Here is a 44,336-nt window from a genome sequence, read left to right as displayed (position 1 = left end):
TCTGCCGTGCCCATGCGGTGACCGGATACGTTGATCACGTCATCGACCCGCCCGGTGATCCAGTAATCGCCGTCCGCATCGCGGCGGCAGCCGTCGCCGGAGAAGTAATAGCCTTTGTAATCAGAGAAGTAGGTCTTTTCGAACCGGTCGTGATCACCCCAGACAGTGCGCATCTGGCCGGGCCAGGAGGCCTTGATCGCCAGCACGCCCTCGGTCGGGGAGGCCTCGATTTCAACGCCCGATTGCGGGTCCAGCACCACCGGCTCGACGCCGAAGAACGGCTTCATCGCGGCACCCGGTTTGGTCGCATGCGCGCCGGGCAGCGGGGTCAGCAGGTGGCCGCCGGTCTCGGTCTGCCACCAGGTGTCGACGATCGGGCAGCGGCCGCCGCCGACCACGTCGTTGTACCAGTTCCACGCCTCTGGGTTGATCGGCTCACCGACAGTGCCCAGGATGCGCAAGGACGACAGGTCACATTTCTCAACAAATTCGGTGCCTTGCCCCATCAGCGCGCGGATCGCGGTGGGCGCGGTGTAGAACTGGGTCACTTTATGTTTTTCGCAGACCTGCCAGAACCGGCTGGCGTCGGGGTAGGTCGGTACGCCCTCGAACATCACGGTGGTGGCACCATTGGCCAGCGGGCCGTAGACGATATAGCTGTGCCCAGTGACCCAGCCGACATCGGCGGTGCACCAGTAGACATCGCCCTCATGCACGTCGAATACCACCTCATGGGTCAGCGCCGCGTACAGGAGATAGCCGCCCGAGGAGTGCACGACGCCCTTTGGCTGGCCGGTCGAGCCGGATGTGTAGAGGATGAACAGCGGATCTTCGGCACTGATTTCAGCGGGTTGGCTGTAGTCAGAGGCCTCGAGCGCCATTTCGTTATAGTCAAAGTCGCGGCCATCGACCCAGGTGGTCTGGCCGCCGGTGCGCTTGACCACAAGGCATTTGACGTCGTCCTTGCAGTGCAGCAGCGCCTTGTCGGCATTGGTCTTGAGCGGCGTCTTGCGACCGCCGCGCGGGGCCTCATCGGCTGTGATCACAAGTTTGGCGTCGCAGCCGTTGACGCGGGCGGACAGCGCGTCGGGTGAGAAGCCGGCAAAGACGATGGAGTGGATCGCGCCGATGCGCGCGCAGGCCAGCATGGCATAGGCGGCCTCGGGGATCATCGGGAGATAGATAATGACGCGGTCGCCCTTGCGAACCCCCAGCGTTTCCAACACGTTGGCCATGCGGCAGACGCGGCGGTGCAGGTCGTTGTAGGTGATCGACTGGGCCTGTTCGGTGGGATCGTCAGGCTCGAAGATGATGGCGGTCTGGTTGCCGCGCTTTTCCAGGTGGCGGTCGATGCAGTTGGCGGCGACGTTCAGGGTGCCATCGCGGAACCACTCGATGCCGACCTGGCCGAGGGTAAAGTCGACGTTCTTGATCTCGGTCGGGGCCTTCATCCAGTCCAGCCGCTGCGCCTGCTCGGCCCAGAACCCCTCGGGGTCGCTGATCGAGGCCGCATACATCGCATCATAACGCGCCGCGTCGATGTGGGCGTTGGCCGTCATATCCGCCGACGGCGGGTAAACGGGATTGCCGGTTACAGGTTTTGTCTGGTCGGTCATGACAGGAGCTCCCTCTCCGAAGTGGTCCGATGGCGCGACTTTCCGCTGCGTCACCGCGTACAAGTTGGAATATAACGAAATCGGAAAATATTGGAATAACCTATTAAAAATGAATGATTTAGCTGTAAACTATTTTCATGACGGGGTTGAAAATCGTAAACTAATTTGCCTGAGCCGCGCGAAACCCTTTGTTTACAACGCTGCGTGGACACCTCGTCGCATCCGGGTGAAAAGGGCTTGGCTAGCACCCGGACCGGGCGAGTGGTCTTGGCGGCGGGTGTGACAAAACGATGCGGTATGCGATGGTATGCGAACTGTTAGCGCTCGCCCGCGCGAATCCCCCTGGTGCGGCAAAAGCCTTGAAGTACCGGGACTTTCGACTACCCTCCGCGCGAGGCGGAATATACCGCTGTGAGAAATAGGGGAGGACAAAATGTCCAGCACTACCGCAAGACTGATGCTCAGCGTCGTGGCCGCGACGTTTGTGACCGAGGCTGCCGCCACCGAATGGAACGTCTCCGTTTGGGGCTCGCGTCGTGCCTTTACAGAGCACATCCACAAGATTGCCGATCTGGTGTCGGAAAAGACCGGCGGCGAGTTCACCATGAACATCTCCTACGGTGGCCTGTCCAAGAACACCGAGAACCTGGACGGTATCTCCATCGGCGCCTTTGAGATGGCGCAGTTCTGTGCCGGCTATCACGCCGACAAGAACCGCGCGATCACCGTGCTGGAACTGCCGTTCATTGGCGTGTCCACGCTGGAAGAAGAGGTGGCTGTCAGCCACGCGGTCTATGCGCACCCGGCGGTGGCCGAGGAAATGGCGCAGTGGAACGCGCAGATGCTGATGACCTCGCCCATGCCGCAGTATAATCTGGTCGGCACCGGCGAGCCGCGCGACGAACTGGCCGAATTCGACGGTATGCGTGTGCGTGCCACCGGCGGTCTGGGCAAGGCGTTTACAGCGGTCGGCGGCGTGCCGACATCGGTGACCTCGTCCGAGGCTTATCAAGCGATGCAGTCGGGTGTTGTCGACACGGTGGCCTTTGCCCAGCACGCGCACCTGTCGTTTGGCACGATCAACCAGGCTGACTGGTGGACGGCAAACCTGAACCCCGGCACGGTGAACTGCCCGGTTGTGGTCAATATCGACGCCTACGAGGCGCTGCCTGACGATCAGCGCGCCGCATTGGACGAGTCCGTGGATGAGGCGATTGCCTATTACCTCGAGAACTACGGCGCGCTGCTCAAGCGCTGGGACGAGGTGCTGGCCGAGAAAGGCGTGACCAAGGTCATGCTGTCGGAAGAGGAACTGTCCAAGTTCCGCGACGTGGCAGGCAAGCCGATCCACGACGCATGGCTGGCGGACATGAGCGCGCAGGGCCTGCCGGCGCAGGAACTCTATGATCTCGTCTTCTCGACACTGGAAAAGGCGCGCGCCTCCAACTGAGGCCGTGCAATCCCGCCCCGGCCTTTTATGCCGGGGCCTTTTGTCCAGTAGGACATTTGGCCCCGGTGCAGGGCCAGGGCGGGCTTTTCCCTTTTACAAGACCGGAGAAAACTGATGGCCGGACATGCCTCCGTCCTTGAGGACGGCAGCCTGCTTTCCAGGCTCGACCGGGCGCTGGCACGGGTGGAGTGGGGCATGGCCCTGATCTCTGGCCTTGGGGCCTTTGCGCTGATGGGCCTTGCGGTGGTGTCTGTCACCGGGCGCAATCTGTTCAACGAACCGCTGCGCGGCTATGTCGACTGGATCGAAACGGCGATGCCGTTCATTGCCATTTTCGGCATTTCCTATGTCCAGCGCGCGGGTGGCCACATCCGCATGGATATCGTGGTGGGCGCGCTGAAGGGCCGCGCGCTCTGGGCGGCCGAGTTCATCACCACCCTTCTTGTCCTGATCCTGATGGCATTGCTTGTCTGGGGTACTTGGGCGCATTTCGACCGCAGCTTTGACTTTGCCAAGCCGAACTGGAGCCGCGACAGCTCTATCGACATCGGCCTGCCGATCTGGCCTGCAAAACTGGTGGTGCCGGTGGCCTTTTCGGTGATCTGCTTGCGGCTTGTGTTGCAATTGTGGGGCTATGGCCGGGCCATCGTCTTTGGCCTGAGCGAACCCGTGGCGGTGCCGCTGGTCATGTCGGCGGCGGAACAGGCACTGGCTGAGGCCGACCAGGTACAGGGACACGACACATGACATCCATTGAAATCGGTCTCTGGGTCACTGGGGGCCTGTTGCTCATGGTGGTCCTGGGGATGCGCGTGGCCTTTGCCGCCGCCTTTTCGGGGCTGGTCGGGCTGATCTGGATCTTTTGGTCGAAAAAGGGCTATGACCCCGAGGAATTCGGTTGGGCGCTGACTGTTGCGGTCAAGACGGCGGGGCAGGTGCCACATGGCAAGGTGTCGTCGCAGGCGCTGTCGCTGATCCCGACCTTTATCCTGATCGGCTACCTGGCCTATTACGCCGGGCTGACCCGCGCGCTGTTCGAGGCGGCCAAACGCTGGATCGCCTGGGTGCCGGGCGGGCTGGCGGTCTCGACGGTCTTTGCCACTGCGGGCTTTGCCGCCGTGTCGGGGGCATCGGTGGCGACGGCGGCGGTCTTTGCCCGCATTGCCATCCCCGAGATGCTGAAGGTGGGCTATGACAAACGCTTTGCTGCGGGGGTAGTGGCGGCGGGCGGTACACTGGCCTCGCTGATCCCGCCCTCTGCGATCCTGGTCATCTATGCGATCATCGTGGAACAGGACGTGGGCATGTTGCTGCTGGCGGGGTTCATTCCGGGGGTCTTTTCGGCGCTGGTCTACGCGATCCTGATCATCGGTCTGGCATTGACGATCAAGGGCTTTGGCCCGCCGGTGGGTGGCTTTACCTGGCGTCAGAGGTTCGAAAGCCTGCCGCCCGCGCTGCCCATCGTGGCAGTGGTCGTGATCATCATCTTTTTTGTCTACAACCCGTTTGGCGGCGACAGCTGGGGCACGCCGACAGAGGGCGGGGCCATCGGGGCCTTTATCGTCTTTCTGATGGCGCTGTGGCGCGGGATGCGTCTGAACGAGTTGAAGGATGCGCTGGTCGAAACGGCCAAGTTGTCGGTGATGATCTTTACCATCATCTGGGGCGTGCTGATCTATGTGCGGTTTCTGGGCTTTGCGGATCTGCCCTCGGCGTTTTCGGACTGGATCACCGGGCTGCCGTATTCGCCGATGCTGATCCTGGTCTGCATCCTCTTGGCCTATGCGGTGCTGGGCATGTTCATGGACGCCATCGGGATGCTGCTGTTGACGCTGCCGGTGGTCTACCCGGCGGTCATGGCGCTGAACGGCGGGGTGTTTGTCAGCGCGGAAGAGGCGACATTTGGCATGTCGGGGCCGATGTGCGCGGTCTGGTTCGGCATTCTGGTGGTCAAGATGGCTGAGTTCTGCCTGATCACGCCGCCCATCGGGCTGAACTGCTTTGTCGTGGCGGGGGTGCGGCCAGAGCTGTCGGTGCAGGACGTGTTCCGGGGGGTGACGCCGTTCTTTGTCGCCGACGGGATCACCATCGCGCTGCTGGTGGCCTTTCCGGCGATCGTGCTTTGGCTGCCGTCGCTGGCAATGTGATGCCTGTATGACCGGGTGATTGAAAGGCCGCGCCAGAGGGGCGCGGCCTTTTGCCGTTTCAGGTCAGGGGCGGCCGCCTTTGCCGCCACCGCCCTTGCCAGCGCCGCCTTTGCCGCCACCAGTGCCGCCACCATAGCCCTGGGCGTCGCCCGTCTTGCCCCGCGCCGCGCGCGTCATGGCGCCGCGCATTTCGTCCTCACCCGGCGTGCCCACGCTTTTGGCCTGATTGGCGTCGTGGTTTTTGGACAAGACGGTATCCTCTGCCGTGGCCCAGGGGTTTGCATGGTCGGCCTGTACCGCACCCGACAGCATCGCCAGGCCGATGGCCAAAGTCATCGTGGTCTTGAAAGTCATCTTGACTGCTCCTTCTCAACATTCCTTTTGGGGGCATTGGGATGTCCCGAACCCATTCTGGATTTCGTATATAAAAAACACGGAATGTGTTAGCGGAGTGTTAAGTCGGCGGCAGTTTCCCGCCAGCCTGCTGCGAACAGGCCGACGCGCGCAGCCTGTCGCACGCGGGCCGGAGCCAAATTACCGTCACGCGGCGCGGGTCAGTTCCATGCGGGTTGCGGTGGCAAGGCGGCGCACGCCCTCGGCCAGCACCTCGGGCGCATTGAGGGTAAAGTTCAGCCGGATCGCGCGACGGTCGCGCCCCAGCGGATCAAACACACTGGAGGGGGACACGCAGACGCCGTGGTCCAGCCCGGTCTTCATCAGCCGGTCGGTGTCCAGTGACGGATCGCGAGCCACCGCCCAGACGAACATGCCGCCCGTGGGCACCTCCCATGTGAACAGGTCCGACAGCTCTGCCGCCATGGCGGCGCACAGCGCGTCGCGCCGGGCGCGGTACAGATCAAGGATGCCGGGCAGGATGCGGTCCGGCACGCCCTGTTGCATCGCTTGCAGCGCAATCCGCTGGCACAGCCCGCTGGTGAACATGTCCGACCCCTGTTTGGCGGTGGTCATGGCGGTGATCACCTCCGGTGCCGCAATGACCCAGCCGACCCGCAGCCCCGGTGCCAGCATCTTGGAGAAGGTGCCAAGGTAGATCACCGGACCGTCGTAAGCTGTGGCACCAGTGGCGGAGAGGTCCAGCATCCGGGGCAGGGGCGCCGCGTCGTAGTACAGGTGGCCGTAGGGGTCATCCTCAACCAGCCAGCAGCCCGTCGCCTCTGCCGACGCGACCAGCGCACGGCGTTGATCTGTCGGGACCAGACGGCCCGAAGGGTTGGAAAAGTTCGGCACCGTGTAGGCGAATTGCGCGCCGGTCATGGCGGTGCGCGGATCAAACCCGTCCTGTTCCAGCACCATGGCGCGATACTGCGGTGCGCGCGGCTTCCACGCGTCGATGGCGCCGAGGTAGGCCGGGGATTGCGCGGCAATGGTGTCCCCGCTGTTCAGCAGCACCTTGCCCAGCAGGTCCAGCCCCTGCATCCCGCCGGTGGTGATCAGCACGTTGTCGCGCGTCAGCCGCAAGTCGCCCCGGCTATGGTCGGCGGCGATGCGGTCGCGCAGATCGGGCAAGCCGTCGATGGGGGAATACCCCAGCGAGTCCTGCGTGTGATCCGCCACCGCGCATTCGGCGAAATTGGTCAGGTCGGCCACTGGCCAGGTCGAGGGGTCCGGCAGGCCCCCGGCAAGGTTCACCAGATCCGGGATCCGGCCCGCAGACAAAAAGGTCTGTGTGACGTCGTTGGTGTCATCGAGCCATTTGGCAAAGGGCGCACGTCGGGACAAGGGAATCCTCCACAAAGCAGGGCTTGGCGATATGGCCGCCCTCCTAACATGTTTTGGTAAATGGATGGCAAGCAAAGACAGCGGTTCGGCGCGGTCCTGCCGCAGTCCTTCAAAGGTATTTCCGGTTTCTCGGAAATTCACCTTGCCGGCGCGCATCTGTTTCCGTATTTCCAGAAATATGAAAACTGAATCGCTCAATGCTCTGACCGCCCTTGCGCACAGCCGCCGTCTGGACGTGTTCCGACTGCTGATGCGGCGCTATCCCGATGCTGTTCCGGCGGGCGAGATCGCTGACGCGTTGCACATGGCCCCGTCCACTCTGTCGGCCGGACTGTCACATCTCCGCAATGCGGAGCTGGTATCGCAGAGCCGTAAGGGCACCTCGCTGCTGTACACCGCCGATGTCGGTGGCGCGGGTCGCCTGATTTCCTACCTTGGCGCGGATTGCTGCCGGGGACGTCCTGAAACCTGTCTGCCACACACGCTTGCGGAGTCTTCCATGTCGGATCGCAAATACAATGTCCTGTTCATCTGCACCGGCAACTCTGCCCGGTCGATCTTTGCCGAAACCCTGATGCGCGACCTAGCGGGCGATCAGTTTGAGGCGTTCTCTGCAGGCACAAACCCCTATAGCGAAATGAACCCGATGGCGCTGAAGGTTCTTGCCGACAAGGGACACGATGTGTCGGGGCTGCGCTCCAAGAACATCAGTGAATTTCAGGGTGACGGTGCGGCGCGGCTGGATTTCGTCTTTACCGTCTGCGACCGCGCCGCGAACGAGGAATGCCCGCCCTGGCCGGGGCAGCCGATGACCGGACATTGGGGCCAGCCCGACCCGGTCAAGGCAACCGGCACCGAGGCGGAAAAACTGCTGGCGTTCCAGCAGGTTTACGGCGCGCTGCGCAACCGCATCATGACCTTTGCTGCGTTGCCGATCGACATGCTGGATCGCGAAAGCCTGCAAGCGCGGATCGACGACATCGCCAAGTCCGAGGATTTCGCATGACCACCTACGCCATCAACGGCCTTGGCCGCATGGGAAAACTGATCGTAAAGCCGATGCTGGAGGCGGGCGATACCATTGCCTTTCTCAACGACGCGGTGGGCGATCCTGCGATGCACGCGCATCTGCTGGAGTTCGACACGGTGCATGGCCGCTGGGACGCCGCGTTCAGCGCCGACAGCGACAGCCTGACCGTCAACGGCACCCGCATCCCGGTGTTCGGCACACGCAATCTGGACGATCTGCCGCTGGAGGGTGTGGACGTGGTGGTCGATTGCACCGGCTACTACAAGACCGCAGAGCGCATCGCGCCCTATTTCCAGCGCGGGGTGAAAAAGGTGGTGGTGTCGGCCCCGGTCAAGGACGGCGGGGCGGCCAACATCGTCATGGGGGTGAACGACCAGATCTATGAGGCAGATACCCACAATATCGTCACGGCGGCCTCCTGCACCACCAATTGCCTTGCCCCGGTGGTCAAGGTCATCCACGAGACGCTGCGTATCAAACACGGGTCGATCACCACGATCCATGACGTGACCAACACGCAGACCATCGTGGACCGCCCTGCCAAGGACCTGCGCCGCGCGCGGTCCGCGTTGAATTCGCTGATCCCCACAACCACCGGGTCGGCCACGGCGATCACGCTGATCTACCCCGAGCTCAAGGGCCGGTTGAACGGCCACGCGGTGCGGGTGCCGCTGCTGAATGCCTCGCTGACCGACTGTGTGTTCGAGGTCGAGCGGGAGACAACGGCCGAAGAGGTCAACGCTCTGTTCAAGGCCGCCGCCGAGGGGCCGCTGAAGGGCATCCTTGGCTATGAGGAACGCCCGCTGGTGTCGACCGACTATACCAACGATCCGCGTTCCGCGATTGTGGATGCGCCCTCGACCATGGTGGTGAACGGCACGCAGGTAAAAATCTACGCCTGGTATGACAATGAATGGGGCTATGCGCACCGGCTGGTGGACGTGGCCCATATGGTAGGTGCCTCGCTACAGGACTGACCCCGTCCCGGCCTTTGCGCCGACCCATTAGTACAGAGACCACATGATGAGCAGCACCACCGACCACCGTCCGCAGGGACTGGCCGCCTATGTGGCCGTCACCGCCGCCTATTGGGCCTTCATGCTCACCGATGGCGCGCTGCGGATGCTGGTGCTGCTGCATTTTCACAGCCTGGGCTTTTCGCCGGTGCAGCTGGCCTATCTGTTCCTGCTGTATGAACTTGCGGGCATCGTCACCAACCTGTCGGCGGGCTGGATCGCGGCGCGGTTCGGTCTGACCTCGACCCTCTATGCCGGTTTGGCACTACAGGTCGGCGCGCTGCTGGCGCTGGCGCAGCTTGATCCGGGGTGGAGCCTGACCGCCTCGGTGATTTTTGTCATGGCGGTGCAGGGCGTGTCGGGCGTGGCCAAGGACCTGTCCAAGATGTCTGCCAAATCGGCGGTCAAGCTGCTGGCCCCCAGCGGGCAGGGCGGTCTGTTCCGCTGGGTCGCGCTGCTGACCGGGTCCAAGAACGCGATCAAGGGGCTGGGGTTTCTGGCCGGGGCGGCGATGCTGGCGCTTTTCGGCTTTGTCCCGGCGGTGCTGGGCATGGCGGCGGTGCTGGGCGCGGTCCTGTTGGCGGTCAGCTTGCGGATGCCGTCCGGCCTGCCGACGGGCCGGAAGGGCGCAAAATTCACCGAGGTGTTTTCCAAGGACCCCAACGTCAACTGGCTGTCGGCGGCGCGGGTCTTTCTGTTCGGCGCGCGGGATGTCTGGTTTGTGGTCGGTATCCCGGTCTATTTCTACGCGGTGCTGTCGGATGGCTCTGAGGCGGGCAACCGCATCGCCTTTTTCACCATCGGCAGCTTTATGGCGGTCTGGACCATCCTTTATGGCACGGTGCAGGCCGCGGCACCCAAGGCCTTGCGCGCCGCAACCCGACCGGCATCAGAGATTGTCGGCACCGCGCGCCATTGGGCGCTGTCGCTGACGGTGGTGCCTGCTGGGCTGGCGGTGTTGGTCTGGTGGGCGGGGACGCCTGCGGATTGGCTGACCGTGACCATCATCGTGGGGCTGCTGGTTTTTGGCGCGCTCTTTGCGGTCAACAGCGCGCTGCACAGCTATCTCATCCTTGCCTTCTCAACGGGTGAGCGGGTGACGATGGATGTCGGGTTCTACTACATGGCGAACGCCGCCGGACGGCTGTTGGGCACGCTGTTGTCTGGCGTCAGCTACCAGATTGGCGGCTTGCCCTTGTGCCTTGCCACGGCGGCGGTGCTGGTGGCGATCAGCGCACTGGGCGCGGCGCGGTTGCGGGTGGACTGAACGGGCCTCACTCGGCGTCGAGGATTGCATCCAGTGCGGCCTCCAGTCCGGCAAAACTCTCTGCCAGCCGCGCTTCGATCTTTTGCTGGTAGGCCATGGCCAGCGGCAACAGGTCGGCCATCATCCGGCGCCCCTTGTCCGTCAGGGCCAGCCGGACCAGCCGCCGGTCCCCGGCATCCACGGTCTTTTCGATATAGCCCGACGCCTCCAGCCGCGAGGCGGCGCGGCTGACCTTGGATTTCTCCATGGCAACGCGTTCCTCGATGTCGCGGACAGAGATCGTGGCGGCACCGTCCAGCGGCTGGGCCAGATGGACCAGCACCCGCCATTCGGGGATCGAGATGCCAAACCGTTCACGGTATTGCCGCGCCAGCGCCTCCGAGGTCTTTTCCGCCGCGACCGCAAGGCGATAGGGCGTAAAGCTGGCAAGATCAAAGGGCGGCGGATCGGAACGGGTGGTCATCTGGGCAGTCCATCAAGGGGCGACCCCGTCAGAGTATCCCCGTCCTCATTGCAAGTGCAATGAGGTTGGCGGCGCGCATCAGAGTGTTGCGGCAAGCACAACCCACCCCGTGGTCTCGGCTGCCAGTTGCGCCGCCCCCAGCACATCGCCGGTCTGCCCGCCAAGGCTGCGCCGCGCCTGACGTGCCACCAGCGCCGTCGTCAGCGCCATGGCGGTCAGCACGGGCAGCGCGGCGGGGCCAAGCACCAGCGCTGCCCCCAGCGACATCACCAGACCCGGCGCCCAGACGGTCAGGGATCTGGGGCCGCGTGCGCGCGCCGCCATGCGGCCCAGCCCGTCCACCCGCGCGGGCGGCAGGATGTCGAGCAGGATCAGCATGGCCGTCCGGCTGGCCACGCTGACCAGCACGAACCCGGCCCAGGCCGAGGCGGGCAGGGCGCTCAGCGCCGAGGCGGCCAGTCCCACGGCAAAGATCAGGGCGATCACGCCATAGCTGCCGACCCGGCTGTCGCGCATGATCTCCAGCCGGTGCGCCCGGTCGCGTCCACCCCCGCCGTCGGCGAAATCGGCAAAACCGTCGTGGTGCAGCCCGCCGGTCAGCGCGGCCAGCGTGGCCAGCGCGGCAAAGGCGCAGGTCAGCCCCGGCAGGCCCAAGGCCGCAGCCCCGGCAAAGACGCCCCAGGCCGCCAGCCCCATGGGCAGGCCCACCAGCGGAAAGGCCCACCGGGCCTGCGTCAGCGTCGGTGCCGGGTCGGCCAGCCGTCCCATGGGCAGCCGCGTCAGCATCATCATCGCCAGCCGCAATTCGTCGAGGCGGCGGCGCAGGGTCATGCGCCCGAAATGCCTGCTTCGGCAAAGGTCGCCATGCCATTGTGACAGGCCAGCGCGCCCTTGAGGATCGGCAGGGCCAGTGCCGCGCCGGACCCTTCGCCAAGCGCCATCCCGAGGTCCAGCAGCGGCGCCTTGTCCATCGCTTCAGCCAGACGGCGGTGGCCTGGCTCACGGCTTTGGTGGGCGATCAGGCAATGGGCCAGCAGATCGGGATCGGCGGCAAACAGCGGCGTGACGGCGGCGGTGCAGATGAACCCGTCCAGCAGCACTGGGATACGCGCCATGCGTGCCGCCAGAACCGCGCCACACAGCGCCGCCTGTTCGCGCCCGCCAAGGGCGGCAAGCCGCATCATGGGCGACAACGCCCCGTGTTTGTCGACTGCTGCGGTGATCACCCGCGCCTTGAGGCTGACGCCGTCGGCGTCCGACCCAGTGCCGGGGCCAACCCAATCCTGCGCGGTGCCGCCAAAGCTGGCAAAGGCCTGCGCGGCGGCGACGGTGGAATTGCCGATGCCCATTTCCCCCAACAGCAAGATGTCCGCGTCCGTATCGACTGCCGCCGACCCCCGTTGCAGCGCATCAAGGCAGTCATCCTCATCCATCGCGGGGGAGGTGGCAAAGTCACGGGTGGGCCGGTCAAGGTCCAGCGCGATGACATTCAGATCGGCCCCCGCCGCCTTGCACAACTGATTTATCGCAGCCCCCCCGGCGGCGAAATTGGCCACCATCTGCGCGGTCACTTCCTGCGGAAAGGGGTTCACGCCCTGCGCGCATACCCCGTGGTTGCCGGCAAAAACCAGCGCCTGCGCGCGTATGATCTGCGGGCGGTCGGTGCCGCGCCAGCCCGCCATGAAAGCGGCAAGATCCTCTAGCCGACCCAGCGATCCCGGTGGCTTGGTCAGCTGCATCTGGCGCGCGGTGGCGGCCTTGGCGGCGGCATTGTCAAAGGCGGGCAGGTCAAGGGCGGTCACGCCGTCCAGAGACGTGAGGGGCAGGTGGGTCATGCGGGTTTGACTTTCAATGGATGGCCCGCGACGCAGAACCAGAGTTCATCACAGGCGTCGGCGATGCGTTGATTGACCAGCCCCGCCGCATCGCGAAAGGCGCGGGCAAGGGCGTTTTCCGGGACAATCCCGGCGCCGACCTCATTGGTGACGAAAAGGATCGGGGCGGATTGGCGGGCCAGTTCGGCGGCCAGCGCATCGGTCGCCGCCTGCCAATCCTCATCGGCCAGCATCAGGTTGGTCAGCCAGAGCGTCAGGCAATCGACCAGCCGGGGGGCGGTGCCGTCGGTTTCCCGCAGCGCGCCGATCAGGTCGCGCGGGGCCTCGACCGTGCGCCAATCGGCATCACGGCGCGATTGGTGTTGGGCGATGCGATCGGACATTTCGGTGTCATGGGCCTGCGCGGTGGCGATGTAGATCGCGGGCCGCCCCAGCGCCAGTGTCATGCGCTCGGCCAGGGTGCTTTTGCCCGAACGTGCGCCGCCGGTGATGAGGATCGACTTTCCCATGCGGTCGTGACAAAGCATGTTCCGATCTGCTTGAAAAGCCCCGAAATGATGCCGCCCGATGCCTCTGAACTGATGTTGATTCGACATGCCCCCGCCCGGCACGGCGGGCGTTTGTGCGGGCGTACGGATGTGGCGTCGGACCTTGGTGATCCGGCGGTCTGGCGGCCTTTGCAGAGATTGGTGGCAAAGGTGCCGGTGCGCGTCGCCAGCCCCGCCTTGCGGTGCCGTCAGACGGCGGCGGCGCTGTGGCCCGGCTGTGACGTGGACAGCGACGCGCGGCTGTGGGAACAGGATTTCGGCGCGCAGGAGGGGATGCCCTTTGGCGACATCCCCGATCTTGGCCTCATGTCGACACAGGACTTGGCAGACCACCGCCCGCCGGGTGGGGAGAGCTTTGCCGATATGGTAGCGCGGATCACCCCCGCCTTAACAGAACTGGCCGCGCAGGCGCGCCACGCTGGCCCCGTGGCAATTGTCGCCCATGCCGGAACGGTGCGCGCCGGTCTGGCGCTGGCGCTGGATACGGTGCCCGCCGCGCTGGCCTTTGAGGTGGCACCGTGGTCGGTCACGCGGCTGCGGGTCTTTGAGGGCGGTGTGTCGGTGATCGCCGTGAACTGGCGCCCCTTGTAGCGGATGGCCTTTGTCGCGGGACATTTCGGAGAATGGATGCAGGGGCGAATTGGCGCTGGCGGGCCGGTGGTGCTGGTCACGCTGGCGTGCCCGACCCGGGGTGTCACGGTGCGGCGCACCGGCGGTGGCCCCTTGGCGCTGGAGGGCGCGGCGACGGTTGTCACCCCGGCGCAGGCCGCGCGGATGTTGGCCGCGCTTGGGCAGCCTGTGGCGGGCCGCTACCACATCTCGGCAGACCTGCAACCCGGCGGCGGTGCGGGCATGTCGACAGCGGCGCTTGTGGCGCTGGCCCGGGCGGCCCGTGCGGCTGGCGCGACCGACGGTGCCGCGATCGCGCGCGCCTGTCTGGCGGTTGAGGGGGCGAGCGATCCGCTGATGTGGCCCACGCCTGACCGGCTGCTCTGGGCTTCGCGGCGGGCGGAGATCGTGAGGTCGCTGGACCCGGTGCCGGCCTGTGAGATCCTGGGCGGGTTCTGGGGGCCGCCGCAGCGGACGGACCCAAAAGACGCCGATTTTCCAGATATTGCGGACCTTATCGAGGCGTGGCCGCAGGCGGATCTGGCGGCCAAGGCCGCGTTGGCAGCGGAGTCCGCACGCCGCTGTTCCGCCTTGCGCGGCCCGGTCGATGATCCGATGCCCGCGCTGGCGACCCGGCTGGGCGCGTTGGGCCACGCCCGCGCCCATACCGGCCCGGCCCGCGCGCTGATCTTTGCGCCCGGCACGGTTCCGGATGGTGCCGCGCGGGTGCTGACAGCGGCAGGGTTGAAAGATGTTCTGCGCTTTGCCACCGGGGGGGCCGTATGAGTTTTGCGCTGATCATGCTGATCGGGCTGCTGCTGGACGCGCTGATCGGCTGGCCCGATGCGCTGTATCGTCGGATCTCACACCCGGTCGTCTGGATCGGTGCGCTGATTTCGGCATTGGAGACACGGCTGAACAGGGGCTCTGACACCGCACGCCTGCTGCGCGGCGCGCTGACCGTGGCCGTTGTCATAGCCGCGGCAACGCTGCCTGCGCTGTTGGTGACGATGGTTCTGGGGGAGGGCTGGATGGCGGCGCTGATCCTTGGCCTGATGGCCTGGCCGCTGGTGGCCACCCGGTCGATGTATAGCCATGTGGTTGCCGTGCGAGACCCATTGCGCGCCGGTGACCTGCCCGCCGCGCGCCATGCGCTGTCGATGATTGTCGGGCGCGACACCCGCCAACTGGACAGCGCCGGAGTCAGCCGCGCGGCGCTGGAAAGCCTCGCCGAAAACACCTCTGACGGGATAATCGCGCCGCTTTTCTGGGGGGCGGTGGCCGGATTGCCGGGGATCGTGGCCTACAAGGCGATCAACACGATGGATTCCATGATTGGCCACCGCAACGCCCGCTATGAGCATTTTGGCAAATGCGCCGCCCGGCTGGATGATCTGGTGAACCTGATCCCGGCGCGGTTGACGGCACTGGCCTTTGCAGTTGTCTCCGGGCGGATGGGCGCGGCGCTGCGGATAGTGGCGCGGGATGCGCAGCACCACCGCTCCCCCAATGCGGGCTGGCCCGAGGCGGCGCTGGCGGGCGGGCTGCATGTGCGGCTGTCCGGGCCGCGTGTCTACGGCGACCGCGTGGCGGATGAACCCTATGTGAATGCACTGGCCCCAGACCCGGATCGGCACAGCATCAGCCGAGGTCTTGCGCTCTACGTCCGGGCAATGTTTCTGTGCGGCGCGGTCCTTGTGGGGCTTGCGGCTGTTTAGGGGGCATCATGCGCGATCACGGCGGCGATCTGGACCGGGCGATGGCCCAATATGGAGAGGGCGACTGGCTGGACCTGTCGACCGGCATCAATGCGCGGTCCTACCCGTTCCCCGACCTGCCTGCGCGCGCGTGGACGGCACTGCCGACGGGGGCAGAGCTTGCCGCGTTGATCGCTGCGGCGCGCGCGGCCTATGGCGCGGGAGAGGGGGTGGACTGCGTTCCGCTGGCTGGGGCGCAGGCCGCGATCCAACTGGTGCCGCGCCTTGGAACCCCGGAGGAGGCGCGCGTTGTCGGGCCAACCTACAACGAACACGCCGGATCGTTGCAGGCGCAGGGCTGGCGGGTGACGCAGGTGGACGACATACCCGGCCTGAAAGGTGCGCCCTTGGCCGTGGTGGTGAACCCCAACAACCCGGACGGGCGGTTCTGGACCCCCGAAGAGCTGATCGACCTGGCGCACCATGTGGGCTTGTTGGTGGTCGACGAAAGCTTTGCCGACCCGGTGCCGGAATATTCGATGGTCCGCTACCTCGATCGCCTGCCAGAGGGCGTGCGGATCGTGGTGCTGCGGTCCTTTGGCAAGTTCTATGGGCTGGCAGGGGTGCGGTTGGGCTTTGCACTGGGCGCGCGCGCGCTGATTGACCCGATGCGGCGCATGGCCGGTCCCTGGGCGGTCAGCGGTCCGGCGATCGCGGCGGGGTGTCGGGCGCTGGCGGATCAGGCGTGGCAGAGGGCGATGATTGCGCAACTGGCGCGCGACGCGGTGCGCATGGATGCACTGGCAGAGAAAGCGGGCTGGACGCTGGTGGGCGGCACGGTGTTGTTTCGCACCTATGACACCGGCGATGCGGCAGCAGCGCAGGACCGGCTGGCCGCTGCCCGGATCTGGACGCGGCGGTTTCCCTATTCGGACGGCTGGTTGCGGCTGGGCCTGCCGGGGCCAGAGGCGGATTGGGCGCGGCTGGAGACGGCTTTGGTCCCGTCTTTCAGCCGGGCCTAGCGCGCGGCGGCCAATATGCCGGACACATCCAGATGCGACTCAAGATGGTCGGCCAGCGCATCCAGCGCGTCCTCGACCCCGGCGTCATAAGAGAGGGTTGCCTCGACCCCAAAACCCGCCAGCCACGCGGCGCGGAATGCGTCATCGCGAAACATGCCATGCAGGTAGCTGCCCATGACACGGCCATCGGCGCTGATTGCGCCCTCTGGTTGGCTGTCGACATAGGCAAAGGGGCGGGCGCGGTCGGCCCCGTCGCTGCGCCCGATGTGGATTTCATAACCGTGAAAGCCGGTGCCGCTGGCGGCGTGGGTGGCCTGCACCTCTGTCAGGGATTTGTCGGCGGTCATGACGGTGTCGATGCGCAGCAGACCTAAACCGGGATCTTTGCCCGGTGGGCCCTCAATCCCCTGCGGGTCATCAATACTGTCGCCCAGCATCTGATAGCCGCCGCAAATCCCAAGGATACGCCCGCCGCGCCGGTGATGCGCCAAGAGGTCGATGTCCCAGCCCTGTTCACGGACAAAGGACAGATCGCCGCGGGTCGATTTGCTGCCGGGTATGATCACAAGATCTGCATCGCCGGGGATCGGCGAGCCGCGCTGCAACATGGTCAGCCGCACGCCCGGTTCCTGCGCCAGCGGGTCCAGATCGTCGAAATTCGCCATGCGTGACAGGCAGAGACAGACAATGTGCAGCCCCTCTGCGCGGTCGGTGCTGCGCACATCCAGCGCATCCTCGGCAGGCAGTTTCCACGCCTCGGGGAACCACGGCGCCACGCCGAAGCCACGCCAGCCGGTGCGATCCGCGATCAGCGCATAGCCATCATCAAAAAGGCGAGGGTCGCCGCGAAACTTGTTGATGATAAAACCGGAAATGCGTTTGGCATCCGCCGGATCGATGACCGCCTGCGTGCCGACAATCTGGGCGATCACGCCGCCCCGGTCGATGTCTCCTGTCAGGATCACCGGCACATTGCCCGCCTCGGCAAAGCCCATGTTGGCAATGTCGCCTGCGCGCAGATTGACCTCAGCCGGGCTGCCGGCGCCCTCGACGATCACCAGGTCATGGGCCGCCTTCAGCCTCTCAAAACTCTGTAGTACGGAGCCAAGAAGATGCGGTTTCAGCTTGGCGTAATCGCGTGCCTTGGCTGTGGTCAGGCGTTTGCCCTGAACGACAACCTGCGCGCCCACATCCGTCTCCGGTTTCAGCAGAACCGGGTTCATGTCGGTGTGCGGGGGTAACCCGCAGGCCAACGCCTGCAAGGCCTGCGCGCGGCCAATCTCGCCCCCGTTGCTGGTCACGGCGGCGTTGTTGGACATGTTCTGCGGCTTGAACGGGGCAACCGACAGCCCGCGCCGTCGTGCCACGCGACACAGGCCCGCCACCAGCATGGATTTGCCCACGTTGGACCCGGTGCCCTGGATCATGATGGCGCGGCTCATGGTGTGATCCCCAGTGTCGCGGGCAACACGTCGCGCGTATGGGCGTGAAAATGATAGGTCTGCCAGCCGCGCGCCGCCGCCGCCGCGACATTGGCGCGGTTGTCGTCTATCAACAGGATGGCGGGCGGCGCAAGGCACGACCAGCGTTCAATCGCGCCGTAGAAACCCGCGTCAGGCTTGGCCATGCCCATGGGGCCAGAGGCAAAGATCGTCTCAACTTTGGCGGCAAAGCCCATGTTCTCCATGATGTAATCCGCACGAGGGGCTGGGTTGTTCGTGCCGATCACCGCGCGCTGCGGGCTACGCTCCAGCCAGTCGATGACCTGTGGATCGGGGCGATCCTCGGACCGCAGCCAATGGGTCAAAAGCGCATCGGGGGTGACATCGGTCGGCTGTGTGGCAAGCCATCGGGCCAGTTCCGCGTGCAGGGACCGTGCGCCGCGCAACACCCGCGCCGCCTGTCCGGGTTGGTTGAGGAACGCGCGAAAAGCCCGCGACGACAGGCCCAGATCGGCGTCCAGACGCGGCACCCAGCCAAACGGCGTGCCCGGAGGTTCGGCATTCAGGACGCCGTCAAAATCCCAGACGACCAGTTGGGCGCTCATGAGGCGGGCAGGATCAGCGCGGTGGCCACATAGCCCGCAGGCATCGGCACGGTGGGCGGCGTGTCCAGCCCCTGCGCGATGTGATCAGGCAGCAGGTGTGTGTGCGGCCCGGAGGGGGACGTGCCGTCCGGCATCGGGATCGCGGCGTCGATCTCCAGCCGCAGGCAGGGCGTTTCGATCACCCGCACCGGGCTGGCGTCACGCAACGGCAGACCGGTTCGCGACAGGTGATCGGGCCAGTTGGTGCCCGTGGCGCGGGCCAGCGTCGCGGCCAGCGCGTCGTCACACCGCACGGTAAATCGCGCCGCGCGCCGCCCAAGGCCAAGGTCAAAGCGCATCCCACCCGCATTGCGCGATAACAATGCCGCCTCGTCCTGGCCAAGCGCCGTCAGCGCGGCGGGCCTGTCGCGAAAGGCGCGCCCGACCGGGACGGCCAATGCGATCAACGCGGGCGCGTCCGGGCGGTCAATCTCAAACGCAGTCAGATAGCGCGCGGAGTCAAGCCGCAGCGCCGCGTCGGGCAGCGTCAGGGTCAACGCATCCTCACCGATCTGCACTTCGCAGGGCGCATCGGGCAGGCGGACCAGTTCACCGCTTGCCCCCCAGATACCAGCGATCAGGCGCGCGCCTTCATCGCTGAGGCGGCGGGCGGTTTCGGCCAACAAGGTGTCCCCCTGCCACGACAGGCGGCGGGTCTTGAGTCCCAGTCGGCTGGCGCGGGCGGGCAGTTCGGCCCAGACGGCCGAGCGGAAATCATCAGATGCGCTGCCCCAACCGGCGATCTCATCCAGACTGCGGGCGCAGCCCGTGCACAGTTGCGACGTCTCGTCGATCACGCAACGGGCGACACAGGGGCTGGCTGGGGGAAGGCGGTCGATGCGGCTCATGGCCTCAGAACTCCACGCCTTTCTGTGCCTTCACCCCGTCGCGGAACGGATGTTTCAGCAAGGTCATCTCTGTGACCAGATCGGCGGCCTCGATCAATTCGGGTTTGGCGTTGCGGCCGGTCAGGCAGACATGCGTCATCTGCGGTTTCTGCGTCAGCAGGAAATCCACCACCTCGTCGATATCTAGGTAGTCATTGCGCAGGGCGATGTTGATCTCATCCAGCAGAACAAACTGGATCTCGGGGTCAAGGATCTGTTCCTGCGCGATTTTCCAACCATTCTGCGCGGCGGCAATGTCTCGGTCGCGGTCCTGCGTTTCCCAGGTAAATCCCTCACCCGTGACAAACAGCCGACATTCGTCGGCAAACCGCTCGCGCAGAAACGTGGCCTCGCCGGTGGCACGGGCGCCTTTGATGAACTGCACCACGGCGCAGGGCATCTGGTGCTCGATACACCGCATGATCATGCCGAACCCGGCAGAGGATTTTCCCTTGCCCTTGCCGGTGTTGACGATGATCAGACCTTTTTCCTCGGTCTTGGTCTTCATCATCTCGTCGCGGGCGGCCTTGATGCGGCGCATCTTTTCGGTGTGGCGGGCGGTGGTGTCGTCCATGGCGCGTCTCCGGAAGCTCGGGTTCGGGCAGGCATGGCATCGCGTGTGGACATCGTCAATGCGGCTATGATCGGGTGTGCAGTCGCTTCGGGCGATTGACAAGAGGATCAGAAGGGCGCACCACCGCCACCACGATGGTTCCCCGGGCCTGCCCGGGGAGGAAAACAGGGAACGCGGTTCAAACCCGTGGCTGCCCCCGCAACTGTGAGCGGAGAGCGTTCTTGCAACGTGCCACTGGCCGGATTGGCCGGGAAGGCGCAAGAGCGCATCGACCCGCGAGCCAGGAGACCTGCCATCGAAGAGGTGAAACTGTGGACCGGGCGGGGTGCCCCGGAGGAGGTCGTGATGAATTTGAACCTGAAATCCAGCGGGCCGCGAAAGGCCACGCCATGAACGCGCCGGTGGAATTGCTGGTCTGCGTCAAATGCCGACGCGGTGAGGACATCCCCGAAGGCGGCGTGCGCCCCGGCCAGCGTCTGCATGACGCCCTCGCCGCGCGCGATCTGCCCGAAGGCGTGACCCTGACGGCGGTCGAATGCCTGCAAAACTGCGACTCGGGCTGCTCTGTCGCCATGCGCGGCGGGCCTGCACGTTGGACCTATGTCTACGGAAACCTGCTTGAGACGTCGCATCCGGACCTGCTGGTCGAGGGGGCCACGCTGTATCATGCCGCCAACGACGGGGTGATCCCGTGGCGCGCGCGGCCCGAACACTTCAAACGCAACTGCATCGCGCGCATCCCACCCGAGCAGACCGTTACGCCCGAAGAGGACAAGACATGACCGATCTCGCCAAACTTCCTGTCACCGTGATCACCGGCTTTCTCGGCTCGGGCAAGACGACGCTGATCTCGCATCTGATCCAGAACCCCGGGGGCAAGCGTCTGGCCGTGGTGGTCAACGAGTTCGGCGATGTCGGCGTCGATGGTGAGATCCTCAAGGGCTGCGCGATCCCCGATTGCCCGGCAGAGAACATTATGGAACTGGCCAACGGGTGCATCTGCTGCACCGTCGCGGATGATTTCATCCCGACGATCGAGGCGCTGATGGCGCTGGATCCGCGCCCGGAACATATCCTGATCGAAACCTCCGGGCTGGCGCTGCCCAAACCGCTGCTCAAGGCGTTTGACTGGCCCGATATCCGGTCCAAGATCACCGTCGACGGGGTGATCGCGCTGGCCGATGCCGAGGCGGTGGCCTCGGGACGATTTGCGCCGGATGTCGCACGGGTGGATGCACAGCGTCTGGCGGATGACAGCATCGACCATGAAACCCCACTTTCCGAAGTTTTTGAGGACCAGATTTCCTGCGCCGACATCATTTTGTTGACCAAACCCGATCTTGCAGGTCCTGAGGGTGTGGCCAAGGCCAAGGCGCTAATTGCTGCCGAGGCGCCGCGCCCGCTGCCGGTGATCGAGGTCGCTGAAGGGGTGATTGACCCGCGTGTGATCCTGGGGCTGGAGGCGGCCGCAGAGGACGACATGGATGCGCGGCCCTCGCATCACGACGACCACGACGACCACGAACACGACGATTTTGAATCCATCGTAGTGGATCTGCCCGAGGTTGACGACCCGGCCACGCTGGTCGCCGCGATCGAACGACTGGCCAAGGAGCTGAATATTCTGCGGGTCAAGGGCTATGCGGCGGTCAAGGGCAAACCGATGCGCTTGCTGGTGCAGGCGGTCGGCGCGCGGGTGCGGCATCAGTACGACCGCCCGTGGAAACCGGGTGAGGCGCGGGTCAGCCGCGTGGTGGTCATTGCCGAGCATGACGATGTGAAACCCGACGCCATCCGCGCCATCCTTGGCGCGGCCCCGGTGGCCGCAGAATAAGGGGGCGGGCGGGTCGGCGACCCGCCGCGCACCACATCCGCCATGCACGTCATCTTTCGCGAAAGCCACGGTCTGGAAGAAACCGAGACCCCGACCGACCTGGCGCAAAGCCCGGCCGATCTGGTGGTCTTGTCGCTGTCCGATTCCGATCTGGGGGCTTTTGCTGCGGGGTGGGAGCGGGGCGGCGGTCGTGAGGGGCGGTTGCCGACGCTGCGGCTGGCCAATATCGTGGCGCTGAAACACCCGCTGTCGGTAGATACCTATGTCGAACAGACACTTGCGGGGGCCAAGGGCATTCTGATCCGGCTGATCGGCGGCGTGCCTTACTGGCCCTACGGTATCCAGCAGATCGCCGCGCTTGCGCTGGAACGGGGCATCGCGCTTGCGGTGTTGCCAGCCGATGGGCGCGTCGATACCCGGCTGGACGAGGTGTCGACGCTGCCGGTGTCGACGCTGCGGCGCTTGCAACATCTCTGCGACGCAGGCGGCGCAGTGGCCGCGCAGGCGGCGCTGGCGCAGATGGCGCTGGCGGCGGGGCTGTATGCCGGACCTGTGCGCGGGGCGAAACATGTGCCTGAGGTGGGCGCGTGGCTGCCAGAGCACGGGGTGTGCTGCCCGCTGCTGGTGCATGTGGTGCCTGAGAAAAAGCCGCTGGTTCTGGTTGTCTTCTATCGGTCCTACCTCGTGGCGGCGGATCTTGCCCCGGTCGAAGCGCTGTGCGCGGCGCTGCGCGCGCGAGGCTTTGACGTTCTCGGTCTGTTTGCCCCGTCGTTGAAGGCACCGGAGGCCGCGGCATGGATCGCCCGGCAGGTGGCGCATCTGGCGCCTGCGGCGATCGTCAATGCCACTTCCTTTTCCGGGCGCGGGGCGCAGGGCACCTCGCCACTGGATGCGGGCGGCGTGCCGGTCTTTCAAGTGGCGCTAGCAACCTCGACCCGCGCCGTCTGGGCCGAGGCTGACCGTGGGTTGTCGCCCGCAGATCTGGCAATGCACGTTGTCTTGCCAGAGGTGGACGGGCGGCTGTTTGCCGGCGTGACATCCTTCAAGGAACCGCAGGCCCGCGACCCGGACCTGCAATTTTCCCGGGTTGCGCATGTGCCGGACGCGGACCGCGTGGCGGCGGTGGCAGGGCGTGTGGCGCGCTGGGTCGGACTGGGGGCCACACCTGTTGCGGATCGCCGGTTGGCGCTGGTGTTGTCGACTTATCCGGGGCGGGATTGGAACATGGCGCATGCGGTGGGTCTGGATGCGCTGGCCTCGGCCAAGGCAATCCTGGAGGATCTGACAGAGGCCGGGTACACGGTGCAACCTGACCTTACTGCCGAGGCGTTGAGCACTGCACGGCTAAGGTGGCCCCTGAGCGCATACAAGGCCGCTTTGCAGCGTCTTCCCAAAAGGTTGCAGGATGATCTTGAGGCAGCATGGGGGGCGCCAGAGGCGGACCCGGACTGTGTAGATGAGGCGATTTGTTTTCGGGCGCTCAGCCGGGGCGCAGCCCTTGTGGCGTTGCAGCCCGAACGCGGATCGCCCGACCGTCGGGCTGAGGATTATCACGATCTGGCGCGGGTGCCGCGCCACGCCTACGTTGCGTTTTACCTCTGGCTGCAACAGCAGGTCGATGCGCTGATCCACATCGGCGCACATGGAACGCTGGAATGGCTGCCCGGTAAATCCGTCGCCTTGTCAGAGGCTTGCTGGCCAGAGGTCTTGAGTGGGCAGATGCCCGTGATCTACCCCTTCATTGTCAACGATCCGGGTGAGGCGGCACAGGCCAAACGGCGCATCGGAGCGGTGACGCTGGGACATGTGCCGCCGCCGCTGCGTGAGGCGAGTCTGCCAGAGCGCCTGTCTCGCCTGGAGGCCCTTCTGGATGAGTTCTCGAACGCGGACGGGCTGGACCCGCGGCGGCGGGATCGGTTGATGCAGGACATCAGGGATGAGGCACAAGCTGTTGGTGTCGAAGGTGATTTGGGGATTGAAACGGCATCTTGTCCAGCAGAGGCCATCACCCGGATCGACCGCTTTGTCTGCGACGTAAAGGAAAGCCAGTTCGGCGATGGGTTGCATGTCTGGGGCCGCAGCGACGATTTTTCGCCGAAAAATCGCCCCGCCTTCGATGTTGTGCCGTCGGCAGAGGCAGAGCGGCGCGCGCTTCTGGATGCGCTGGACGGGCGGCGGATCGACTCTGGCCCGTCGGGGTCGCCGTACCGGGGGCGCACCGATGTGCTGCCGACCGGGCGCAACCTGTATACCACTGACCCGCGTTCGGTGCCGACGCGCAGCGCCCATGCGCAGGGTGTGCGTCTGGCCGAGGAACTGGTGCGGCGGCATCTGCAGGACCAGGGCGACTGGCCCAAGGGCTTGATCGTGGATCTCTGGGGATCTGCGACCATGCGCACGGCGGGTGAAGAGTTTGCCATGGCCTTGCATCTGCTGGGTGTGCGTCCGGTCTGGGACGCGGGCAGCGAGCGGGTCAGCGGCATCGAGGTTTTGCCCATCGCGGAACTGGACCGCCCCCGGATCGACGTGACCTTGCGGGTCTCGGGCCTGTTCCGGGACGTGTTCCCGACGCTGTCGGTGCTGTTCGGGCAGGCGGTCAAGACCCTGAGTCTGCGCGACGAAGCGCCCGACTGGAACCCATTTGTCGGGCAGGCAGGGGCGCGGGTCTATGGCCCGGCACCGGGCAGCTTTGGCCTAGGGATCGGGGCGCAGATCGGCGACTATTCCGACGCGGCACGGCAGGCGGCGGGCCAAGCCTGGCTTGCGGCATCAAACTGGACTTATGACGAGGGCACAGGCACGCGCGACGACGAGGGCCTGCGCGCGCGGGTTCGGGGCGCCGACAGTTTTGTCCACCTTCAGGATCTGCCTGAAACCGACCTGCTGCTGGCCGAGGATTACGCCAGCCACGAGGCGGGCTTTGCCGCGGCACAGGGTGTCACCGGCGGGCAGGCGGCGCTGTACCATCTCGACAATACCGACCCGGCAAAACCCCGCGCGCGCGGTCTGACCGAGGAAATCGCCCGCGTGGTGCAGGCGCGCGCCGCCAATCCGGCGTGGATCGACGGCATGCGGCGGCACGGGTTCCGGGGCGCGGCAGAGATCGCGGCAACGCTGGAAAACATGGCCGCCTTTGCGCAACTGGCGGATGCGGTGCCGGGGCACCTGTTCGATCTCTATTTCGACGCGACACTTGGGGACGCGGCGGTCACGGATTTCCTTGCGGAGGCGAACCCCGAGGCATTGACGGCAATGCGCGCGCGCTTTGCCGCGCTGCATGAGGCGGGCCTGTGGCAGACGCGGCGCAACTCGATCCATGCGGCGCTGGAGGCGGGATGAGCGCGCCGCTGGTCAAAGGCTGGTGCCCGGGTGCCTTTCGCCCGATGATGTCGGGCGACGGGCTGGTGGTGCGGGTGCGTCCGCCGCTGGGCGAGGTGAGCGCGACACAGGCCGCAGGACTGGCCGATCTGGCCGAACGGCATGGCAGCGGCGTGATAGAGGCGACCGCGCGAGCCAACCTGCAATTGCGCGGTGTGTCCGAGTCCGCCTATCCGGCGCTGATCCAGGATCTGCGCGCGTTGGGCTTGTTGGGCGATGCGGACAGTGAGGCGCGCCGCAACCTGGTGCTGGACCCCTTTCGCGCGCCAAAAACAGACCAGATTGCGCGAGGATTTCTTGACGGGCTGTCGCGTACCGAATTCTCTGCGTTGCCCGGCAAATTCGGTTTTGTGGTCGATCCCGGCACGCCCCGGCGGCTGGCCGGGATCAGTGGCGATATTCGCATCGAGAGTTCGGCAGAGGGGATGATCCTGCGCGCCGATGGCTGTGCCACCGGGCGCCTCTTGGGGGACACGGACGAGGCGATTGCGCTTGGGCTAAACCTTGCGCGTTGGTTCCTGACCAGTGGCGGCGTGGGCGCGGATGGACGCGGGCGCATGGCGCGGCATCTGGACGGCGGAACCGCCTTGCCCGATGCCCTGAGCGGAGACGTTGACCCATCTCCCGCCGCGCCAGAGCCACAACCGGGGCGGCAAGGCCACGGGGTGTGTGTCGCTGCTGCCTTTGGCCAGTTCACCTCTGGTGCCCTTCGCGCCTTGTCGGAAACCGGCGGGCCGATCAGAGTGACGCCTTACCGGATGCTCTACCTGCCTGCCGTGACGGACCTGCCGGACCACCCCGATCTGATCCTTGACCCTCAAGATGCGTTGCGCCGGGTGCAGGCCTGCACTGGTGCGCCGGGCTGTCCGCAGGCCACCGTCCAGACCCGTGATCTTGCCCGCCGCCTTGCTCTGAGTGTCCCGGAAGGCCAGTGCTGGCATGTCTCAGGCTGTGCCAAGGGATGCGCCTATCCGCGTTTTGCGGACCTCACTCTGGTCGGGCGCGATGGCGCATTCGACCTTGTCAAGCAGGGAACCCCGTGGGATGACCCCATCCGCCGCGGGCTCAGCCCTTTGGAAATCGATACAGAAATCAGGTCCTGACCCCATGCCCTATACCTATGAAAAAGACGGCGCGGCGATCTACAAGGAAAGCTTTGCCACCATCCGGTCAGAGGCCGCTTTGGACCGATTTGCCCGTGACGAGGAACAGGTGGTGGTGCGCATGATCCATGCGGCGGGCCTTGTCGGGCTGGAACGGGATGTCAAAGTTTCAGCCGGGATGGTTGCCGCAGCCCGTGCCGCGCTGGACAAGGGCGCGCCGATCTTTTGTGATGCCTACATGGTGTCCGAAGGCGTGACCCGAAAACGTCTGCCTGCGGACAATGACGTGATCTGCACCCTGCGCGACCCGTCGGTGCCGGATCTTGCGGCGAAGATGGGAACAACGCGATCCGCCGCCGCGCTGGAGCTATGGCGGCCCCGGCTGGAGGGCGCATTGGTCGCCATCGGCAACGCGCCGACGGCGCTGTTTCACCTGCTGGAAATGCTCGAAGACCCGGATTGCCCACGCCCCGCCGCCATCATCGGCTGCCCCGTCGGCTTTGTGGGCGCGCGGGAATCCAAGGACGCCCTGTGGGCGGCGCAGCCGGTGCCGTCCTTGATTGTCGAGGGGCGGCTGGGCGGCAGCGCCATCACCGTTGCGGCCATCAACGCCATCGCGAGCCGCGCGGAATGAGGGGCGGGACGGTCTACGGCACCGGTCTTGGCCCCGGTGATCCTGACCTGATGAGTGTGCGCGCCGACAGGCTGGTGCGCCGCACGCGTCACGTCGCCTATTTCCGCAAGGCGGGCCGGGCGGGCCGCGCACGCGGCATCGTCAACGGGATGCTCCGCGAGGATGTGGTGGAATTTGCCATGGAATACCCGGTCACGACCGAAATTCCGCTGAGTGATCCGCGTTACAATGACATCCTGTCGGCCTTCTACGGCGACTGCGTTGCACATCTCAAGGCGCTGGTGGCGGCGGGGGAGGACGTGGTGGTGCTGTGTGAGGGCGATCCGTTTTTCTACGGCTCTTTTATGCATCTCTACACGCGCCTGCGCGGCGAGGTGCCGGTGCAGGTGGTCCCCGCGATCACCGGCATGTCAGCGGCCTGGACTGCCACCGGAGAGCCGATCACATGGGGCGATGATGTCCTCAGCGTGTTGATGGCAACCTTGCCAGAGGACGAACTGGCGGCGCGCATGGCAGAGGCCGACGCGCTGGTGGTGATGAAGATCGGGCGCAACATGCCGCGCGTGCGCGCCGCGCTGGAAAAGGCGGGTAAGCTGGACCGGGCGTGGCTGGTGGAATGCGCCAGCATGGACGGGCAGGCGGTGATGAAACTGACCGACGCGGACGACCGCGTCTCCCCCTATTTCTCTATCGTGATTGTCCACGGGCAGGGGCGCAGGCCATGACCGGCTGGGTTGTGATCGCGGGCCTTGGTCCGGGAGATGAGGCATTGGTCACGCCAGAGGTGACGGCGGCACTGGCCGAGGCGACTGACATTGTCGGCTACATCCCCTACGTCCGCCGCATCGCGCCCCGCGAAGGTCTGCGCCTGCACGAAAGCGACAACCGGGTGGAACTGGATCGATCGCGCCACGCGCTGGAAATGGCGGCAGAGGGGCGGCGGGTGGTTGTTGTCTCCTCCGGCGATCCCGGCGTCTTTGCCATGGCCTCGGCGGTGTTCGAGGCGGTGGAGGCGGGGCCGTCAGAGTGGCGCGGGCTGGAGATCCGCGTGCTGCCCGGCATCACCGCGATGCTGGCGGCGGCGGCGCGCGCGGGTGCGCCGCTGGGCCATGATTTCTGCGCCATCAATCTCAGCGACAATCTCAAACCCTGGGCGCTGATCGAAAAACGCCTGCGGCTGGCGGCAGAGGCGGATTTCGCCATGGGGTTCTACAACCCCCGCTCCAAATCCCGGCCCGAGGGGTTTGGCCGCGCCTTGGACGTGCTGCGCGAGGTCTGCGAGCCGACCCGCGTTGTGATCTTTGCCCGCGCGGTGTCGACCCCGGAAGAGGCGCTGCGGGTGGTCCACCTGTGCGATGCGACGCCGGACATGGCGGATATGCGCACGGTTGTTCTGGTCGGCTCTTCGCTGACGCGGATCATTCACCGTGATGGCGCGGACCCCTGGGTCTATACCCCCAGGTCCGTCCCGGCATGAGCAAGCCAGTCCAGCACCTGTTGCGGGGTTGCCACCTCGTGCCGGTCGGGCAGGGCGGGTCGGTCGATCATGATGACCGGCAGGTGCAGCGCGCGCGCGGCCTCCAGCTTGGCCGAGGCGCCGGTGCCGCCGGCGTTCTTGGACACGATCAGCTCTATCCCGTGCTGTTCCATCAGCGCCCGGTCGCCGTCCACGGTGAACGGCCCGCGGTCCACCACCACGTTGTATTGCGGAAACGGCGGCGGGGTCTTGGGCGGATCGACAAGGCGCAGCAGGTAGGTGTGCTGCGGGTTCGGCGCAAAGTCGTCCAGATGCATCCGGCCCACCGCCAGCATGACGCGGCGGCCCGGACCGTCCAGCGCCTGCACGGCGGCGGCGATATCCGGCACATGGGTCCAACGGTCGCCCGGTTGCGGCTGCCATGCGGGACGCGTCAAGGCCAGCATCGGGATGCCTGCCTCTGCGGCGGCAAGTACGGCGTTGCGGCTCATCTGTGCGGCAAAGGGATGTGTGGCATCCACCAGATGCGTGATCTTGTGATCGCGGATGTAGCGTGTCAGCCCCTCAACCCCGCCAAAGCCGCCCACGCGCTGCGGCAACGGTTGGCGGCGCGGGCGGTCGACCCGTCCGGCAAAGCTGACGGTGCCCTGCAGGCCGCGTTCCGCCATCAGGTTGGCCAGCGCCGTGGCCTCTGTCGTGCCGCCAAGGATCAAGAGGTTGGGTGTCATGGGTGAGGGCGCTCCGTGGCTGACGATCATCGGTCTGGGCGAAGATGGACCGGACGGGCTGACAGGTGCAAGCCGTGCCGCGCTGGAGGCGGCGGAAATCGTCATGGGACCGCAGCGCCACCTGTCGCTGTTGCCCGATCTGCCGGGGCAGCGGGTGGACTGGCCGGTGCCGTTTGCCGACGGGCTGAACCTGTTGGCAGGCTACGCCGGGCGGCGGGTTGTGGTGCTGGCCTCGGGTGATCCGTTCTGGTTTGGCGCGGGCAGCGTGATTGCGCGGCGGTTCGCGCGCGCCGAATGGTGCGTCCTGCCGGGACCGTCGGTGTTTTCGCTGGCGGCGGCGCGCTTGGGCTGGCCGCTGGAACAGGTGCTGTGCCTTGGGCATCACGCCGCGCCGCTGACCCGGCTGCGGCCCTATCTTGCGCGCGGTGTGCGGATGATCGTCACGCTGCGCGATGGCGCGGCGGTGGCCGATCTGGGCCAATACCTGACCGGCCTTGGCTTTGGCGCGTCCATCCTCTGGGTGATGGAGGCGCTGGGCGGTCCGCGCGAAGCGGTGACGCAATCGCAGGCAGACGCGGTGACCGGCGCATTCAGCCACCCGGTGGCGGTGGCTGTGCAGATTGACGGCGACGGCGCGGCGCTGCCCCGTGCGTCCGGTCTGGCGGACGGGTTTTTTGACAGCGACGGGGTGATGACCAAACGCCCGGTGCGGGCGCTGACCCTGTCGGCGCTGGCACCGAAACCGCATGAGGTGCTGTGGGACATCGGCGGCGGCTCTGGCAGCGTCGGGATCGAATGGCTGTTGTGCCATCCGACGACCGAGGCCATCACGATAGAGCCGCGCGCCGACCGGATCGGCCTGATCACGGCAAATGCCACGGCGCTGGGCGTGGACCGCCTGCGCGTGGTCGAGGGCCGCGCGCCAGAGGCGCTAGGTGACCTGCCGACACCGGATGCGGTTTTCATCGGTGGCGGGCTGAGCGCCGCGCTGCTGGAATGGCTGTATGGGCAGTTGCCCACGGGCACGCGGGTGGTCGCCAACGCCGTCACGCTGGAAAGCGAGGCGGTGCTGATCGCGGCGCATCGCGTGCGCGGCGGGGCGCTGCTGCGGATCGACTTGTCCGAGGCCGCCGCCCTTGGCCCGCGCACCGGCTGGAAGGCCGCCTATCCGGTTGTGCAATGGAGCGTGGTTCTGTGATTGTGGCGGGGTTCGGATTTCGCAAAACGGCAACGGTCAGCAGCCTTGAAGATGCACTTGACCGGACCGGCCGCGCGTTGGAGGTGCATGCGCTCGCCACCGTGAAAGACAAGGCCGAGACACCGGCCTTTGCCGCGTTGGCGGCGCTGTTGGGCCTGCCGGTCCTGAGAATTGACAGCACCGCCTTGCGCGCGCAACAGACGGTGACGCAATCACCGGACAGCATCGCGGCACGCGGCACCGGCAGCGTGGCAGAGGCGGCGGCGCTGGCGGCGGCGGGGCCGGGGGCGCGGCTGATCGGGCCGCGTGTCGTGTCCTCTGACCGTCAGGCCACCTGCGCGCTGGCCACGATTCCCATGGGAGACGACATATGACAGTGCATTTCATAGGGGCTGGGCCGGGCGCGCCCGACTTGCTGACCCTGCGCGGGCGTGACCTGATCGCGGCCTGTCCGGTCTGCTTGTACGCCGGGTCACTTGTGCCGGAGGCGGTGCTGGCACACTGTCCCAAGGGCGCTCGGATCGTGAACACAGCGCCCTTGGATCTGGATGCCATCATCGCCGAAATCGCTGCGGCGCATGAGGCCGGGCAAGATGTGGCGCGGTTGCATTCCGGCGACCTGTCGGTCTGGTCCGCGATGGGCGAGCAATTGCGCAGGCTGGACGCGCTGGGCATCTCCTATGACGTGACACCTGGAGTGCCGTCCTTTGCGGCAGCGGCGGCCGCGCTGGCGACGGAATTGACGGTGCCAGAGATCGCGCAATCGGTGGTGCTGACCCGCACGCAGGGGCGGGCATCTCCGATGCCTGCGGGCGAAAGCCTGTGCAATTTCGCCGCCACCGGCGCGACGCTGGCCCTGCACCTGTCGGTAGGGCAATTGGAAAAGGTGCAAACCGATTTGCTGCCGCACTACGGCGCGGATTGCCCGGTGGCGGTGGTCTACCGCGCCAGTTGGCCGGATCAGCGGGTGATCCGCTGCGCTTTGGGCGACCTGACGCAGGCGGTGGACGACAGTATCTCGCGTACCGCGCTGATCCTTGTCGGTCCGGCGCTGGGCGCGGGTTTGACCGCCGAAAGCCAACTGTATTCGGCAGAGTATGACAGACGCTATCGGCCCCAAAGCGCCGACAGCCCATGGGCGGAGTGGCAACATGGCGACGATTGAGATGCCTCCGGGCCTGATGATTTCGGCCCCGGCCTCGGGCACGGGCAAGACCACGGTCATGCTGGGCCTGTTGCGGGCCTTGCGGGATGCGGGCCAGTCGGTGCAGCCGTTCAAATCCGGGCCGGACTATATCGACCCGGCCTTTCACTTTGCCGCCAGTGGGCGGGCCTCGTTCAACATTGACACATGGTCGATGGATGGCGGGCTGCTGGACGCGATCAGCGGGCAAGCGGTGGGTGCCGACATCTGCATCGGCGAAGGGTCGATGGGGCTGTATGACGGCGTGGCAACGCGCGGGCAGACAGGGTTTGGTTCCTCGGCTGAGACCGCCTTGCGCATGGGCTGGCCCGTGGTGCTGGTCATTGATGTGGGCGGGCAGGCGCAATCGGCGGCGGCCACGGCGCTGGGCTTCCGCGAATACATGCCGGACTTACCCTTTGCTGGTGTGATCCTGAACCGTTGCGCCTCTCCCCGGCACGAGCGGCTGACCCGGCTGGGGATGGAGCGTGCGGGGATCGACGTGCTGGGCGTGCTGCCGCGCAACGGCGACCTGACCCTGCCGGAACGGCATCTGGGTCTGATTCAGGCGGTGGAACACCCCGATCTGGAGGCGGCGATCAGCGGCTATGCCGATTTCCTGCGCGCCAACGTGGATCTGGACCGCATCCGGGCTGCGGCCTCTGGCGGCGGGACGGCGGGCGGCGCGCTGCCCAAACCTCCGGCGCAGCGGATCGCGCTGGCGCGGGATGCGGCGTTTTCCTTTACCTATCCCCACCAGCTAGAGGGCTGGCGGGCGGCGGGGGCCGAGATCCTGCCGTTCTCACCCCTCGCGGATGAGGCACCGGATGCTTCTGCCGATCTGGTCTGGTTGCCGGGCGGATACCCCGAACTGCATGCAGGGCGATTGGCTGCGGCAGAGACTTTCCGCAATGGCCTGCGGACCTTTGCCAAGACGCGCCCGGTGCATGGGGAATGTGGGGGATACATGGCGCTTGGTGCCGCATTGGTCGATAAAGAGGGCGTTTCGCACCAGATGGCGGGCCTTTTGGGGCTGGTGACGTCTTATGAAAAGCGCAAGTTCCACCTTGGCTATCGGCGCGCTGTCTTGCAGGCAGGCCTGTCCGGCTACGCCCCCGGCACCGCGCTGCGAGGGCATGAGTTCCACTACTCCACCATCCTCGATCAGCCCGACGCGCCCCTCGCGGCGGTAGCAGATGCGGATGGCAACCCGGTGCCGGAGACCGGCTCACACCGGGGGCATGTCTCTGGCACCTTCTTTCACCTGATCACGGCGGAGGGGCCATGAGCGGTTTTGTCAGTTTCGTTGGCAGCGGGCCGGGCGACCCGGAGCTGTTGACCCTCAAGGCGGTGGACCGTCTGAAGCGCGCCGATGCGGTGCTGTTCGACGATCTGTCCTCTGGCCCAATCCTCAGCCATGTGCGCCCCGGTGCTGACCTGATCGGCGTGGGCAAACGGGCCGGGCGGTTGTCGCCGAAACAGCACCATGTCAGCCAGTTGCTTGTCGACTATGCCCAAGAGGGCGGGCGCATCGTGCGGCTGAAATCCGGCGACTCGGGGCTGTTCGGGCGGCTGGAAGAGGAACAGGTGGCGCTGCGCGCGGCGGGGATCGCCTATGAGATCATCCCCGGCATCCCTTCGGCTGTGGCGGCGGCGGCGGCCTGTGGCATCCCGTTGACCCGACGACTGACCGCGCGGCGGGTGCAGTTTGTGACCGGCCATGACGTCAGCGGTGCGTTGCCCGAGGATCTGGATTTGCAGGCTCTGGCCGATCCCAGCGCCATGACCGTGGTGTTCATGGGCAAGCGGACCTTTCCGAAACTGGCGGCGGCGCTGTTTGAAAAGGGCCTGCCCGAGACGACCCCGGCGATCTTGGCCGAGGCTGTGGGCACGGCAGAACAATCCCTGCACCGCGATACGGTGGCGGGCCTGTCGGCGCGGCTGGCCGGTGAGATCGGCAGCAAACCGGCGCTGATCCTGTACGGGCCGATGGCCGAGCTTGGGGTCGGTTATGACTGAGCTTTGGCTGGTGGGCATCGGGACGGGCAACCCTGAGCATGTGACGCTGGAGGGGCAGCGCGCCCTCCGGGAGGCGGCGGTGGTGCTGATCCCGCGCAAGGGGGCGGCCAAGGAGGATCTGGCGGAAGTGCGGCTAGGGATCTTGCGCGCTTCCGGCTCAAACGCGCGGGTGATTTCCTTTGGGATGCCTGTCCGGGACGAAAGCCTGCCTTATGCGGAGCGGGTCGCGCGTTGGCACGATGAGATCGCGAGCCGTTGGGTGACCGCGCTGGAGGGCGCGCCGGAGGGGCCGGTGGCGCTGTTGGTTTGGGGCGATCCAGGGCTGTACGATAGCACGCTGAGGATTGCCGCCCGATTGGACCCCGCGCCACGGGTGAGGGTGGTGCCGGGGGTGACGGCGTTGCAGGCGCTGACCTCGGCCCATGCGATCCCCTTCAATTCGGTCAATGGGGCGGTGGTGGTCACGACGGGGCGGCGGCTGCGGGATTTTGGCTGGCCTGAGGGGGCCGGGACCGTGGTGGTCATGCTGGACGGAGAGTGTTCGTTTCAGAGCCTTGATCCCACCGGGATTTCGATCTGGTGGGGCGGCTTTCTGGGCATGAAAGAGCAGGTGCTGGAGGCCGGGCCCTTGGCCGAGGCCGCGCCGAAAATTGTGGCCGCACGGGCCGAGGCGCGGGCGAGGCATGGCTGGATCATGGACACCTATTTGATGCGGCGCGATTGAGGTTGTCCACGCGTGGCGGGGAAGGTGACGTAGCGTCTTCAATGGGTTGCAGAGGCGATTTTACTGTTTTTTAGGAATCGCCGCGCCCCGAACGGGGGGGATTTCCGGACTCGCAGATTGGGTGAAAGCTGCTAGGGTGATGGTCAAATCTCTTGTCCGGAGCCGATTTTCAGATGTCGATTGCCCGCCTTGCCGCTGCCGCCTCAATCCTCGCGCTGTCCACCGCCGCGCAGGCGCAGGACCTTATGCTGTTCCCGGCCGAGACCTTTGGTCAGGTCGTCGCCCCGCGCAATGAATCCATGCTGGGCGATATCCAGCTTGAGGCGCAGGTGGGGGCCTATAACAATGAGTTCATTTCCAATTACGGGCCGAATTCGATCTTTGCCCGCACGGGTCGCGCGGTGGGAATGGTGCAGATCCTGACCAATGTCGGCCACGCGCCCTGCACGGGGTTCCTTGTCGAGGGCAACAAGCTGATCACCAACCACCATTGCGTGCCGGGCATCCTGAAAAATCCCAAGATGGTTGAACGCGGGGCCAACGCGATCATTGCGGTGCAGTTCCACGCCGGATTTGTGCGCGACGGGATCGACGAAGGGGTGGTGTCATTCCACGTCAACCCGGTGCCGCTGGAGACCAGCGAGGCGCTGGATTACACGGTTCTACAGGTGATCGGCGACGCAAATGCCACGTTCGGCGCGCTGGAATTGTCAGCTGTTGTGCCGCAGGATCGCAATCCGTTCTGGGTGATCGGCCACCCGATGGGCGAGGCACAGCGCATAAGTCGGGAAAAATGTCTGGCCGACACTCCGGCGGTCGCCTCGGGGCGGCTGCGCCATACCTGTGACACGCTGCCGGGAAATTCCGGCTCTCCGGTGATTGACGCAGGGCTGCAACAGGTTGTGGGTCTGCACCACGCGGGCTCGCGGGTGGGGACTGTGAATTACGCCGTGCCGATGGCAGATATTCTGGCGCAGTCCAAGGTGCTGACGGCCAGTGTGGGCGGTGCGGCGGACGGTGATCTAACTGCGCTGCAAGCCGAAGTGGCGCGGCTGCGGGCGGAACGGAAAGCCGAACAGGACGCGGCCAAGGCGACAGCAGACCGTTTGGCGACGGAAAAGGCAGAGCTGGATCGGCAAGCGCGGGTTGCGGCCGAGGCCGAGCGCAAGAAGCTGACCGATCAACTGGCGGCACTGCGGGCAGAACGGGACCGGCTGGCAGAGGCGGCTACGCGCAAGCCGGTGGTGGGCAAACCGGCAGGTGCAAAGGCCGCAGTGCCCGACAGCGCGCAGTTTCCGGGCAGTTATTGGGATAAACCGACGGCGGTTCTGTCGGGGCATGAGGATGCGGTGTATCGCGCCGTTTTCTCTCCCGATGGCGACCGGGTAGCCACCGCCTCTGCGGACAGAACCGCGCGGGTCTGGGACGCGCAGAGCGGGGCGCTGGTGTCCAAGCTGTCGGGGCATGAGGATTGGGTGCGAAGCGCCGTTTTCTCGCCCGATGGCGCCCGGATTGTCACCGCCTCTTGGGACAAAACCGCGCGGGCCTGGGACGCGCAGAGCGGGGCGCTGCTGTCCACATTGTCGGGGCATGATAATTTGGTGTTTAGTGTCGCCTTCTCCGCCGATGGCGACCGGATTGTCACCGCCTCATACGACAAAACCGCGCGGGTCTGGGACGCGCAAAGCGGAGCGTTGCTGTCCACATTGTCGGGGCATGCGGGTGTGGTGTATAGCGCCTGTTTCTCGCCCGATGGCGCCCGGATTGTCACCGCCTCTAAGGACGGAACCGCGCGGGTCTGGGACGCGCAGAGCGGGGCGTTGCTGTCCACATTGTCGGGGCATGCGGGTGTGGTGTATAGCGCCTGTTTCTCGCCCGATGGCGCCCGGATTGTCACCGCCTCTAAGGACGGAACCGCGCGGGTCTGGGACGCGCAGAACGGGGCGCTGCTGTCCACACTGTCGGGGCATGCGGGTACGGTGGTCAGCGCCGTTTTCTCGCCCGATGGCGCCCGGATTGTCACCGCCTCTGTCGACAAAACCGCTCGGGTCTGGGATGCCGCGACGGGGCGGGTGCTGGCCACCCTCTCTGGTCATTCGAGCACGGTTTTCAGCGTAGCGTTTTCGCCCGACGGGACGCGGATTGTCACCGCCTCAAAGGACAAGACCGCGCGGGTCTGGGGTGGGTTCTAACCCCTAAACCGCCACCAGCCGCCCCTCTGCCAATTCTAACGCGCAGGGCGCAATCGCTCGCCGGAATGCCGGGTCATGGGACACCAGCAGGATCGGCAGGGGCAGGGCGGTGAGGATCTCTGTCAGGCGGGCGGCGTTTTTCGGGTCCAGTGCGTTGGTGGGTTCATCCAGCAAGAGGACTTCGGGGTTCATCGCCAGCACCGTGGCCAGCGTCACGAGGCGCTTTTCGCCCCCCGACAGTTTGTGCGTGACGCGGTCGCGCAGGTGGTGCAGGTCGAGATCATCCAGCAGGCGGTCAGTGGTCTCCAGCGCCTCGGCCCGGGTCTTGCCCAGGTTGAGCGGCCCGAAGGCCACGTCCTCGGCCACGGTGGGGCAGAACAGTTGGTCGTCGGGGTCTTGGAACACCAGACCGATGCGGCGGCGGACCTCATGAAAATCCTTTTCGCGCGAGCGGGGAGCGTCAAACACGGTGACGGTGCCAGCGGTGGGCCGTTGCAGCCCAAGGATCATCCGCAACAGGGTGGATTTGCCCGCGCCATTAGCGCCGGTGATCGACAGCCGTTCGCCCGCGCCCAGTTGCATGGACGCCCCCGACAGGACGGGCGGCTGGCCGGGGTAGGCAAAGTGGATGTCGTCAAGCCGGATCAGCGCCATGTCAGGTCCAATGCGATAAGGGCAAGCAGGATCGCGGTGAGGGTGATGGCAAACAGCGCGTCGGCGCGGGTGGTGCGAAAGTCGTGCAGCAGCCGGATGCGCCCGGAAAAGCCCCGGCATTTCATCGCGCCCAGCACCCGTTCCGACCGTTCGATGGCGCGCACCATCATCATGCCCACAAGGTAGCCAAAGCTGCGGTAGCTGTGCCAGTTGGTGCCGGGGCGAAAGCCGCGGACCTTCATGGCGGCGCGCAGGCGCAGGTATTCCTGACGCAGCACCTCTATGTAGCGGATGGTGAACATCATCAGGTGTACAAGGGTTTCGGGCGTTTTCAGGCGGTAAAGGGCGTGGCCAAGGGTGACAGGCTCCATCGTGCCGACAAGGGTCATGAGGGTCAGGACCACCGCATTGGCGGTCAGGCCGATCTCTATGGCGCGGGCGAGGCCCTGCCATGTGGCGGGATAGCCCCAGAGGGTAAAGATGGCGTCGCCCGGCACGGTGAAGGGCAGGAGCGCCAGCATGAACAGGATGAACCCGTCCATCATGGCAACCCGTTTGAGGGTGGGCATGGCGGGCAGGCGCGACAGCGCCAGCAGGCTGAGGGCGGTGGCAAGGGCGGCGCTCAGCGCGGGCAGGGTGTCCAGCGCCACGGTTGTGATGGCAAAGGCAAGGGCGGCGAGGATGCGCACGCGCGGGTCCAGCGCGCCAAGGCGGCTGGCGCTGTGTTCGGCCCCGGTGTCGGTCAGGACGGTGTCGCCGTTGGACAGGACGTGTGCCATGCGCCTAGCCGTTCAGCCGCCGACGGGCGGCGATGTAGAAGGCAAGGCCGAACAGGCCGAGGATGTAGCCGAGGCCGCCGAGGATGGTTTGCAGGTCGTTCTTTTCACGGTAGGCGGCGATTTCGCGGCGCAGGGGGCGCATTTCATCGCGGACGATGCGGGCGATTTCGGCGCGGTCGGCGGCGCTGAGGGCGACGCCGGTGGCGACGGGGGGCGGGGCGGTTGTGGGTGTTTCCGGGGCTTTGACGCCCAGCACGGCGGCGACCTCATCGGCGGGCATGGTGGTTTCGGCCACATGGCCCGCGCCAAGGTCGGCGCGAAAGATGTGGGTGACGGCCGTGGTGGGGGTGAAGAGGAAAAAGCCGTCTGCGTCGGTCACTGTCTCGCCCAGCAGCGCGCCGTCCGGGCCGTAGACCTGCACCGGCAGGTCGGGGGCCATGGACCCGTTGGAAAAGCCGATCTCCCCCTCGATGGCGCTGCCGGAGGGAAAGACCGAGGCGATGACCTTATGCGCCAGTGCAGGCAGCGGCAGGGCGCAGAGCGTCAGGATCAGGATCAGAAACCGGGCGAGGCGTTTCATGTCCCGGTCCCCTGGAGCGCGGTGAACAGGTCGGGTTTGACCTTGCGCGCCAGCAGGACGGCAAAGCCGGTCAGCAGCCCCTCCAGCGCGATGACGGGCAGATGCGCGACAAAGATCAGATGGGCGGCGGTGAGAAATTCCTGCCCGGTCAGCATCAGCGAGACGGCCACACCCAAGGTGGTCAGCGCAATGGCCAGTGCGCCCGCGACGCCGCCAAGGAGCGCGGCCATCGCCGGACCGCTGCGCGGGATCAGGGGGCGAAAGGCCAGGCCGACCAGCACCGCTGGCAAGGCGATGTTGACGGTGTTGATGCCCAGCACCGTCACCCCGCCAAACCCAAAGAACACCGCCTGCAACAGCAGCCCGACAAAGAGCGTGGGAAAGGCAGCCCAGCCGAGGATCAACCCGGCCAGACCGTTGAGAATGAGATGCACCGAAGACGGGCCGATGGGCACATGGATCAGCGAGGCCACGAAAAAGGCCGCCGACAGCACCCCCGCCGCCGGGATACGTTCCAGCGGCAGGGCGCGCAGGCCAAGCGCGATGCCACCCGCCGCCGCCACGGCGCCGCCGATGACGACAGGGTTGGAAAGGGCTCCGTCCACGATGTGCATGGCTTAGTCCAGATCCCGGGCGCGAATCCAGATCACCGCGTCCTGGCTCAATTCCTTGCCCTCATGTTCCGTCTCCGGCCCGGCCCCAAGGGCGGCAAAGCCCCAGTAGCCCGCGCGCGGCACGCCAAAGGTGAAATAGCCATTCACATCCGAGATGGCGACAACCGAGCCGCCGGGGGGCGGCGTGGTGACCGGGTCCGAGGCGCTGCTGCTGTCCATGTCCGGCTCTGCGGCCATGTATTCGATCTCTATTTCGGCCCCGGCGACGGGTTTGCCATCGGCCAGCACCTGCCCGGTAAAGGTGGAGCCGGTGAGGATATTGTAGGGCTTGTTCAGCGGAACAATCTCGACCGGCAGGCCGACGGGGGTCATCCAGTCTGTCGGCAGTGTCCCGCGATTGAGGAACGCCTTGGTGATCTGCTGGATATAGATGTCCTCTGTTTCCTCGAAATACGGCTCTGGCACGGTCACCAGGATGTAGTCACCCGCGCGTTTGACCGGCACGCTGCCCTTGTAGGCGGTGGCGGCGTTGGTCGGGCCGGAAAAGGTGACCGGCTCCAGCGTATCCAGCAGGTCGGTCCGGTCGCCCCGGTGGATCATGTAAAACGCGCGCGGACGGGCAAGCTCCATGACGTGGCCGTTTTCGAACGGGTGCCAGAACACCAGTTTCACCGGCACATCGCCGGGCCGGTCGATCATCGTGTCGACGGTGTATTCCAGCAGGAAATGCGCAGGGGCCGCCGCAGGCACAGCCATACACGCCAGTGCCAGCGCGGGTTTCAGGGAGGGAAGCAGAGTCACAGTCGCCGTCCTTGTCCTAATGCGCCATCCCCGGCGCAGAGCGTGACGGACGGCAGGCAGAGACGGCCAATGTCGGGACCGGGACAGAGTCCGGGCGACGAAGGCCAGACGCTTACCCCGTCGTCCGGTGGAAACCGCAGCCTTTGGGGGGGCGACGGGTGTCCGGCAGGTCTCCTGGCTGGCGGGTCACTGTCTGGGCCTGCCTTCCCGGATTTCTCCAGTGGCGTCTTGGCCCGGACTCTCCGCTTACAGTTGCGGGGGCAGCTGCCGGTTACGCACGCGAGGCGCGCGGCACGGCATTCCCTCTTTCCCCCAAAGGACACGCCTTTGGGACCGGTCACGGGGTTGTGTCTGACAGATGGCCTGCGTCGGGGCAATGGGCAAAGCGACACGGCAGGGTGCGGTTGCGGCATGGTGGCGGACAGTTGACGGCGGGCGGGATGCGGTCGATAGCTGAACGCAGGTTTGTTGTCGCCATCGGGGGAGAGGGCCATGAAACGCTCACGCATCAACGCCATCATGACAGAGGCGGACGCACTGATCCGGCGGCATGGTTTTGCGCTGCCGCCCTTTGCCCAGTGGTCGCCAGAGGCGTTTGTGGCGCAGGCCGGGGCGGCGCGTCACGTCATCGACTCGCGCTGTGGCTGGGACATCACCGATTACGGCGAAGGGCGGTTCGACGAGATGGGGCTGTTCCTGTTCACCCTGCGCAACGGGCTGCTGTCAGACCTGACCGGCGGGCGCGGCATGTGCTACGCCGAAAAGCTGCTGATTTCCCGGCAGGATCAGCTGTCGCCGATGCACACCCATGTGATCAAGGCAGAGGACATCATCAACCGGGGCGGCGCGACTCTGGTGGTGGAACTGTTCGGGTCGGACGATCAGGGGCGGTTTGCCGAGGATCGCGGCGGGCGGGTGATGTGTGACGGCATCGTGCATGACTACGCTCCGGGCGAAAAGCTGCGGCTGGCACCGGGGGAAAGCGTGACGTTGCGCCCCGGCGACTGGCATGCCTTTTGGGGCGAGGGCGGCGATGTGCTGATCGGTGAGGTCAGCACCGTGAACGACGACGAGACGGACAATATCTTTCGCGAACCGATTGGCCGGTTCTCCGAGATCGAAGAGGATGAGCCGCCACTGCATCTGTTGGTGAGCGACTACGCCCGGTGGCTGTCGGCCTGACGGCGGGGTCTTGCCAATCCGCCGCGCCGCGCCCACTGTCGCCCTGCCACAAAACGGGGGACAGGCGATGTTGCGCAGGGCGCTGGGAAAAGGCGGGCCAGAGGTGTCGGCGCTGGGCATTGGGGCGATGTCCTTTGCCGGGTTTTACGGTGAGATCAGCGAAGCAGGCAGCCACGCGGTTCTGGATGCCGCGCTGGATGCGGGGGTCGATCACATCGACACCGCCAATGTCTATGGCATGGGCAAATCCGAAGAGGTGATCGGCCGGTTCCTGAAGCGCTATCAGGACAAGGGCAAGATCCCGTTCCGCATCGCCACCAAGGCCTCGATCACCCGCGACCCGGACACCGGCGCGCGTAGTTTCAACAACTCTGCCGCCCATCTGGAGGCGGAACTGGACCGCAGCCTGAAACGGCTGGGGCTGGAGCGGGTCGACCTGTTCTATGTCCATCGCCGCGATCCAAGGCATGAGATCGAGGAAGTCACGCAGACGCTTGCGCGGCTGATCCAGAAGGGCAAGATCGGCGCGTTCGGCTTTTCCGAGATTGCGCCCACCAGCCTGCGCCGTGCCGCCGCCGTGCATCCGGTGGCCGCCGTGCAGTCGGAGTATTCCTTGCAGACGCGGCTGCCAGAGCTGGGATTGTTGCAGGCCTGCGCCGAACTGGGCACCGCTTTGGTCGCGTTTTCGCCCGTGGGTCGGGGGCTGTTGACGGACACGCCGCCGACGCCCGCGCGGGTCGAGGCGGCACCGTTCCTCAAGGTCAACCCGCGGTTCGCCGGTGACGGGCTGTCCCGCAACATAGAGGCCAGCAAACCGCTGCGCGAACTGGCCGCCGAGGCTGGCTATCCGACTGCGACGCTGGCCATCGCCTGGGTGTTGTCGCAGGGGCGCATGATGCACGCCATCCCCGGCACCCGCAGCCCTGGCCACCTGCACGATCTGGTGCGCGGGGCCTGCATGATGCTGGGCGACGATCTGAAGGCAGAGATAGAGGCGCGCCTGCCAGTGGGCTGGATCCACGGCGCGCGCTACTCTGCCGATCAGTCCATCGGTCCCGAGGATTATTGCTGACCTCAGCGCGCGTTGGATCAGGAGAGATCCGAAGGCGGGCAGAGCCGGGGCGAGTGATTTGCCGACCTGACAACCATAGCCGCGACGCGTGTCGTCGCGGCGTGTTCCCACGCCCCCGCGCCCTGCGGACAAGGGGGCGAAACGGGGAAAGATGCAAAAGGATGCAAATCGCCCGGAAGACCGACGCGTGTCCGGCCCCTCCGAAGAGGAAGAGGGTGATCACGGAAGGACGCGTGGGAAGGGAAGGTGGAGGCGAGTAGGAGAATCGAACTCCTGTTCACGGATTTGCAATCCAGTGTATTTCGTCCCGAAAACAAATCCTTAGGATCAAAAAAGTATCAGGACATTTGTCGAACAAGTTGTGAACCTGATACCCGTGTTTTGGCAGGTTCAAAGCCATGAGCGGCATGGCGTTGATCTGGGCCGCGAACGTCAAAGGGTTGAAACCCGCCGCTAAGATCGTGTTGATTCAGCTGGCGGATTTTCACAACAAAGAAACCGGCCAATGTAACCCTAGCGCGCAGCGGTTGGCTGACGAATGCGAGATGGGCCGGGCCACGTTGTTCCGGCACATGACGACCTTGGAAGAATGCGGCCTCGTTACACGCCATGCCCGTGGCGATGGCGAAGGCGGGCGCGGGTCCAATCAGTATGAGTTACACCTCGACATCACCCTCGGTCCGAGTGCGCGCCCGAAGGGGGGTGGCAGCGGTCCCAACAGGGTTGAGTCTCAAAATGAGACGGGGGGAAACGTCTCAAAAAAGCTGGGGAAAAGTCTCAAGGGTGAGACGGGGGTAGTCTCAAATCGGGACAGGAACCTTACCATTGAACCTAAGAAAGAACCTCCTTCGCGCAAGCACGAGGCGGTGGAGGCTGAGAAGATTCTGGGAGCCTATCCGCCCGACCGATTTCGGGGTAAAGCGGCGTGCCTTGCCCAGATCGAAGGGGCCATGAAGGAAGGGATCAGGCCGGAGGACTTGCTGCAAGCCGTCCAAGCCTACGCCACCGACAGCGCTGGCTTCACCCGCTCCAAGGTCTGCTTTTCGGACAACTGGTTCCAATCTCGGCGTTGGCAGGCCTATGTCGAGAAGCAAGCGGAAGACCGAGAGAAGACGGCAGCGTTGCAGGCTGATCATCATGCACGACTGGCCTGCTGGATCAGTGATCGCAGCCCGATGTGCAAGCACATCACGGCCAAGCAGATCGATGGATTGCTTGCCTCAAAGCTAGTGACACAGGCGCAAATCCAAGCCGCAGGCCTCAGAACATGACCGCAACCGATCCCACCGAAGAGCAAACAGCAAGGCGACCCATGTCATACGCTGGCGCTGCTGACACGGGACCTTGCGAGGGGCGGCAAGCCTCCCCTTCGAACCCCACCGGCGCTGGCAAAGCCCGCACCAAAGAACCGCTGACCGAGACTTTCGTCTTTCGGTGCACAGCGGCAGAGAAGGCCCAGCTCCGCGCCAAGGCCGAGGCCGCTGGCCTGCCTGCTGCGACCCTGCTGCGCGAGGCATTGGGCCTCAGCGAAGCCCGCCGCCGCAAGCCTATCCCCCGCGTCGATCCCGCGCTGGTACTGGCTGTCGGGCGCATCGGCGGCAATCTCAACCAGATCGCCCGCTGGCTAAACCGCGCGATGCTGGCGGGCCGCGTTGACCTCGACGCGCTCACCGTTGCCCGCCGTCTGCTGACCATCGAGCGCCAGCTTGCCCAGATCGTCGAAGCGTCGCGCCGATGCTGATCAAGTTCTTCCGCAATGGCAAAGGCGCGGGCGCTGGTCCGGTCGGCTACCTCGTCGCGGACAAGGTGCTGGCCTATGACGACAACCGCGACCTGATCCGCGATGCGGACGGCCAGCCGATGACAGTCACGCGGGGTAACCGCGCCATTGGCACCGCCTGCCTGACGCTGGTGCGATCATCTAGGACACGTGTTTAACGACGTCGTTAACGACGTGTCTTATGCGGGGTCATCGATGCGTGGTGAAATTCTTGGGGTGGAGCGGCGGCGTTTCTGGCGCGATGAGGACAAGCTCGAAATTGTCATGTCGGCTGGTGTTGGTGGGGAAACGGTGACGCAAGTGGCGCAGCGCCACGAGATTACGCGGCAACAGATTTACGCCTGGCGGCATGAGTTGAAGAAGAAAGGTTTGTGGTCGCCCGATGCCGGGGCACTTTTCTACCCGTTGGATATTCCG

47 protein-coding genes and 2 riboswitches are annotated in these 44,336 nt (G+C 65.7%); of the genes, 30 read left to right on the top strand and 17 right to left on the bottom strand.

What is annotated here, in order from left to right; translation table 11 throughout:
- A partial coding sequence (gene acs, locus CHB90_RS18805; RefSeq protein ID WP_089279390.1) for an acetate--CoA ligase occupies positions 1 to 1,616 on the bottom strand: 1,616 nt, incomplete at its 3' end.
- 433 nt (positions 1,617 to 2,049) lie between these two features.
- Here acs and dctP point away from each other — a divergent pair.
- The 3 genes from dctP to CHB90_RS18790 all read left to right on the top strand — a co-directional run bounded on the left by dctP (position 2,050) and on the right by CHB90_RS18790 (position 5,213).
- A complete protein-coding gene (gene dctP / locus CHB90_RS18800) occupies positions 2,050 to 3,066 on the top strand; it encodes a TRAP transporter substrate-binding protein DctP (RefSeq protein WP_089279389.1) in 1,017 nt (338 codons plus the stop codon).
- Between the two features lie 114 nt (positions 3,067 to 3,180).
- On the top strand, positions 3,181 to 3,813 hold the full coding sequence (locus CHB90_RS18795) for a TRAP transporter small permease subunit (RefSeq protein ID WP_089279388.1): 633 nt from the start codon (positions 3,181 to 3,183) through the stop codon (positions 3,811 to 3,813).
- The gene (locus CHB90_RS18790; RefSeq protein ID WP_089279387.1) at positions 3,810 to 5,213 is read left to right on the top strand and encodes a TRAP transporter large permease; all 1,404 of its coding nucleotides are present in this window, start codon (positions 3,810 to 3,812) and stop codon (positions 5,211 to 5,213) included. The genes CHB90_RS18795 and CHB90_RS18790 overlap by 4 nt, the downstream gene beginning before the upstream one ends.
- A gap of 63 nt (positions 5,214 to 5,276) precedes the next feature.
- Here CHB90_RS18790 and CHB90_RS18785 read toward each other — a convergent pair whose 3' ends face one another.
- Both CHB90_RS18785 and CHB90_RS18780 read right to left on the bottom strand, forming a co-directional pair.
- Positions 5,277 to 5,567 (bottom strand): hypothetical protein, encoded by a 291-nt coding sequence (locus CHB90_RS18785; RefSeq protein WP_089279386.1) that lies wholly within the window; start codon positions 5,565 to 5,567, stop codon positions 5,277 to 5,279.
- Positions 5,568 to 5,753: 186 nt separating this feature from the next.
- Positions 5,754 to 6,953: an aminotransferase-like domain-containing protein gene (locus CHB90_RS18780; RefSeq protein WP_245823303.1), complete on the bottom strand. Its 1,200-nt coding sequence runs from the start codon at positions 6,951 to 6,953 to the stop codon at positions 5,754 to 5,756.
- A 178-nt stretch (positions 6,954 to 7,131) separates the two neighbouring features.
- Here CHB90_RS18780 and CHB90_RS18775 point away from each other — a divergent pair, with 178 nt between their 5' ends.
- Genes CHB90_RS18775 through arsJ form a run of 3 tightly spaced genes read left to right on the top strand, consistent with a single transcriptional unit; the run spans position 7,132 to position 10,266 of the window.
- Positions 7,132 to 7,959 (top strand): arsenate reductase/protein-tyrosine-phosphatase family protein, encoded by an 828-nt coding sequence (locus tag CHB90_RS18775; RefSeq protein WP_089279384.1) that lies wholly within the window; start codon positions 7,132 to 7,134, stop codon positions 7,957 to 7,959.
- A complete protein-coding gene (locus CHB90_RS18770) occupies positions 7,956 to 8,960 on the top strand; it encodes an ArsJ-associated glyceraldehyde-3-phosphate dehydrogenase (protein ID WP_089279383.1) in 1,005 nt (334 codons plus the stop codon). Before CHB90_RS18775 ends, CHB90_RS18770 begins: the two co-directional genes overlap by 4 nt.
- 46 nt (positions 8,961 to 9,006) lie before the next feature.
- Positions 9,007 to 10,266: an organoarsenical effux MFS transporter ArsJ gene (gene arsJ / locus CHB90_RS18765; protein WP_089279382.1), complete on the top strand. Its 1,260-nt coding sequence runs from the start codon at positions 9,007 to 9,009 to the stop codon at positions 10,264 to 10,266.
- A 7-nt stretch (positions 10,267 to 10,273) separates the two neighbouring features.
- Here arsJ and CHB90_RS18760 read toward each other — a convergent pair whose 3' ends face one another.
- The 4 genes from CHB90_RS18760 to cobU form a co-directional block, all read right to left on the bottom strand.
- Positions 10,274 to 10,729, bottom strand: a complete 456-nt coding sequence (locus tag CHB90_RS18760) for a MarR family winged helix-turn-helix transcriptional regulator (RefSeq protein ID WP_089279381.1) — start codon at positions 10,727 to 10,729, stop codon at positions 10,274 to 10,276.
- 78 nt (positions 10,730 to 10,807) lie between these two features.
- Entirely contained in the window at positions 10,808 to 11,560 is a 753-nt protein-coding gene (gene cobS / locus CHB90_RS18755) for an adenosylcobinamide-GDP ribazoletransferase (RefSeq protein ID WP_089279380.1), read from the bottom strand.
- A complete protein-coding gene (cobT, locus tag CHB90_RS18750) occupies positions 11,557 to 12,564 on the bottom strand; it encodes a nicotinate-nucleotide--dimethylbenzimidazole phosphoribosyltransferase (RefSeq protein ID WP_089279379.1) in 1,008 nt (335 codons plus the stop codon). The genes cobS and cobT overlap by 4 nt, the downstream gene beginning before the upstream one ends.
- On the bottom strand, positions 12,561 to 13,073 hold the full coding sequence (cobU, locus tag CHB90_RS18745) for a bifunctional adenosylcobinamide kinase/adenosylcobinamide-phosphate guanylyltransferase (RefSeq protein ID WP_089279396.1): 513 nt from the start codon (positions 13,071 to 13,073) through the stop codon (positions 12,561 to 12,563). The genes cobT and cobU overlap by 4 nt, the downstream gene beginning before the upstream one ends.
- 45 nt (positions 13,074 to 13,118) lie before the next feature.
- Between cobU and CHB90_RS18740 the strand changes: the two genes are divergently transcribed.
- Genes CHB90_RS18740 through cobD form a run of 4 tightly spaced genes read left to right on the top strand, consistent with a single transcriptional unit; the run spans position 13,119 to position 16,440 of the window.
- A complete protein-coding gene (locus CHB90_RS18740; RefSeq protein WP_089279378.1) occupies positions 13,119 to 13,703 on the top strand; it encodes a histidine phosphatase family protein in 585 nt (194 codons plus the stop codon).
- Positions 13,704 to 13,739: 36 nt separating this feature from the next.
- A complete protein-coding gene (locus CHB90_RS18735; protein ID WP_245823302.1) occupies positions 13,740 to 14,507 on the top strand; it encodes a propanediol utilization protein in 768 nt (255 codons plus the stop codon).
- The gene (gene cbiB, locus CHB90_RS18730; RefSeq protein ID WP_089279377.1) at positions 14,504 to 15,439 is read left to right on the top strand and encodes an adenosylcobinamide-phosphate synthase CbiB; all 936 of its coding nucleotides are present in this window, start codon (positions 14,504 to 14,506) and stop codon (positions 15,437 to 15,439) included. Before CHB90_RS18735 ends, cbiB begins: the two co-directional genes overlap by 4 nt.
- A gap of 8 nt (positions 15,440 to 15,447) precedes the next feature.
- Positions 15,448 to 16,440: a threonine-phosphate decarboxylase CobD gene (gene cobD / locus CHB90_RS18725; RefSeq protein ID WP_089279376.1), complete on the top strand. Its 993-nt coding sequence runs from the start codon at positions 15,448 to 15,450 to the stop codon at positions 16,438 to 16,440.
- Here cobD and CHB90_RS18720 read toward each other — a convergent pair.
- From CHB90_RS18720 to cobO, 4 genes are read right to left on the bottom strand one after another with little or no spacing between them, the layout of a single operon-like run.
- On the bottom strand, positions 16,437 to 17,882 hold the full coding sequence (locus CHB90_RS18720) for a cobyric acid synthase (protein WP_089279375.1): 1,446 nt from the start codon (positions 17,880 to 17,882) through the stop codon (positions 16,437 to 16,439). The two genes, cobD and CHB90_RS18720, sit on opposite strands and share 4 nt — an antisense overlap.
- Entirely contained in the window at positions 17,879 to 18,487 is a 609-nt protein-coding gene (locus tag CHB90_RS18715) for an HAD family hydrolase (RefSeq protein WP_089279374.1), read from the bottom strand. Before CHB90_RS18715 ends, CHB90_RS18720 begins: the two co-directional genes overlap by 4 nt.
- A complete protein-coding gene (locus CHB90_RS27475) occupies positions 18,484 to 19,374 on the bottom strand; it encodes a DUF1289 domain-containing protein (protein ID WP_089279373.1) in 891 nt (296 codons plus the stop codon). The genes CHB90_RS18715 and CHB90_RS27475 overlap by 4 nt, the downstream gene beginning before the upstream one ends.
- 4 nt (positions 19,375 to 19,378) lie before the next feature.
- Complete coding sequence (gene cobO, locus CHB90_RS18705) at positions 19,379 to 19,987, bottom strand: cob(I)yrinic acid a,c-diamide adenosyltransferase (RefSeq protein ID WP_089279372.1); 609 nt, start codon at positions 19,985 to 19,987, stop codon at positions 19,379 to 19,381.
- Between the two features lie 118 nt (positions 19,988 to 20,105).
- A riboswitch (cobalamin riboswitch) is annotated at positions 20,106 to 20,298 on the top strand.
- A gap of 78 nt (positions 20,299 to 20,376) precedes the next feature.
- Here cobO and CHB90_RS18700 point away from each other — a divergent pair.
- From CHB90_RS18700 to cobJ, 7 genes are read left to right on the top strand one after another with little or no spacing between them, the layout of a single operon-like run.
- Complete coding sequence (locus tag CHB90_RS18700; protein WP_089279371.1) at positions 20,377 to 20,769, top strand: DUF1636 family protein; 393 nt, start codon at positions 20,377 to 20,379, stop codon at positions 20,767 to 20,769.
- Positions 20,766 to 21,821 carry a cobalamin biosynthesis protein CobW gene (gene cobW, locus CHB90_RS18695; protein WP_089279370.1) on the top strand — a complete coding sequence of 352 codons (1,056 nt, stop codon included), beginning with the start codon at positions 20,766 to 20,768 and terminating at the stop codon, positions 21,819 to 21,821. The genes CHB90_RS18700 and cobW overlap by 4 nt, the downstream gene beginning before the upstream one ends.
- 42 nt (positions 21,822 to 21,863) lie before the next feature.
- Positions 21,864 to 25,160, top strand: a complete 3,297-nt coding sequence (gene cobN, locus CHB90_RS18690; RefSeq protein ID WP_089279369.1) for a cobaltochelatase subunit CobN — start codon at positions 21,864 to 21,866, stop codon at positions 25,158 to 25,160.
- Positions 25,157 to 26,302, top strand: coding sequence for a hypothetical protein (locus CHB90_RS18685; protein ID WP_089279368.1), 1,146 nt, complete (start codon positions 25,157 to 25,159; stop codon positions 26,300 to 26,302). Before cobN ends, CHB90_RS18685 begins: the two co-directional genes overlap by 4 nt.
- 4 nt (positions 26,303 to 26,306) lie before the next feature.
- A complete protein-coding gene (locus CHB90_RS18680) occupies positions 26,307 to 26,936 on the top strand; it encodes a precorrin-8X methylmutase (RefSeq protein WP_089279367.1) in 630 nt (209 codons plus the stop codon).
- Entirely contained in the window at positions 26,933 to 27,661 is a 729-nt protein-coding gene (locus CHB90_RS18675) for a precorrin-2 C(20)-methyltransferase (RefSeq protein ID WP_089279366.1), read from the top strand. The genes CHB90_RS18680 and CHB90_RS18675 overlap by 4 nt, the downstream gene beginning before the upstream one ends.
- Complete coding sequence (cobJ, locus tag CHB90_RS18670) at positions 27,658 to 28,413, top strand: precorrin-3B C(17)-methyltransferase (RefSeq protein ID WP_089279365.1); 756 nt, start codon at positions 27,658 to 27,660, stop codon at positions 28,411 to 28,413. The genes CHB90_RS18675 and cobJ overlap by 4 nt, the downstream gene beginning before the upstream one ends.
- Here cobJ and CHB90_RS18665 read toward each other — a convergent pair.
- Positions 28,386 to 29,141 carry a cobalt-precorrin-6A reductase gene (locus tag CHB90_RS18665; RefSeq protein ID WP_089279364.1) on the bottom strand — a complete coding sequence of 252 codons (756 nt, stop codon included), beginning with the start codon at positions 29,139 to 29,141 and terminating at the stop codon, positions 28,386 to 28,388. The genes cobJ and CHB90_RS18665 overlap by 28 nt on opposite strands.
- On the opposite strand from CHB90_RS18665, the gene cbiE reads away from it, so the two are divergent.
- From cbiE to CHB90_RS18630, 7 genes are all read left to right on the top strand, one after another.
- Positions 29,140 to 30,339: a precorrin-6y C5,15-methyltransferase (decarboxylating) subunit CbiE gene (gene cbiE / locus CHB90_RS18660; RefSeq protein WP_089279363.1), complete on the top strand. Its 1,200-nt coding sequence runs from the start codon at positions 29,140 to 29,142 to the stop codon at positions 30,337 to 30,339. The genes CHB90_RS18665 and cbiE overlap by 2 nt on opposite strands.
- Complete coding sequence (locus CHB90_RS18655; RefSeq protein ID WP_089279394.1) at positions 30,336 to 30,713, top strand: cobalamin biosynthesis protein; 378 nt, start codon at positions 30,336 to 30,338, stop codon at positions 30,711 to 30,713. The genes cbiE and CHB90_RS18655 overlap by 4 nt, the downstream gene beginning before the upstream one ends.
- Positions 30,710 to 31,504 carry a precorrin-4 C(11)-methyltransferase gene (cobM, locus tag CHB90_RS18650; RefSeq protein ID WP_089279362.1) on the top strand — a complete coding sequence of 265 codons (795 nt, stop codon included), beginning with the start codon at positions 30,710 to 30,712 and terminating at the stop codon, positions 31,502 to 31,504. The genes CHB90_RS18655 and cobM overlap by 4 nt, the downstream gene beginning before the upstream one ends.
- The gene (locus CHB90_RS18645; protein WP_089279361.1) at positions 31,491 to 32,810 is read left to right on the top strand and encodes a cobyrinic acid a,c-diamide synthase CobB; all 1,320 of its coding nucleotides are present in this window, start codon (positions 31,491 to 31,493) and stop codon (positions 32,808 to 32,810) included. Before cobM ends, CHB90_RS18645 begins: the two co-directional genes overlap by 14 nt.
- Positions 32,807 to 33,541: a uroporphyrinogen-III C-methyltransferase gene (cobA, locus tag CHB90_RS18640; protein WP_089279360.1), complete on the top strand. Its 735-nt coding sequence runs from the start codon at positions 32,807 to 32,809 to the stop codon at positions 33,539 to 33,541. Before CHB90_RS18645 ends, cobA begins: the two co-directional genes overlap by 4 nt.
- Positions 33,534 to 34,265 carry a precorrin-6A synthase (deacetylating) gene (cobF, locus tag CHB90_RS18635; protein ID WP_089279359.1) on the top strand — a complete coding sequence of 244 codons (732 nt, stop codon included), beginning with the start codon at positions 33,534 to 33,536 and terminating at the stop codon, positions 34,263 to 34,265. Before cobA ends, cobF begins: the two co-directional genes overlap by 8 nt.
- Positions 34,266 to 34,438: 173 nt before the next feature.
- Positions 34,439 to 36,457, top strand: a complete 2,019-nt coding sequence (locus CHB90_RS18630) for a trypsin-like peptidase domain-containing protein (protein WP_089279358.1) — start codon at positions 34,439 to 34,441, stop codon at positions 36,455 to 36,457.
- 3 nt (positions 36,458 to 36,460) lie between these two features.
- Here CHB90_RS18630 and CHB90_RS18625 read toward each other — a convergent pair whose 3' ends face one another.
- Genes CHB90_RS18625 through CHB90_RS18605 form a run of 5 tightly spaced genes read right to left on the bottom strand, consistent with a single transcriptional unit; the run spans position 36,461 to position 39,840 of the window.
- A complete protein-coding gene (locus tag CHB90_RS18625) occupies positions 36,461 to 37,111 on the bottom strand; it encodes an energy-coupling factor ABC transporter ATP-binding protein (RefSeq protein ID WP_089279357.1) in 651 nt (216 codons plus the stop codon).
- Entirely contained in the window at positions 37,102 to 37,890 is a 789-nt protein-coding gene (cbiQ, locus tag CHB90_RS18620) for a cobalt ECF transporter T component CbiQ (protein ID WP_089279356.1), read from the bottom strand. Before cbiQ ends, CHB90_RS18625 begins: the two co-directional genes overlap by 10 nt.
- A gap of 4 nt (positions 37,891 to 37,894) precedes the next feature.
- Positions 37,895 to 38,470 carry a cobalt ABC transporter permease gene (locus tag CHB90_RS18615; protein ID WP_089279355.1) on the bottom strand — a complete coding sequence of 192 codons (576 nt, stop codon included), beginning with the start codon at positions 38,468 to 38,470 and terminating at the stop codon, positions 37,895 to 37,897.
- Positions 38,467 to 39,084 carry a cobalt transporter CbiM gene (gene cbiM, locus CHB90_RS18610; protein WP_089279354.1) on the bottom strand — a complete coding sequence of 206 codons (618 nt, stop codon included), beginning with the start codon at positions 39,082 to 39,084 and terminating at the stop codon, positions 38,467 to 38,469. The genes CHB90_RS18615 and cbiM overlap by 4 nt, the downstream gene beginning before the upstream one ends.
- 3 nt (positions 39,085 to 39,087) lie before the next feature.
- Positions 39,088 to 39,840 (bottom strand): DUF4198 domain-containing protein, encoded by a 753-nt coding sequence (locus CHB90_RS18605; RefSeq protein ID WP_089279393.1) that lies wholly within the window; start codon positions 39,838 to 39,840, stop codon positions 39,088 to 39,090.
- 192 nt (positions 39,841 to 40,032) lie between these two features.
- A riboswitch (cobalamin riboswitch) is annotated at positions 40,033 to 40,238 on the bottom strand.
- Between the two features lie 139 nt (positions 40,239 to 40,377).
- On the opposite strand from CHB90_RS18605, the gene CHB90_RS18600 reads away from it, so the two are divergent.
- The 6 genes from CHB90_RS18600 to CHB90_RS18570 form a co-directional block, all read left to right on the top strand.
- The gene (locus CHB90_RS18600; RefSeq protein WP_089279353.1) at positions 40,378 to 41,067 is read left to right on the top strand and encodes a D-lyxose/D-mannose family sugar isomerase; all 690 of its coding nucleotides are present in this window, start codon (positions 40,378 to 40,380) and stop codon (positions 41,065 to 41,067) included.
- A gap of 67 nt (positions 41,068 to 41,134) precedes the next feature.
- Positions 41,135 to 42,139, top strand: a complete 1,005-nt coding sequence (locus CHB90_RS18595; RefSeq protein WP_089279352.1) for an aldo/keto reductase — start codon at positions 41,135 to 41,137, stop codon at positions 42,137 to 42,139.
- A gap of 398 nt (positions 42,140 to 42,537) precedes the next feature.
- Complete coding sequence (locus CHB90_RS27070) at positions 42,538 to 43,410, top strand: helix-turn-helix domain-containing protein (RefSeq protein ID WP_245823301.1); 873 nt, start codon at positions 42,538 to 42,540, stop codon at positions 43,408 to 43,410.
- A 41-nt stretch (positions 43,411 to 43,451) separates the two neighbouring features.
- Positions 43,452 to 43,880 (top strand): plasmid mobilization protein, encoded by a 429-nt coding sequence (locus tag CHB90_RS18580; RefSeq protein ID WP_245823300.1) that lies wholly within the window; start codon positions 43,452 to 43,454, stop codon positions 43,878 to 43,880.
- The gene (locus CHB90_RS18575; protein ID WP_089279351.1) at positions 43,874 to 44,077 is read left to right on the top strand and encodes a hypothetical protein; all 204 of its coding nucleotides are present in this window, start codon (positions 43,874 to 43,876) and stop codon (positions 44,075 to 44,077) included. The genes CHB90_RS18580 and CHB90_RS18575 overlap by 7 nt, the downstream gene beginning before the upstream one ends.
- A partial coding sequence (locus CHB90_RS18570; RefSeq protein WP_212591617.1) for a transposase occupies positions 44,070 to 44,336 on the top strand: 267 nt, incomplete at its 3' end. The genes CHB90_RS18575 and CHB90_RS18570, both read left to right, overlap by 8 nt.

This window comes from Antarctobacter heliothermus, assembly GCF_900188425.1.
Classification (GTDB): Bacteria; Pseudomonadota; Alphaproteobacteria; order Rhodobacterales; family Rhodobacteraceae; genus Antarctobacter; species Antarctobacter heliothermus.
Note: the sequence above shows the minus strand (reverse complement) of the source record. Positions and strands in the feature narration are given on the sequence as shown.

Coding starts and splice junctions, on each gene's coding strand:
- dctP (WP_089279389.1), top strand. CDS start 2,050: ATGTCCAGCACTACCGCAAGACTGATGCTCAGCGTCGTGGCCGCGACG.
- CHB90_RS18795 (WP_089279388.1), top strand. CDS start 3,181: ATGGCCGGACATGCCTCCGTCCTTGAGGACGGCAGCCTGCTTTCCAGG.
- CHB90_RS18790 (WP_089279387.1), top strand. CDS start 3,810: ATGACATCCATTGAAATCGGTCTCTGGGTCACTGGGGGCCTGTTGCTC.
- CHB90_RS18785 (WP_089279386.1), bottom strand. CDS start 5,567: ATGACTTTCAAGACCACGATGACTTTGGCCATCGGCCTGGCGATGCTG.
- CHB90_RS18775 (WP_089279384.1), top strand. CDS start 7,132: ATGAAAACTGAATCGCTCAATGCTCTGACCGCCCTTGCGCACAGCCGC.
- CHB90_RS18770 (WP_089279383.1), top strand. CDS start 7,956: ATGACCACCTACGCCATCAACGGCCTTGGCCGCATGGGAAAACTGATC.
- arsJ (WP_089279382.1), top strand. CDS start 9,007: ATGAGCAGCACCACCGACCACCGTCCGCAGGGACTGGCCGCCTATGTG.
- CHB90_RS18760 (WP_089279381.1), bottom strand. CDS start 10,729: ATGACCACCCGTTCCGATCCGCCGCCCTTTGATCTTGCCAGCTTTACG.
- cobS (WP_089279380.1), bottom strand. CDS start 11,560: ATGACCCTGCGCCGCCGCCTCGACGAATTGCGGCTGGCGATGATGATG.
- cobT (WP_089279379.1), bottom strand. CDS start 12,564: ATGACCCACCTGCCCCTCACGTCTCTGGACGGCGTGACCGCCCTTGAC.
- cobU (WP_089279396.1), bottom strand. CDS start 13,073: ATGGGAAAGTCGATCCTCATCACCGGCGGCGCACGTTCGGGCAAAAGC.
- CHB90_RS18740 (WP_089279378.1), top strand. CDS start 13,119: ATGATGCCGCCCGATGCCTCTGAACTGATGTTGATTCGACATGCCCCC.
- CHB90_RS18735 (WP_245823302.1), top strand. CDS start 13,740: ATGCAGGGGCGAATTGGCGCTGGCGGGCCGGTGGTGCTGGTCACGCTG.
- cbiB (WP_089279377.1), top strand. CDS start 14,504: ATGAGTTTTGCGCTGATCATGCTGATCGGGCTGCTGCTGGACGCGCTG.
- cobD (WP_089279376.1), top strand. CDS start 15,448: ATGCGCGATCACGGCGGCGATCTGGACCGGGCGATGGCCCAATATGGA.
- CHB90_RS18720 (WP_089279375.1), bottom strand. CDS start 17,882: ATGAGCCGCGCCATCATGATCCAGGGCACCGGGTCCAACGTGGGCAAA.
- CHB90_RS18715 (WP_089279374.1), bottom strand. CDS start 18,487: ATGAGCGCCCAACTGGTCGTCTGGGATTTTGACGGCGTCCTGAATGCC.
- CHB90_RS27475 (WP_089279373.1), bottom strand. CDS start 19,374: ATGAGCCGCATCGACCGCCTTCCCCCAGCCAGCCCCTGTGTCGCCCGT.
- cobO (WP_089279372.1), bottom strand. CDS start 19,987: ATGGACGACACCACCGCCCGCCACACCGAAAAGATGCGCCGCATCAAG.
- CHB90_RS18700 (WP_089279371.1), top strand. CDS start 20,377: ATGAACGCGCCGGTGGAATTGCTGGTCTGCGTCAAATGCCGACGCGGT.
- cobW (WP_089279370.1), top strand. CDS start 20,766: ATGACCGATCTCGCCAAACTTCCTGTCACCGTGATCACCGGCTTTCTC.
- cobN (WP_089279369.1), top strand. CDS start 21,864: ATGCACGTCATCTTTCGCGAAAGCCACGGTCTGGAAGAAACCGAGACC.
- CHB90_RS18685 (WP_089279368.1), top strand. CDS start 25,157: ATGAGCGCGCCGCTGGTCAAAGGCTGGTGCCCGGGTGCCTTTCGCCCG.
- CHB90_RS18680 (WP_089279367.1), top strand. CDS start 26,307: ATGCCCTATACCTATGAAAAAGACGGCGCGGCGATCTACAAGGAAAGC.
- CHB90_RS18675 (WP_089279366.1), top strand. CDS start 26,933: ATGAGGGGCGGGACGGTCTACGGCACCGGTCTTGGCCCCGGTGATCCT.
- cobJ (WP_089279365.1), top strand. CDS start 27,658: ATGACCGGCTGGGTTGTGATCGCGGGCCTTGGTCCGGGAGATGAGGCA.
- cbiE (WP_089279363.1), top strand. CDS start 29,140: ATGGGTGAGGGCGCTCCGTGGCTGACGATCATCGGTCTGGGCGAAGAT.
- CHB90_RS18665 (WP_089279364.1), bottom strand. CDS start 29,141: ATGACACCCAACCTCTTGATCCTTGGCGGCACGACAGAGGCCACGGCG.
- cobM (WP_089279362.1), top strand. CDS start 30,710: ATGACAGTGCATTTCATAGGGGCTGGGCCGGGCGCGCCCGACTTGCTG.
- CHB90_RS18645 (WP_089279361.1), top strand. CDS start 31,491: ATGGCGACGATTGAGATGCCTCCGGGCCTGATGATTTCGGCCCCGGCC.
- cobA (WP_089279360.1), top strand. CDS start 32,807: ATGAGCGGTTTTGTCAGTTTCGTTGGCAGCGGGCCGGGCGACCCGGAG.
- cobF (WP_089279359.1), top strand. CDS start 33,534: ATGACTGAGCTTTGGCTGGTGGGCATCGGGACGGGCAACCCTGAGCAT.
- CHB90_RS18630 (WP_089279358.1), top strand. CDS start 34,439: ATGTCGATTGCCCGCCTTGCCGCTGCCGCCTCAATCCTCGCGCTGTCC.
- CHB90_RS18625 (WP_089279357.1), bottom strand. CDS start 37,111: ATGGCGCTGATCCGGCTTGACGACATCCACTTTGCCTACCCCGGCCAG.
- cbiQ (WP_089279356.1), bottom strand. CDS start 37,890: ATGGCACACGTCCTGTCCAACGGCGACACCGTCCTGACCGACACCGGG.
- CHB90_RS18615 (WP_089279355.1), bottom strand. CDS start 38,470: ATGAAACGCCTCGCCCGGTTTCTGATCCTGATCCTGACGCTCTGCGCC.
- cbiM (WP_089279354.1), bottom strand. CDS start 39,084: ATGCACATCGTGGACGGAGCCCTTTCCAACCCTGTCGTCATCGGCGGC.
- CHB90_RS18605 (WP_089279393.1), bottom strand. CDS start 39,840: ATGGCTGTGCCTGCGGCGGCCCCTGCGCATTTCCTGCTGGAATACACC.
- CHB90_RS18600 (WP_089279353.1), top strand. CDS start 40,378: ATGAAACGCTCACGCATCAACGCCATCATGACAGAGGCGGACGCACTG.
- CHB90_RS18595 (WP_089279352.1), top strand. CDS start 41,135: ATGTTGCGCAGGGCGCTGGGAAAAGGCGGGCCAGAGGTGTCGGCGCTG.
- CHB90_RS27070 (WP_245823301.1), top strand. CDS start 42,538: ATGAGCGGCATGGCGTTGATCTGGGCCGCGAACGTCAAAGGGTTGAAA.
- CHB90_RS18580 (WP_245823300.1), top strand. CDS start 43,452: ATGTCATACGCTGGCGCTGCTGACACGGGACCTTGCGAGGGGCGGCAA.
- CHB90_RS18575 (WP_089279351.1), top strand. CDS start 43,874: ATGCTGATCAAGTTCTTCCGCAATGGCAAAGGCGCGGGCGCTGGTCCG.